The sequence below is a fragment of the Serratia sp. TSA_7 genome (assembly GCF_052692135.1).
Map to the genome: position 1 here is coordinate 1,253,418 of NZ_JBQZFU010000001.1, position 56,703 is coordinate 1,310,120.

At 57.5% G+C, this 56,703-nt stretch carries 55 protein-coding genes and 1 riboswitch (1 of these 56 cut by a window edge); of the genes, 32 read left to right on the plus strand and 23 right to left on the minus strand.

All coding sequences use genetic code 11. The features are described 5' to 3' along the window. The 3 genes from ACUTQW_RS05980 to ACUTQW_RS05990 form a co-directional block, all read left to right on the plus strand. A protein-coding gene (locus ACUTQW_RS05980; RefSeq protein WP_198640320.1) for an efflux transporter outer membrane subunit crosses the window boundary here: on the plus strand, nt 1–465 show its 3' portion. The gene continues 1,026 nt to the left of window position 1, outside the view; 465 of the gene's 1,491 nt are visible here — the last part of the coding sequence; its start codon lies off the left edge, out of view; the stop codon is at nt 463–465. An 89-nt stretch (nt 466–554) separates the two neighbouring features. Next, nucleotides 555–1,586, plus strand: coding sequence for an HlyD family secretion protein (locus ACUTQW_RS05985; RefSeq protein ID WP_232808036.1), 1,032 nt, complete (start codon nt 555–557; stop codon nt 1,584–1,586). Then, the gene (locus ACUTQW_RS05990) at nt 1,579–3,165 is read left to right on the plus strand and encodes a DHA2 family efflux MFS transporter permease subunit (RefSeq protein WP_037432973.1); all 1,587 of its coding nucleotides are present in this window, start codon (nt 1,579–1,581) and stop codon (nt 3,163–3,165) included. The genes ACUTQW_RS05985 and ACUTQW_RS05990 overlap by 8 nt, the downstream gene beginning before the upstream one ends. A 3-nt stretch (nt 3,166–3,168) precedes the next feature. On the opposite strand, the gene ACUTQW_RS05995 is transcribed toward ACUTQW_RS05990, so the two are convergent. The 7 genes from ACUTQW_RS05995 to ACUTQW_RS06025 form a co-directional block, all read right to left on the minus strand. Beyond that, complete coding sequence (locus ACUTQW_RS05995) at nt 3,169–3,936, minus strand: AraC family transcriptional regulator (protein ID WP_020439110.1); 768 nt, start codon at nt 3,934–3,936, stop codon at nt 3,169–3,171. A gap of 102 nt (nt 3,937–4,038) precedes the next feature. Beyond that, the gene (locus ACUTQW_RS06000) at nt 4,039–5,415 is read right to left on the minus strand and encodes a cation diffusion facilitator family transporter (protein ID WP_004944862.1); all 1,377 of its coding nucleotides are present in this window, start codon (nt 5,413–5,415) and stop codon (nt 4,039–4,041) included. 26 nt (nt 5,416–5,441) lie between these two features. Beyond that, nucleotides 5,442–5,621 (minus strand): hypothetical protein, encoded by a 180-nt coding sequence (locus ACUTQW_RS06005; RefSeq protein WP_006325553.1) that lies wholly within the window; start codon nt 5,619–5,621, stop codon nt 5,442–5,444. 112 nt (nt 5,622–5,733) lie between these two features. Next, the gene (mgtS, locus tag ACUTQW_RS06010) at nt 5,734–5,826 is read right to left on the minus strand and encodes a protein MgtS (protein ID WP_013813036.1); all 93 of its coding nucleotides are present in this window, start codon (nt 5,824–5,826) and stop codon (nt 5,734–5,736) included. A gap of 144 nt (nt 5,827–5,970) precedes the next feature. Further along, nucleotides 5,971–6,990: a magnesium transporter gene (gene mgtE, locus ACUTQW_RS06015; protein ID WP_020439111.1), complete on the minus strand. Its 1,020-nt coding sequence runs from the start codon at nt 6,988–6,990 to the stop codon at nt 5,971–5,973. A gap of 75 nt (nt 6,991–7,065) precedes the next feature. Continuing rightward, nucleotides 7,066–7,239: riboswitch (M-box (ykoK) riboswitch) on the minus strand. A 148-nt stretch (nt 7,240–7,387) separates the two neighbouring features. Further along, a complete protein-coding gene (locus tag ACUTQW_RS06020; RefSeq protein WP_445654820.1) occupies nt 7,388–9,052 on the minus strand; it encodes an ABC transporter substrate-binding protein in 1,665 nt (554 codons plus the stop codon). 109 nt (nt 9,053–9,161) lie between these two features. Further along, on the minus strand, nt 9,162–9,557 hold the full coding sequence (locus ACUTQW_RS06025) for a VOC family protein (protein WP_064799922.1): 396 nt from the start codon (nt 9,555–9,557) through the stop codon (nt 9,162–9,164). A 121-nt stretch (nt 9,558–9,678) separates the two neighbouring features. Here ACUTQW_RS06025 and ACUTQW_RS06030 point away from each other — a divergent pair, with 121 nt between their 5' ends. From ACUTQW_RS06030 to fusA, 5 genes are all read left to right on the plus strand, one after another. Next, a complete protein-coding gene (locus ACUTQW_RS06030) occupies nt 9,679–10,581 on the plus strand; it encodes a LysR substrate-binding domain-containing protein (RefSeq protein WP_445654821.1) in 903 nt (300 codons plus the stop codon). A gap of 232 nt (nt 10,582–10,813) precedes the next feature. Beyond that, entirely contained in the window at nt 10,814–11,830 is a 1,017-nt protein-coding gene (locus ACUTQW_RS06035; protein ID WP_020439114.1) for an iron ABC transporter substrate-binding protein, read from the plus strand. A gap of 25 nt (nt 11,831–11,855) precedes the next feature. Beyond that, entirely contained in the window at nt 11,856–13,439 is a 1,584-nt protein-coding gene (locus ACUTQW_RS06040) for an ABC transporter permease (RefSeq protein ID WP_004944879.1), read from the plus strand. Further along, the gene (locus ACUTQW_RS06045; RefSeq protein ID WP_004944882.1) at nt 13,436–14,473 is read left to right on the plus strand and encodes an ABC transporter ATP-binding protein; all 1,038 of its coding nucleotides are present in this window, start codon (nt 13,436–13,438) and stop codon (nt 14,471–14,473) included. Before ACUTQW_RS06040 ends, ACUTQW_RS06045 begins: the two co-directional genes overlap by 4 nt. Before the next feature lie 201 nt (nt 14,474–14,674). Next, nucleotides 14,675–16,780: an elongation factor G gene (gene fusA / locus ACUTQW_RS06050; protein WP_020439115.1), complete on the plus strand. Its 2,106-nt coding sequence runs from the start codon at nt 14,675–14,677 to the stop codon at nt 16,778–16,780. Nucleotides 16,781–16,819: 39 nt separating this feature from the next. On the opposite strand, the gene ACUTQW_RS06055 is transcribed toward fusA, so the two are convergent. Further along, nucleotides 16,820–17,782 (minus strand): DMT family transporter, encoded by a 963-nt coding sequence (locus ACUTQW_RS06055; RefSeq protein ID WP_006325564.1) that lies wholly within the window; start codon nt 17,780–17,782, stop codon nt 16,820–16,822. 132 nt (nt 17,783–17,914) lie between these two features. After that, nucleotides 17,915–18,577 (minus strand): DUF2239 family protein, encoded by a 663-nt coding sequence (locus ACUTQW_RS06060; protein WP_020439116.1) that lies wholly within the window; start codon nt 18,575–18,577, stop codon nt 17,915–17,917. 300 nt (nt 18,578–18,877) lie between these two features. Between ACUTQW_RS06060 and ACUTQW_RS06065 the strand changes: the two genes are divergently transcribed. Together ACUTQW_RS06065 and ACUTQW_RS06070 are read left to right on the plus strand one after the other, a co-directional pair. After that, a complete protein-coding gene (locus ACUTQW_RS06065) occupies nt 18,878–19,300 on the plus strand; it encodes a GIY-YIG nuclease family protein (protein WP_231106908.1) in 423 nt (140 codons plus the stop codon). Next, entirely contained in the window at nt 19,300–19,716 is a 417-nt protein-coding gene (locus ACUTQW_RS06070) for a MarR family winged helix-turn-helix transcriptional regulator (protein WP_006325569.1), read from the plus strand. Before ACUTQW_RS06065 ends, ACUTQW_RS06070 begins: the two co-directional genes overlap by 1 nt. Before the next feature lie 82 nt (nt 19,717–19,798). Here the strand turns inward: ACUTQW_RS06070 and ACUTQW_RS06075 are convergent, their stop codons facing one another. Continuing rightward, nucleotides 19,799–20,626, minus strand: coding sequence for an AraC family transcriptional regulator (locus ACUTQW_RS06075; protein ID WP_004944894.1), 828 nt, complete (start codon nt 20,624–20,626; stop codon nt 19,799–19,801). A 235-nt stretch (nt 20,627–20,861) separates the two neighbouring features. Here ACUTQW_RS06075 and ACUTQW_RS06080 point away from each other — a divergent pair, with 235 nt between their 5' ends. Then, complete coding sequence (locus ACUTQW_RS06080; RefSeq protein ID WP_006325571.1) at nt 20,862–22,295, plus strand: NAD-dependent succinate-semialdehyde dehydrogenase; 1,434 nt, start codon at nt 20,862–20,864, stop codon at nt 22,293–22,295. An 89-nt stretch (nt 22,296–22,384) separates the two neighbouring features. Here the strand turns inward: ACUTQW_RS06080 and ACUTQW_RS06085 are convergent, their stop codons facing one another. From ACUTQW_RS06085 to ACUTQW_RS06095, 3 genes are read right to left on the minus strand one after another with little or no spacing between them, the layout of a single operon-like run. Continuing rightward, entirely contained in the window at nt 22,385–23,290 is a 906-nt protein-coding gene (locus ACUTQW_RS06085) for an alpha/beta hydrolase (protein WP_020439118.1), read from the minus strand. Further along, nucleotides 23,280–24,176, minus strand: coding sequence for an alpha/beta fold hydrolase (locus tag ACUTQW_RS06090; RefSeq protein ID WP_006325574.1), 897 nt, complete (start codon nt 24,174–24,176; stop codon nt 23,280–23,282). The genes ACUTQW_RS06085 and ACUTQW_RS06090 overlap by 11 nt, the downstream gene beginning before the upstream one ends. Nucleotides 24,177–24,205: 29 nt before the next feature. Beyond that, complete coding sequence (locus tag ACUTQW_RS06095; protein ID WP_006325576.1) at nt 24,206–25,261, minus strand: sugar phosphate isomerase/epimerase family protein; 1,056 nt, start codon at nt 25,259–25,261, stop codon at nt 24,206–24,208. A 141-nt stretch (nt 25,262–25,402) separates the two neighbouring features. Between ACUTQW_RS06095 and ACUTQW_RS06100 the strand changes: the two genes are divergently transcribed. After that, on the plus strand, nt 25,403–25,996 hold the full coding sequence (locus tag ACUTQW_RS06100; protein ID WP_006325577.1) for a TetR/AcrR family transcriptional regulator: 594 nt from the start codon (nt 25,403–25,405) through the stop codon (nt 25,994–25,996). On the opposite strand, the gene ACUTQW_RS06105 is transcribed toward ACUTQW_RS06100, so the two are convergent. The 3 genes from ACUTQW_RS06105 to ACUTQW_RS06115 form a co-directional block, all read right to left on the minus strand. Further along, nucleotides 25,993–26,298: a cupin domain-containing protein gene (locus ACUTQW_RS06105; protein WP_004944912.1), complete on the minus strand. Its 306-nt coding sequence runs from the start codon at nt 26,296–26,298 to the stop codon at nt 25,993–25,995. The genes ACUTQW_RS06100 and ACUTQW_RS06105 overlap by 4 nt on opposite strands. A 99-nt stretch (nt 26,299–26,397) precedes the next feature. Then, nucleotides 26,398–28,278, minus strand: a complete 1,881-nt coding sequence (locus ACUTQW_RS06110) for a potassium transporter Kup (RefSeq protein WP_006325579.1) — start codon at nt 28,276–28,278, stop codon at nt 26,398–26,400. 68 nt (nt 28,279–28,346) lie between these two features. Continuing rightward, nucleotides 28,347–29,258 carry a LysR substrate-binding domain-containing protein gene (locus ACUTQW_RS06115; protein ID WP_390900713.1) on the minus strand — a complete coding sequence of 304 codons (912 nt, stop codon included), beginning with the start codon at nt 29,256–29,258 and terminating at the stop codon, nt 28,347–28,349. A 170-nt stretch (nt 29,259–29,428) separates the two neighbouring features. Here ACUTQW_RS06115 and ACUTQW_RS06120 point away from each other — a divergent pair, with 170 nt between their 5' ends. From ACUTQW_RS06120 to ACUTQW_RS06160, 9 genes are all read left to right on the plus strand, one after another. Continuing rightward, nucleotides 29,429–30,379: a branched-chain amino acid ABC transporter permease gene (locus tag ACUTQW_RS06120; RefSeq protein ID WP_004944921.1), complete on the plus strand. Its 951-nt coding sequence runs from the start codon at nt 29,429–29,431 to the stop codon at nt 30,377–30,379. Between the two features lie 9 nt (nt 30,380–30,388). After that, nucleotides 30,389–31,501 (plus strand): ABC transporter permease subunit, encoded by a 1,113-nt coding sequence (locus ACUTQW_RS06125; protein ID WP_004944924.1) that lies wholly within the window; start codon nt 30,389–30,391, stop codon nt 31,499–31,501. After that, nucleotides 31,498–32,268 (plus strand): ABC transporter ATP-binding protein, encoded by a 771-nt coding sequence (locus ACUTQW_RS06130; protein ID WP_235196199.1) that lies wholly within the window; start codon nt 31,498–31,500, stop codon nt 32,266–32,268. The genes ACUTQW_RS06125 and ACUTQW_RS06130 overlap by 4 nt, the downstream gene beginning before the upstream one ends. Further along, nucleotides 32,261–32,974: an ABC transporter ATP-binding protein gene (locus tag ACUTQW_RS06135; RefSeq protein ID WP_006325585.1), complete on the plus strand. Its 714-nt coding sequence runs from the start codon at nt 32,261–32,263 to the stop codon at nt 32,972–32,974. The genes ACUTQW_RS06130 and ACUTQW_RS06135 overlap by 8 nt, the downstream gene beginning before the upstream one ends. Nucleotides 32,975–33,008: 34 nt before the next feature. After that, nucleotides 33,009–34,172: a branched-chain amino acid ABC transporter substrate-binding protein gene (locus tag ACUTQW_RS06140; RefSeq protein WP_006325586.1), complete on the plus strand. Its 1,164-nt coding sequence runs from the start codon at nt 33,009–33,011 to the stop codon at nt 34,170–34,172. A gap of 18 nt (nt 34,173–34,190) precedes the next feature. Beyond that, a complete protein-coding gene (locus tag ACUTQW_RS06145) occupies nt 34,191–34,682 on the plus strand; it encodes an L-2-amino-thiazoline-4-carboxylic acid hydrolase (protein WP_020439122.1) in 492 nt (163 codons plus the stop codon). Beyond that, the gene (locus tag ACUTQW_RS06150) at nt 34,679–35,905 is read left to right on the plus strand and encodes a Zn-dependent hydrolase (RefSeq protein ID WP_445654822.1); all 1,227 of its coding nucleotides are present in this window, start codon (nt 34,679–34,681) and stop codon (nt 35,903–35,905) included. The genes ACUTQW_RS06145 and ACUTQW_RS06150 overlap by 4 nt, the downstream gene beginning before the upstream one ends. Before the next feature lie 91 nt (nt 35,906–35,996). After that, a complete protein-coding gene (locus tag ACUTQW_RS06155; protein WP_004944937.1) occupies nt 35,997–36,344 on the plus strand; it encodes an ArsR/SmtB family transcription factor in 348 nt (115 codons plus the stop codon). 3 nt (nt 36,345–36,347) lie between these two features. Beyond that, nucleotides 36,348–36,881, plus strand: coding sequence for an SRPBCC family protein (locus ACUTQW_RS06160; protein ID WP_006325591.1), 534 nt, complete (start codon nt 36,348–36,350; stop codon nt 36,879–36,881). On the opposite strand, the gene ACUTQW_RS06165 is transcribed toward ACUTQW_RS06160, so the two are convergent. Next, nucleotides 36,882–37,910, minus strand: coding sequence for a transporter (locus tag ACUTQW_RS06165; RefSeq protein WP_006325592.1), 1,029 nt, complete (start codon nt 37,908–37,910; stop codon nt 36,882–36,884). Between the two features lie 204 nt (nt 37,911–38,114). Between ACUTQW_RS06165 and ACUTQW_RS06170 the strand changes: the two genes are divergently transcribed. From ACUTQW_RS06170 to ACUTQW_RS06185, 4 genes are all read left to right on the plus strand, one after another. Further along, the gene (locus ACUTQW_RS06170; RefSeq protein ID WP_037432979.1) at nt 38,115–39,725 is read left to right on the plus strand and encodes an inorganic phosphate transporter; all 1,611 of its coding nucleotides are present in this window, start codon (nt 38,115–38,117) and stop codon (nt 39,723–39,725) included. A 26-nt stretch (nt 39,726–39,751) separates the two neighbouring features. Next, on the plus strand, nt 39,752–40,666 hold the full coding sequence (gene ppk2 / locus ACUTQW_RS06175) for a polyphosphate kinase 2 (RefSeq protein ID WP_004944949.1): 915 nt from the start codon (nt 39,752–39,754) through the stop codon (nt 40,664–40,666). 162 nt (nt 40,667–40,828) lie between these two features. Further along, entirely contained in the window at nt 40,829–41,662 is an 834-nt protein-coding gene (gene pbpG, locus ACUTQW_RS06180) for a D-alanyl-D-alanine endopeptidase (protein WP_006325596.1), read from the plus strand. A gap of 145 nt (nt 41,663–41,807) precedes the next feature. Then, entirely contained in the window at nt 41,808–42,794 is a 987-nt protein-coding gene (locus tag ACUTQW_RS06185) for an LLM class flavin-dependent oxidoreductase (RefSeq protein WP_004944955.1), read from the plus strand. 68 nt (nt 42,795–42,862) lie between these two features. Here ACUTQW_RS06185 and ACUTQW_RS06190 read toward each other — a convergent pair whose 3' ends face one another. Beyond that, nucleotides 42,863–44,167 carry an aminotransferase class I/II-fold pyridoxal phosphate-dependent enzyme gene (locus tag ACUTQW_RS06190; protein ID WP_006325607.1) on the minus strand — a complete coding sequence of 435 codons (1,305 nt, stop codon included), beginning with the start codon at nt 44,165–44,167 and terminating at the stop codon, nt 42,863–42,865. Between the two features lie 68 nt (nt 44,168–44,235). Between ACUTQW_RS06190 and ACUTQW_RS06195 the strand changes: the two genes are divergently transcribed. The 3 genes from ACUTQW_RS06195 to ACUTQW_RS06205 are packed head-to-tail and all read left to right on the plus strand — an operon-like array spanning nt 44,236 to nt 46,043. Next, entirely contained in the window at nt 44,236–44,490 is a 255-nt protein-coding gene (locus ACUTQW_RS06195; protein WP_006325610.1) for a hypothetical protein, read from the plus strand. Further along, on the plus strand, nt 44,487–45,203 hold the full coding sequence (locus tag ACUTQW_RS06200; protein ID WP_006325611.1) for a glutamine amidotransferase: 717 nt from the start codon (nt 44,487–44,489) through the stop codon (nt 45,201–45,203). The genes ACUTQW_RS06195 and ACUTQW_RS06200 overlap by 4 nt, the downstream gene beginning before the upstream one ends. After that, the gene (locus tag ACUTQW_RS06205) at nt 45,204–46,043 is read left to right on the plus strand and encodes a PfkB family carbohydrate kinase (RefSeq protein ID WP_006325612.1); all 840 of its coding nucleotides are present in this window, start codon (nt 45,204–45,206) and stop codon (nt 46,041–46,043) included. Nucleotides 46,044–46,087: 44 nt separating this feature from the next. Here ACUTQW_RS06205 and ACUTQW_RS06210 read toward each other — a convergent pair whose 3' ends face one another. The 3 genes from ACUTQW_RS06210 to olsF all read right to left on the minus strand — a co-directional run bounded on the left by ACUTQW_RS06210 (nt 46,088) and on the right by olsF (nt 49,476). Further along, nucleotides 46,088–46,801 carry a flagellar brake protein gene (locus ACUTQW_RS06210; RefSeq protein WP_037432983.1) on the minus strand — a complete coding sequence of 238 codons (714 nt, stop codon included), beginning with the start codon at nt 46,799–46,801 and terminating at the stop codon, nt 46,088–46,090. 73 nt (nt 46,802–46,874) lie between these two features. Continuing rightward, a complete protein-coding gene (locus ACUTQW_RS06215; protein ID WP_004944967.1) occupies nt 46,875–47,657 on the minus strand; it encodes an N-formylglutamate amidohydrolase in 783 nt (260 codons plus the stop codon). A gap of 97 nt (nt 47,658–47,754) precedes the next feature. Then, nucleotides 47,755–49,476 carry an ornithine lipid synthase OlsF gene (gene olsF / locus ACUTQW_RS06220; RefSeq protein ID WP_004944970.1) on the minus strand — a complete coding sequence of 574 codons (1,722 nt, stop codon included), beginning with the start codon at nt 49,474–49,476 and terminating at the stop codon, nt 47,755–47,757. A 551-nt stretch (nt 49,477–50,027) separates the two neighbouring features. Between olsF and ACUTQW_RS06225 the strand changes: the two genes are divergently transcribed. The 4 genes from ACUTQW_RS06225 to uspE all read left to right on the plus strand — a co-directional run bounded on the left by ACUTQW_RS06225 (nt 50,028) and on the right by uspE (nt 53,317). Further along, the gene (locus ACUTQW_RS06225) at nt 50,028–50,339 is read left to right on the plus strand and encodes a hypothetical protein (RefSeq protein ID WP_006325615.1); all 312 of its coding nucleotides are present in this window, start codon (nt 50,028–50,030) and stop codon (nt 50,337–50,339) included. Nucleotides 50,340–50,570: 231 nt separating this feature from the next. Beyond that, nucleotides 50,571–51,095, plus strand: coding sequence for a methylated-DNA--[protein]-cysteine S-methyltransferase (gene ogt, locus ACUTQW_RS06230; protein ID WP_006325616.1), 525 nt, complete (start codon nt 50,571–50,573; stop codon nt 51,093–51,095). A gap of 368 nt (nt 51,096–51,463) precedes the next feature. Continuing rightward, complete coding sequence (locus ACUTQW_RS06235) at nt 51,464–52,228, plus strand: FNR family transcription factor (protein ID WP_004944979.1); 765 nt, start codon at nt 51,464–51,466, stop codon at nt 52,226–52,228. Nucleotides 52,229–52,354: 126 nt separating this feature from the next. Then, nucleotides 52,355–53,317, plus strand: coding sequence for a universal stress protein UspE (uspE, locus tag ACUTQW_RS06240; protein WP_006325617.1), 963 nt, complete (start codon nt 52,355–52,357; stop codon nt 53,315–53,317). A gap of 56 nt (nt 53,318–53,373) precedes the next feature. On the opposite strand, the gene pntB is transcribed toward uspE, so the two are convergent. Then, nucleotides 53,374–54,768 carry a Re/Si-specific NAD(P)(+) transhydrogenase subunit beta gene (gene pntB / locus ACUTQW_RS06245; protein ID WP_006325618.1) on the minus strand — a complete coding sequence of 465 codons (1,395 nt, stop codon included), beginning with the start codon at nt 54,766–54,768 and terminating at the stop codon, nt 53,374–53,376. Nucleotides 54,769–54,778: 10 nt separating this feature from the next. Beyond that, entirely contained in the window at nt 54,779–56,308 is a 1,530-nt protein-coding gene (gene pntA / locus ACUTQW_RS06250) for a Re/Si-specific NAD(P)(+) transhydrogenase subunit alpha (protein WP_006325619.1), read from the minus strand. Nucleotides 56,309–56,703: the final 395 nt, after the last annotated feature.

The window sequence follows — 56,703 nt, forward strand, 5'->3', positions numbered from 1 at the left end:
GGGCCGCTGATCTCATGGTCCTTCCCTAACGTTACGCAGGCCCGGGCGCGTATCGCTCAGGCTGGCGCCAAGGAAAATGCGGCACTCGCGCATTTTGACGGCACGATTTTGGCTGCGCTGAAAGAGGTACAGGTGAGTCTGACAAGCTATGACTTGGCCCTGCAGCGGCAAAAACTCCTTCAACAGGCAGCCGAAAACAGTCGACAAGCGCTGAAGCTATCGACGCTCGCCTATCAGGACGGTGCGGCAACCGCTCTCGACTATCTCGACAATCAACGCAACGACGTCGCCGTTCAGAGTGCGTTGGCGCGCGCAAATACGCGGGTGATTGAGGCTCAGGTGACGTTATTTAAAGCCCTGGGTGGCGGGTGGCAGCAGGCTCCCTCAGTGGTGCTCCCGGTACCTCAGCGGTTTAAAACCGCCTCCAGCATTTTATTTCCTCCTGTTTTTAAAAGAGAATCATAATAATGACCGAAAATACTTCGCCTGCTAAAAAGCCGTTTTTTGCTGCCCGACGCGCAAAACCCCGGCCCCGAACTCTGGCCGGCATCCTGTTGGTTACCCTATTGGTGTTGGCTTGGGGTATTTACTGGTGGACCACTGGCCGCTGGATGATCGAGACCGATGATGCCTATGCGCGCGCCGACATTGTCACGCTGGCCCCCCGCATCAACGGCTATCTGGTCGCCGTGGAGGTTAGGGACAATCAACAGGTGAAAGCCGGTCAGGTCCTGGCCCGAATCGATTCCCGCGATTATCAGGCCAACGTTGATCTGGCCGAGGCCGCAGTCGCGGCGGCGGTTGCCGAAAATGACGTGAAACAGGCCCGTATCGCCAATCTGGCCGCTCGCCAGCAACAGCAGACAAGCCTGATTGCAGAAGCTCAAGCCGCTGTCCGCGCCGCCGCCGCAGAGTCAAATCGCTCGGCCTTGGAGGACCAGCGCCAGCATCGCCTGGCTCGCCAAAACATCAGCAGTGCCCAACAGGTAGAATCGGCTGACGCGGATGCCCGTAAAACCGCCGCACAACTGGCGCAGGCCGAGGCGCGACTCGCCAGCCAGCAGCAGGCGCTGTCCGTACTCGCCAGCAGCCAACAGGCTACCGAGGCCGAGCGAGACAAGGCGAAAGCCATGCGGACGCAAGCGCAAGCCATGCTGACGATCGCACGCATTAATCTGGCGAGTACCCGGATTGTCAGTCCGATCGACGGTACTGTAGGTCAGCATGCTTTGCGGGCCGGCCAATATGCCGAGACGGGTTCGCCGCTGCTTGCGGTGGTTCCCGGCAATACTTACGTGATTGCCAACTTTAAGGAAACGCAAATTGACCAAATGCGGATTGACCAACCTGCCAAGGTACGTGTCGACGCGTTTGATGGACAGGTTTTCAAGGGTGAGGTCGAGAGCTTTTCCCCTGCGTCTGGGGCGCAATTTGCGCTGCTTCCCCCGGATAACGCCACCGGCAACTTTACCAAAATCGTCCAGCGGATGCCGGTGCGAATTCGCCTTGATGCCGGCCAGCCAAGGGTTGAACAGGTTCGCCCCGGAATGTCGGTAATGGTGACGGTGGACACCCGTCATGAGTAGCCGTCTCTCAACCCAGACCACCGTCATGCCCAACACGGACAAAATCTCGTTACGCACCTGGGTGGCCGTATTGGGCAGCGTCGTCGGGTGTTTCATGGCTGGCATGAACGTACACGTCACCAACGCCTCATTACCCGACGTGCGGGGTTCGCTGGGCGCCACCTTTGAAGAAGGATCCTGGATCACCACCGCCTATCTGGTGGCCGAAATCATCATCATCCCGATAACCGGGTGGTTAGTCTCGATATTTTCCATGCGCCGCGTACTGATGGTAGGGACGTCTGGATTTATACTTTTCTCCATGGCCTGCTCGCTGGCGCCCAATATTCAGACCATGATCCTCGCCCGTGCGCTGCAGGGCGCGTTTGGCGGCGTGCTGATCCCCTTGTCGTTTCAGCTAATCGTCGGCGAATTGCCCCCCCACAAGCATTCTCTCGGCATGGCGCTGTTTGCGGTGGCTAACAATGTTGCGCAGGCAGCAGGCCCTTCACTGGGCGGTTGGTTAACCGATGTCTACTCATGGCGCTGGATATTTTATCTGCAAGTGCCACCAGGGATATTGCTGCTGGCTGCCATTGGCTGGTCGGTCAAACCGCAATCGATGAGGCTTGAGAAACTCAAACAGGGTGACTGGTGGGGAATTATCACCATGGCGATTGGCCTTTCCTCGCTGCAGATCATGCTGGAGGAAGGCGGACGAGAGGACTGGTTTGCTTCGTCTTTTATCGTCAATTGCACCTTGCTGGCCGTGTTGGGCATTGCCGGTTTTATTTACGCGGAGCTTAAGAGCAAGACGCCGTTCATTAATTTGCGCTTACTGGGCCGCTATAATTTCGGTCTCGCCAGTCTGATGCAGTTTTGCTTCGGCGCGGTGGTGTTTGGCGTAGTGTTTCTGGTGCCTAACTATTTCGCCGAAGTTCACGGTTACAACGCCAGCCAGATCGGGGCAATGATGATCCCTTACGGCATTATTCAATTTATCATGTCGTTCGCTACGCCTCGACTGATGCGTTGGACCAGCGCCCGCACGGCAATCGTGGCCGGATTCTTGATTACCGGCCTCGGGTGCCTGATGAACATTCACCTCAATCCTGATGCGGCTTATAACGTCATTGTTCCTTCGCTGATCGTGCGCGGCATCGGGCAATCGTTAGTGGTGGTGGCGCTGGGAGTGATGGCAATTCAGGGGCTGGAAAAGGATCAGGTAGGATCGGCATCGGGGCTTTTTTCGATGGTGCGCAACATAGGCGGGGCTATCGGTATCGCCCTTTCCAGCCAGATCGTGGTTGAACGTGAAAAACTGCATGCGCAGCGCATTGGCGAATCGGTGACCTCTTTTGCTCAGGCGACGCAGGAACGGTTGGTCGAGACCGTCAGAATGCTCTCGCACGCTCATCTCGATCACGCCACGGCCCTGTACGGCGCGGGGGCGGCAAGATTGCGCCTGCAGGCTTTGGGGGTGCTTGATCAGATCGTGCGTCGCGATGCCCTGCTACTGGCCTACAGCGACGCTTTTTACATTGCCGGTCTGGCAATGCTGGCCTGCGTGCTGGCTGGGTTCTTTTTGCGAAAAAATTGATCGTTAACGATAAAACTCAGAAGGCCGCAATCCAAACTGGCGTTTAAAGGCGGCGGCAAAGGCGCTTTGGCTTTCGTAACCGTTCTGCAGCGCCACCTGCACAATCGGCATGCCTTGAGCCAGGCATTCGAGTGACAAAAGCAGGCGCGCCTGCTGCCGCCAACGCCCAAAGGTGATGCCGGTTTGCCGCTGAAACTGACGATGGAACGTCTTGGCGCTCATCGCTAAATCAGCGGCCCAGTCATCGGCGGCGCGATTATCGGCGGGATCTTCGGACAGTGTCTGGCAGACGCGCAGTATCCGCGCATCCTGCGGCCAGGGAAGATTAAAGGGCAGTACGGGCAAAGAACATAATTCATCAAGGATAAAACGCATCAAACGGCCGTTGCGGCTTTCCAGATCATAATGGCCCGTGACTTTGGTCGCGGCAAGGATCAACTCACGCAGCAAAGGTGAAATCTCGATCACGCAGTCAACGTCGGGTAATCCGGGGATAGCATCCTGATTGACGAAAATACTGCGCATTCGCGCCACCCCGCGCATGCGCACGGTGTGGCTGACGCCCGCTATCAACCACACGCCCCGGCTCGGCGGGACGACCCAACGGCCTACATCCGTTTCAATAACCAACACCCCTTCCACCGCATAAACCAACTGCGAACGCCGATGGCTATGCGCGGGGATCACGTGACCGTTGGAGTAATCGACGGCAACGCCGGTGACGGGCATCGTGATGGAATCATGGTAGTGATCGGAAGCAAACTCGGCCATCGCTCGTCCTCGGGATTCAAACAGCAATACCAACCTGTTGGTTTATCGCTATTTTATCTTGTTTGGGCCTTTATTGTCATCCCACGGTCGCCGCATGCAGGCTCACAAAGCGGGTTTGATCGGTTCCACGTGCCCCACTGCCCGCGAAATGGTGGGGTAAAGTGCCCGCAGTTGGCGTTCTATGTGGTCCACTGCGTCGTGAGCCGCCACAATGGACGCGGCCGGCGACACCCGGCAATGGAAATTGACGATAATGCCATCTGCCGTTTTCCGCGCCCGAATGTTATGTACGTCCTGCACCATTTCCCCCTTTTCCACCGCAATTCGCAAGATCTGGCGGATATTTGCCAGTTCATCCGGCTCTACGTCCTCACTGGCGATCCAATGAGGCATCTGCGGTTCAAGATGAGTTTCGATCTCCGTGTCTTCGCCGATAGCCTGGCGCAGAAGGTTTTCAATCTCGCTGGCGATATCGTGCGCCTGCGCCACGCTGGCGCTGGCCGGCACCGCCAGATCCATGCTGATCGACATGCGTTCCGGCAGTTGCTGCAACGCCACATTTTGCACCACCGCACCGTGATTGGCGGCAATCACCCGGATGCGGGTCGCCATGTCTTCATCGCTGCGGGTTTGCGGGTTGGCAATCACCGTGGCTTCGGCGTGGGCATACTGCCGCTCCAACCGCTCGGCGATGGACTGCTTCAGCGCGTTGATGCGCTCCAGCGGCAAGGTGCGGCAGACGGCGACGGTCACCTCGATAAACAGGGCCGCACCGGCGTTGCGAATGCGGATATTCTCGGTCGCCAATATCGCCGGAAAACTATCCAGTAACGTGCCGATCTCCTCTTTGGCACCGGCAGGCGCTGTGTCCATCAACGAATCGAACGAACGTTTGCCTAACTTCAAGGCAGCGACCACGATAAAACCTGCAACGATCAACGCCGCAATCGCATCTGCGCGGGTGAACCCCAGCAACACGAATACCATCCCCAGCAGCACCACGGCGGAGGACAACATATCGGAGAAGAAGTGCAGCGCGTCGGCTTCCAACGCCGCGCTGTCGGTGGCTTTCGCCACGCGATTCAGCGCCTTGACGCGGAAATAGTCGACCACAATCGAGATCAACAGCACGGCAATCACCACCGGCGCGGCGATAATCTCATGCGGCTGCCCCAGCAGGCTGGTGCCGGCCTCATAAACAATCCAACCCGCAGCGCCCAACAGCAGCAGCACTTCAAACAACGCCGCCAGATTTTCGACTTTGCCGTGACCAAAATGGTGGTCCTCATCGGCCGGTTTGTCGCTGATGCGCACCGCCAGCCAGGTAATGCTGGTGGCGACAAAATCGGTGAAAGAGTGTATCCCTTCGGAAATAAGGCCAATACTGCCGGTAAAAATACCCGCAGCAAATTTGCCGGTCGCCAATAACCCACTGGCTATCATCGAGTTTCTGGCCACGGACTGTTTTTCATTTTGCATAGTACGGCTCACATTCGCATTGGAATTTATTTTTTAATTTTTGCAGACAATTGCCAGACAAAAGCAACCAGCAGCATACTACCCGAGAATGTCAGCATTAAACTAGACAGGAATTCTGATTTTCCGGTTGAATAAAAATAAATCTCATTAACACCCACAGAGATCATTAAAATGGCATAAAGCAAACCAAGAATAAAAATAATCATTATCGTTTCACTCGTTAAAACCGCAGGCGGCGGTCAGAGTTTTATCGGTATCCTCCCCGTCGTAAATAAAACACTTCGGGGAGGATGCATTCCGGCGGTTCTTCAACGTTCATTAATCATCCCATTTGGTGCTCATATAGGCGGCTAACAGACCTAGTGAGCTGATGATGCTCAGGAATCCTACAAAAATTGTCATGTTTCCCATTATTATTTCCTCAATTAACGGTTATCGATAAAAACCTCTTTAATTAAAAAGTGGGTTAAAAGATTATTCATTGCGATTAACGCGCCTCCTTATTGGGTGAGATAAAATGTCCGCTCCGGCAGCGACACGAAGCGGATTTTCGGTTTAAATATGCAGAATGTGCTGGGCAATTTTGAAATAGATAATCAGGCCAGTGCCATCTATAAAGGTGGCGATAAAGGGTGCGGACACCACCGCCGGATCTATCCCCAATTTTTTCAGCAACATAGGGATAATCGAAGACACAATCGCGCTCCAGACGGTGATCGCCACCAGCGACAGGCTGACGACCATAGTCACGTCCATTCCCACCCCCATGATCCACGCGCGAACCCAGGCGGCGACGCCGATAGTGGCGGCTATCAGCAGCGAGGTGGATACCTCTTTGCGGATCACCGAGCCCAGATTGCGCAGGCTGACTTCGCCAAGCGCCATGGCGCGTACCAGTGTGGACGTGATCTGCGTACCGCTGTTACCGCCGGTGCCAATCAGCAGCGGGATGAAGAACGCCAGGGCGATCGCCGCCTCCAGTTGGTCTTCAAACGCCTTCAGTACGTTGCCGGTGTAAGCTTCGGCGACGAACAGCATCAGCAGCCAAACCGAGCGTTTGCGCCATAACGCCCAAGGGCTGGTTTCCAGATAAGGCTTGTCCAGCGGCAAGCTGGCGCCCTGTCGTTGTGCATCCTCGGTGTTTTCATCCTCAATCAGTTGGGCGATTTCTTTTTCCCCCAACACCCCAACCAAGGTTTTATTCACCACCACCGGCACTACATCCAGCCCGCCCTTACCCAATAAATGGGCGACGTCATTACGATCGTCGTCGGGCGATACCTGGAAATAGCTGTGGTTAATCATTACCCCAACGGCTTTATCATCGTCCGCGCACTGCAACAATTTTTTAACCGACAGCGTGCCGCGCAATTGATAATCGTCGGCGGTGACAAACAGTTGAGCCGGAATTTCATCCGTTTTAAGTTGTGAAAGAAAATATTCTTTGGCTTTATTGACCGTCATATTACCGGGAACGGTAATAAAATCGGCGTTCATATAGTTTGCTATCGAGGATTCATCCAGCACGTCAGCATTGGCCAGCGCCGGAGATGAGTAATTTTGATGTGACTTCATTATGTTAGTCCCTATTTCTGTTTAAACTTCAACAGCGAATCGCATAGGGGCGTTAACCACAGAGGGAGTGCAGACAGCCTATCTCCGCGTCCAGGTTTTAGCACTATACAACGTATCTGATGTATCTATCAGAAGTTACCTTGGGCTAAACCTTAATCCGATAAAGCCTGTCTTAACCTTGGGCATCTCTCGATGTCGTCAGATCAGTAACCTGTGTTTGTATAGGAGCCTCGCCAAACGAGATACTGCATATAAACTACGGGAGGCATTATAGACGCGGTTTTTTGGCGGCGGGCGTAAATCTGGCCGGCCGTTTATGAAACATTTAGAAAAAACTATTTTAACCGTAAAGATAATAAAAAGGGGGAAGAAAAATCCCACCCCCATTATTGCGACATCAGTGAGCGATAATATAGGCGTTCTTGTCGTACAGCGGCCCCTGTCGGGTAAAATCGATGCCTTTCACATAGGGTTTGACCAGCGTGGCGTTGGCTTCGTAATAAACCGGCGCCACCGGCGTATCCACCGCCAACCTCTCCTCGGCCTGTTGGAAATAGTGCTGTACCTGCTGCGGCGTCTTCGCCGCAGTGGCCTGATGCAACAACCGATCGTAATTCTCGTTGGCATATTTGGCGGAGTTTTCACTGCTGGTAGATCGGAAGACATTCAGGAAGGTGGACGGATCGTTGTAGTCTGCCAGCCAGCGAGAAAAAGCAACGCTGTAATGCCCATTGTTGATGTTATCCAGCGTCACCTTGCGCTCCTGGCTTTGCAACGTAGCATTAACTCCCAGGTTCTTTTTCCACATCGCGCTGCTGGCGATGACAATCTTCTTGATGGTGGCGTCATTGCTGTACAACAGATTGAACTGCAACGGGCGCTCGGCGTTGAATCCGGCCTCCGCCAGCAGCTTTTTCGCCTGGGCGACCCGTTGCTCCTGCGACCACCCCGCCGCCTCACCGGCCTTCAGCGTAAAACCGCCGGCCCCGGAGGGGGTAAAGGTCCAGGCCGCTTGCTGGCCGTAGCCCAACACCTTGGTGGCGATGACCTCTTTGTCCAGCGCCAGATTTAACGCCTGCCGCACCCGTACGTCATTAAAAGGGGCCTGCCGGGTGTTAAAGGCAAAATAGCTGGTGGAGAGTAACGGATAAGTCACCAGTTGTTCCTCACCCAGGCTCTTTTTCAACTGCTGATAGAGTTCCGGCGGGGTGCTATAGCCCAGCTCGATCTCCCCAGCCCGGAAGCGCGCCACCTCGGGGAATCCTTGCAGCGGCAGGAAAGTCACTTTGTTAAGCGCCGTATGGGCGTTGTCCCAATACTGAGTGTTACGCTCCACCACCACTTTTTCGTTCACCACCCACTGCGTTAACCTGAAAGCGCCGTTGCTGACGAAATTCTGCGGTTGCGTCCAGTTTTTGCCGTATTTTTCCACCGCCTTGCGGTTCACCGGCAACACAGGGAAATGCACCAACTGTTTGAGCAGATAGGAGTTCGGCTCAGACAGTATGACCTGCAGGGTATTGGCATCCAGCGCCTTCACCCCCAACTCCGTCGGCGGTTTGCTGCCGGCATTAATCTCCGCAGCGTTAAGCACATAGGCCGAGGCCAGATAGCTGCCGTACGGCGAGGCGGTTTTGGGATCGGTCAGGCGACGCCAACTGAAGACGAAATCCTCGGCGGTAACCGGATCGCCGTTCGACCATTTGGCTTCCGGGCGCAGATGGAAGGTCCAGACATTGCCCTGGTTTTCCCATTGGGTGGCCAGCGCGGGAATAACCTCGCCGTTTTTCCCCACCCGCAACAATCCTTCGAACAGGTCATTGAAGATATTAAACTCCACGTTGCTTTCAGCCAGATTGGGATCCAGCGTCGCAGGCTCATAGCCATTGGCTCGCACCAGTTCCTGCGTGGCCGCTAGCTTGACGCCCACCGGCACTTCGGCAGCATGAGCCGGTGAAGCGGCTTGCAATGAAAGGAAGATTAGACTGGCTAGTCCGTTAAATCTGAATGAATATTTCACGCCTTTATCCCTTATTGGTGTTTTGTCGACGCTCATATTCATTGAAGCAGCTGAATAAATTAAATGATTAATCGCTATGACTCATAACCAAAAGCCGTGATGAATTTCTTTCATTATCAAATAAATACCCGCCAACATGGCGGGTATCGGTTTACAGCGCTTGAAACAGCGTCAGTTGCAATCCGGCCGGCGCTTCCAGCCGGTTATTGATTGAATTGAAGGGCGTAACCCGTGGCTCGGACAACACCTGCGCGCCACCCTGCGCCAGACTGGCCGTGGTTGCGGCAATATCGGTCACCTCAAATGCCACCCGGATCCAACCGGAGACGCGCTCTCCCACCTCTATCTGGTCGATATAGGCGGCGGTGGAGGGCTCCACCAGCTCCAGCGTGGCCTTGCCCGCTTCGAGGATCGCCACCCTGCCGCTGTCTGGCGGCACCGCATCGGCCTGGGTCAACCCCAGTCGATCGCGGTAGAAAGCCAAGGCGTTATCAAAATCTTCGGTGGTGATCACCAGACGTAGCTGTTTTACCGATGATGCAGACATGGTTATCTCCTGGTTATTTGGCTGAGTAATTTTCATCTGTTAACCTGCATACAGAAAATAACCTGCCACCAAATGGCAATTCAAAGTCATAGTTCTCATCCAAAGATGAAAATAGCTCATCATGAAAAGAAAACTGCCGCCCCTGGGGTCACTACGGGCTTTTGACGCGGTCGCCAGACTGCAGAGTTTTAAACTGGCTGCGGAAGAAATTGGCGTTTCGCCGACGGCCATCAGCCACCAAATTCGGCTGCTGGAGAGCCTGCTGGGCGTCAGCGTGTTCGAAAGAACGCCGCGCAAGGTGGAATTGACCGCCGACGGCAAGATCCTGCAACAGGCCAGCGCGCAGGCGTTCAACCTGTTGCAGACGGCGGTGGAGAATATCGGTGAACGCCAGCGGCCGGCGGTGTTGACGTTATCCGCTACCACGGCGCTGATCACCCACTGGCTGGTGCCGCGTTTGCCGGCGTTGATGCGGCAGTTTCCCTCCATCGACCTGCGGTTGCACGCCGATGATCGCATTGTGGATTTGCGCAGCAAACAGATTGATGTGGCGATCCGCTACGGCAACAGGCCGGATGACCCGCTGTCGCCGCGATTGCTGCAACAGGACCGCTTCGTGCTGGTCGTCAGCCCGCGGTTGAATGTCGTTTCAATCGCGGATCTGTTGCAAACCACGTTGATACACATCGATGGTCGCCAGGTGCCGCAACCGTCCCCCGACTGGCCGCGTTGGCGCAGCGAGTTTGGCCCGGCGGCGCTGACGGTCGACGCCGGCCCGCGCTTTACCGACGAAGCCCACGCCATTCAGGCGGCAATCGCCGGCCAGGGCGCGGTTATCGCCAGCCGACTGATGGTGCAGCATGCGCTGGAGAGTGGCGTGCTGGTAGCGCCGTTCGAGCACTCGCTGCCGGGCGCTGCGCATTATTTTGTCAGCAACCCCGACGGCAAGCACAGCCGCGCCGTAGCGCAACTGGCAGACTGGTTTGCGGTTGAGATGGCGGCTCCTGAGAAGGCGAACGCATGAGGAGATATTTTCAACTGCATGAATTCTGTCGACATTAGGCAATCAGTTCAGAGTATTCAGGCTGAAGCTTAATTTTTCCTTAAGGCGAGTTAATTTATGAGCGAATGCAAAAAATAATTTAATACGAATCGTTTTCACTATCATTATGACTGTTCTTGGCTACAATCGGGCCTGCTTGCGCTCGCCAGGCGATATTCGCTTTTCTTCTTCGACCTCTAAAAAGGATAACAGTATGAAGCTGCGTCTTTCTTCTCTAGGCCCCGTTGCCCTGCTCGCCTCATCAATGATGCTGGCGTTTTCCGCTCATGCGGCCCCTGCCGATGACGGCATCGTTATTTATAACGCTCAGCATGAAAACCTGGTGAAATCCTGGGTGGATGGCTTTACCAAAGACACCGGCATCAAGGTGACTCTGCGCAACGGCGGTGACAGTGAGTTGGGTAACCAACTGGTGCAGGAAGGCAGCGCATCCCCCGCCGACGTTTTCCTGACGGAGAACTCCCCGGCGATGGTGTTGGTGGACAACGCCAAACTGTTTGCCCCGCTGGATGCCGCGACGCTGGCGCAGGTTGAACCGCAGTACCGCCCGCAGCATGGCCGCTGGATCGGCATCGCCGCCCGTTCAACCGTATTCGTCTACAACCCGGCCAAACTGACCGAAGCGCAATTGCCTAAATCGCTGCTGGATCTGGCCAAGCCGGAATGGAAAGGCCGTTGGGCCGCTTCGCCATCCGGTGCGGATTTCCAGGCGATCGTCAGCGCGCTGTTGGAGCTGAAAGGCGAAAAAGCCACGCTGGAATGGCTGAAAGCGATGAAAACCAACTTTACCGCCTATAAGGGCAACAGCACGGTGATGAAAGCGGTCAATGCCGGCCAAATCGACAGCGGCGTGATCTATCACTATTATCCGTTCGTCGACGGTGCCAAGACCGGCGAAAACAGCAAAAACGTCAAACTTTATTACTTCAAACACCAGGATCCGGGCGCGTTCGTCAGCACCTCCGGAGGTGGCGTGCTGGCTTCCAGCAAACACCAACAACAGGCTCAGGCCTTCGTGAAGTGGATCACCGGCAAGAACGGCCAGGACATTCTGCGTACCAATAACGCCTTCGAATATGCGGTAGGCGTGAACGCGGCTTCCAATCCTAAACTGGTGCCACTGAAAGAGCTGGGCGCGCCGAAAATCGACGCTTCGCAGTTGAACGGTAAAAAAGTAGTTGAACTGATGACCGAGGCCGGGCTGCTGTAAGCCGGTTGTAGAGAGTTTTTACCTTATGTCGAATATTGGCCTTAACGCCACCGGCGCAACGCCGCGTTACACCACCACCCGGCTGCATCAGCGGCCGGGGTTGTTTATCGTGGCGGCTGCCCTTTTGCTTTCCCTGCTGGCCCTGTTGCCGCTGGGATTTGTCGTCAGCGTGGCGTTTGAAACCGGCTGGCAGACGGTAAAAGCTCTGGTATTCCGCCCCCGAGTGGCCGAACTGTTGCTCAATACCCTGCTACTGGTGGTCTTCACGCTGCCAATTTGCGCCATTCTGGGGGTCACGCTGGCCTGGCTCACGGAGCGCACCACGCTGCCGGGCCGCCGCATCTGGTCGCTGCTGGCGACCGCGCCGCTGGCGGTTCCGGCATTTGTGCAAAGCTATGCCTGGATCAGCCTGGTGCCCTCGATGCATGGGCTGGGCGCCGGGGTATTCATTTCGGTCCTCGCCTACTTTCCGTTTATTTATCTGCCGGCCGCAGCGGTGCTGCGCCGCCTGGATCCCGGCATTGAAGACGTCGCCACTTCGCTCGGCACCCGTCCGTTGGCGGTGTTTTTCCGCGTGGTGCTGCCGCAGCTCAAACTGGCGACCTGGGGCGGATCGTTACTGATCGCGCTGCATCTGCTGGCGGAATACGGCCTGTACGCCATGATCCGTTTCGACACCTTCACCACCGCCATTTTCGATCAGTTCCAGTCCACCTTTAACGGCCCGGCAGCCAACATGCTGGCCGGGGTGCTGGTGCTGTGTTGCCTGGGTTTACTGCTGCTGGAGGCCGCCAGCCGAGGCCGCGCGCGTTATGCCCGAGTAGGCTCCGGCAGTGCCCGCAGCCAAACCCCCTACCGCCTGGGGCCGGTGACGACTCTGCTTGCCCTGCTACTGCCGTTGAGCCTTAGCGCGCTGGCGCTGGGCGTGCCCTTTATCACTCTGGCCCGCTGGCTGACGCTGGGCGGGATCGAGGTCTGGCGCAATGCGGATTTACTGCCCGCGTTGCTGCAAACGCTGTCGCTGGCCGCCAGCGGTGCGTTGCTGATCACGCTGTGCGCCATCCCGATGGCCTGGCTGTCGGTTCGTTATCCGGCTCGGCTGTATCGGCTGCTGGAAGGCTGCAATTACGTCACCAGTTCGCTGCCCGGCATCGTGGTGGCGCTGGCGCTGGTGACCATTACCATTCACAGTTTCCGGCCGATTTATCAGACGGAAATCACCCTGCTGTTGGCCTACTTGCTGATGTTTATGCCACGGGCATTGATCAACCTGCGTGCAGGCATTGCCCAGGCTCCGGTGGAGTTGGAAAACGTGGCGCGCAGCCTTGGCCGTTCGCCGGCGCAGGCGCTGTGGAGCACCACTTTGCGGCTGGCCGCACCCGGCGCGGCTGCCGGTGCAGCCTTGGTGTTTCTGGCGATAGCCAATGAGCTGACCGCGACGCTGCTGCTGGCGCCGAACGGTACCCGCACGCTGGCGACCGGCTTCTGGGCGCTGACCAGCGAGATCGACTACGTGGCGGCTGCACCTTACGCACTGATTATGGTGGCGTTATCGCTGCCATTGACCTGGCTTCTTTATTCTCAATCTAAACGCACGGCGGGATTATGAGTACGCTTCAACTGCAGGCTATCGGTAAGTCCTATAATTCGGTCAAGGTGCTGGAGCACGTGGATTTGCAGGTGGCACAGGGCAGCCGCACCGCGATTGTCGGCCCTTCCGGCTCGGGAAAAACCACCTTGCTGCGCATTATCGCCGGCTTTGAAATACCGGACAGCGGCCAGGTTATCTTGCAGGGCCTGCCGATGGCCAACGGCAGCGGCTGGGTGCCGGCGCACCTGCGCGGCATTGGCTTTGTACCGCAAGACGGCGCGCTGTTTCCGCACTTTACCGTGGCCGGGAATATCGGTTTCGGCCTGAAGGGCAGCAAGCGTGACAAGCAGCGACGCATTGATGCGTTGATGGACATGGTGGCGCTGGATCGGCGGCTGGGCGCGCTGTGGCCGCATGAGCTTTCCGGCGGGCAACAGCAGCGGGTGGCGCTGGCGCGCGCGCTGTCCCAGCAACCCAAGCTGATGCTGTTGGACGAGCCCTTCTCCGCCCTGGATACCGGCCTGCGTGCCGCCACCCGTAAAGCGGTGGCGGAGCTGCTGGCGGAAGCCAAGGTGGCGTCAATTCTGGTGACCCACGATCAGACGGAAGCGCTGTCGTTTGCCGATCAGGTCGCGGTGATGCGCAATGGCCGGCTGGCGCAGGTGGGTCCGCCGCAGGATCTCTATCTGCGACCGGTGGATGAGCCGACCGCCACCTTCCTGGGGGAAACCCTGGTACTTTCGGCCAAACTTGAACACGGCTGGGCCGATTGCGTTCTGGGCCGAATTGCGGTGGACGATCGCCAGCGCCAGGGGCCTGCCCGCATCATGCTGCGCCCGGAACAGATCCAAATCAGCCTGTCCGAGCCGACGCAACAGGGCCAGGCGGTGGTCACCAGCATCGATTTCGCCGGTTTTGTCTCGACCCTCAACCTGCGCATGAGCGGCAGCGACGCCGCTATCGAAATAAAAACCGTCAGCCGTGAAGGCATCCGCGCCGGTTCCCAAGTCAGCCTGAATATCATCGGGCAGGCGCATATCTTTGCCGGGTAACGTTATGGGGCGGCTCGCCGCCCCGAACATTCAGGCTTCACCTATCGCAGCCATTGCTTAGTAAATCGCCCTTCATCAACTACGATTATTCTGTGACCGATTCATTCACGTGAAGGTCCAGAAGGTAACCCATTGAGGATTATCATAATTATTCATGCTATTTAAGCCGCCCTTCTTTAACGCGGCTAAGAAAGGTTAATTATGGCACGTACTACCCCTATCGAACGCTACCGCAATATCGGCATCTCGGCGCACATTGATGCCGGCAAAACCACCACCACCGAGCGGATTCTGTTTTACACCGGGGTCAGTCACAAGCTGGGCGAAGTGCACGATGGCGCGGCCACCATGGATTGGATGGCGCAGGAACAAGAGCGCGGCATCACCATTACCTCGGCGGCGACCACCTGCTTCTGGAACGGCATGCAGCATAATTATCCGCAGCACCGCATCAATATTATCGATACCCCAGGGCACGTTGACTTTACCATCGAGGTCGAGCGCTCTATGCGCGTGCTGGATGGCGCAGTCATGGTCTACGACTCGGTGGGCGGCGTGCAGCCGCAGTCAGAAACCGTCTGGCGGCAGGCCAATAAATATAAAGTGCCGCGGCTGGCGTTCGTCAACAAAATGGACCGCGTCGGCGCCGACTTCTTCCGCGTGCGCAAAATGATGATCGAACGTTTGAAAGCCAATCCGGTGCCGATCGTCATCCCGATTGGCGCCGAAGACCACTTCACCGGCGTGGTGGATTTGGTGCGCATGAAGGCCATCCTGTGGGACGAAGCCTCGCAGGGCATGAGTTTCAGTTTTGAAGAGATCCCGGCTGAGCTGCGCGATTCCGCGCAAGAATGGCGGGATAAAATGATCGAAGCCGCCGCCGAAGGCTCGGAAGAGCTGATGGACAAATACCTCAACCAGCAACCGCTGAACGAAGAAGAGATTGTTCGCGGCCTGCGCCTGCGCACCATAGCCGGTGAAATCCAGCCGATGCTGTGCGGCTCGGCCTTCCGCAACAAAGGCGTGCAGCGCATGCTCGACGCGGTGATCGAACTCATGCCCTCGCCGCTCGACGTGCCGCCGATGGAAGGCCATGACGAGCACGACAATATCGTCATCCGCCGGGCCGCCGACGACGAAAAATTCTCGGCGCTGGCGTTCAAGCTGATGACCGACCCCTTCGTGGGCCAACTGACCTTCATTCGGGTGTATTCCGGCGTGCTGGCCAAAGGCAACAGCGTCTATAACCCGATTAAAGACAAAAAAGAGCGCATTGGCCGTATCGTGCAGATGCACGCCAACGACCGCAAAGAGGTCGAAGAACTGCACGCCGGTGATATCGCCGCCTGCGTGGGGCTGAAAGACGTCACCACCGGCGACACCCTGTGCGACCCTAACGGTATCATCACGCTGGAGAAAATGGTGTTCCCGGAACCGGTAATTGCGCAGGCGATTGAACCGAAAACCAAAGCCGACCAGGAAAAAATGGGCATCGCGCTGCAGCGCCTCACCTCCGAGGACCCGTCGTTCCGCGTACGCACCGACGAAGATTCCGGTCAAACCATTATTTACGGCATGGGCGAGCTGCATCTGGAAATTATCGTCGATCGCATGCGCCGTGAATTTGGCGTGGCGACCACCACCGGCAAACCGCAGGTCTCTTACCGCGAAACCATCCGCAAACGCGTGGTCGACGTGGAGGGCAAATTTGTGCGGCAGTCCGGCGGTAAAGGCCAATATGGCCACGTGGTGTTGACGGTGGAACCGAACGAACCGGGCAAAGGCTTCGAGTTCTTCGATGAAATCAAGGGCGGCGTGATCCCGGGCGAGTATATTCCTGCGGTGAAAAAAGGCGTGCTGGAAGCGCTGAATAACGGCGTGCTGGCCGGTTATCAGATGGTTGACGTCAAAGTGCATCTGACCTTCGGCTCATACCACGACGTCGATTCCTCTGAGCAAGCCTTCCGCATGGCGGCGATCTTTGGCTTTAGAGAAGCCTGCCGCGCGGCTGACCCGGTGATCCTGGAGCCTATCATGGCGGTAGAAGTGGAAACGCCGGAAGACTATGCCGGCAGCGTGATGGGCGACCTGTCGTCGCGGCGCGGTCTGGTGCAAGGCATGGAGGATATCCCCGGCGGCGGCGGCAAGGAGATCCGCGCCAAGGTACCGCTGTCCGAGATGTTTGGTTACTCAACCACCCTGCGTTCGATGTCGCAAGGCCGCGCGACTTACACCATGGAGTTCAGCCACTACGCCGAAGCGCCGCGCAACGTGGCCGAAGAGATCATTAACCACAGTAAACGTTAAGCGGTTCACCGCCTGCCGCCTTCGCGGCAGGCGTGGCGCTTATCGTTCTGCCAACCGCACTACCACCGGCTGCGGCTTGATGCGCATCGCGGACACCACCCCGATCATCAGACAGGCGATACCGCACAGCGTCAACAGCGGCGGCCACGCCTGGCGCAACATGAAGGTGTAGGCCAGCCCCGCCAGAATTTCGAAGACAATCAGCGGCCCCACCAGCACCGTCGGCAAGCGCTGGCTCGCCTCATTCCAGCACAACGCACCTATCCACGAGCAGAATATACCGATGACAATCATCAAGGGGACGAAGACACCCGGCCTTGGCCCGAACGGCAGCGCAAACGCCGGCTGAGTGAGGGCCAACTGGCCGCAAACCAACAGGTAACCTGCCAACGCCAGCGGCAAGGTGACTACCCCCTGCGCCGTCGCCCAGGTGGCCGGTCTTTGGTCTGGATTTTCCCGCAGCCAGCGGGCATTGCGCAGCGGGAACCAGGTCCAGCAGGCCACCGCCAACAGCGCCAGCCCCAATCCGCTGATATAGCGCCAGAGATCGAGCGGTGCCGTATTGCCCTTCAGTTCGGCGACGTTGACGAACGCCAGCCCACAGGCGATCAACACCAGCGCCGGCGTTAACTTCCGCCAGGAAAGCCGCCCGTCATGCCGGCTGTAGAACAGGTTGGCGGTCACCGAAATCACCACCGGCAACGTGCCGATAATCATGGTGGACACCGGCGCCCCGGTGCGTTGAATGGCGCTTGCCAGGCACAGGTAATACAGCAGATTGCCGATCGCCGTCAGTTTGAGCGCCTCGAGCCAGTCTTTACGCTTCAGCTTTTGCAACCGGCGGCGATCAAGCCATGCCAACGGCAAGGCGATCAGGCCAAAGGCCAGGTAGCGCCCGGTGGACTGTAACGCCGCAGGATATTCGGGGATCAATACCGGGCCGACAAAAATCAGCCCCCACATCAGCCCGGCAGAGAGGGCAAATAACACGCCAACAAACATAGTGACTCCAGCAACCCGTGAATGAATTTCAGGAGCAGCCTAGCCTAATTCCTCATGGCAATATTGTAGCAGGTTGCTGTTTTAGCGAGTCGACCTGGGAAACGACGTTGAGCCTGTTTTTATGGTGATATTTTAGCCGGCCTTAGTAGCTCTCTTGGTTGGTTGATCTGATAAACCGAAAGCCAGGCGTAGAGTATGAGTTTTGATGTCGACAGGCCATGCTGCAATGCATTGTTCAAGTTTGGTACGATTGTCTGCGAAGAGTGCGCGAATTCCCTCCTCGTAGCCAGGCAAGTCTCCGGCGATCGCCTGCATGAACTGATAAGCAGCCTCATGAGCTGCCCGTTTTTGTTCACGCGCCCCCTCCGAGTGCATGGCTTCGTCTACCAGACGCCTGAGTATAGCGGATGCGCTGCCGGGTCGGGTGGTTAACCAGTCCCATTGACTGGGCAGTAAGGTTACCTCACGAGCAACGACACCTAACTTTGGTCTACCCCGTCCTTTCGATTCTGCAGAATCGTCTTCCACCGTCTCTGCCGACTTGTCCCGGCGGGTGGCATAACGCCCCGTGAATTGCTGGGGAGGACAGGAAAGCCTCTCTACAACATCGGCATCAGACCCTCGCAGGTCCAAGTCGATCACGCTGCCTGTCATATCATCAAAAACAAGAAATGTTCTTAACGATCCCTTTTCGAGCTCATTTTTAACGGCAAGTGCAACTTCGACCAACGGACCTGAGAACAGCAAATGTTGGTCACCAAAGGCTGTCGAAGCCTTCGACAGGTATTCAGACATGCATTTAACCTCAATGGGATGTTAAGGGGCCTTAATATACCCGGATAAAATTAATAGTAAATATTATGAAGACAGCTTCATTCTGATTAGTCACCTTTTTGACGACATCCGCGAAACTTGCAACCACCGGTGACTCATAACAACAGTAAATTCAGACTATAACCCCATTTAGCGATGATGACAGACCCTCTCCCGGGGCTGTCTGCCCCATTCACCATCAACCCCAAATTTTCATGCGGTATAGCGACAGGAATATTTACCCGGGTATTATTGACAGGGAATATTATCCGGGTATTATTCGTGAAAACGCATACCGCTGACAGCAACACCATGACTTACCTGAAACGAAGAGGAGGGATGATGACAGACAAACAAGCGCTGAAACGGCAGTACCTGGACACGAAAACCCGAGCGGGGGTGTATGCGATCCGTAACAAGATTACGGGGCGAGTATTGGTTGCAGGCAGTGCTAACGTTCAAGGAACACTCAACCGGCATCGTTTTGAACTGCGATATGCACAACATCGGAACATGAGACTTGCGCAGGATTGGGTTGAGCATGGTGAGAGTAACTTTCTCTTTGAGGTACTCGACAGGGTTAAAGCCAGTGAAGATCCCGCTTTCGATGCCGCGCGGGAATTGGAAATGTTGGTGAGCCTGTGGCGCCAGGAAATCCGCAGCCCCGACCAACTTAGCTACGACGAACCCAGGAAGAAGCCTTGATGAACACAAATCTCGATTTTTGTTTGGCGTTATATCGTGCTCAGGCCAGTCTGCAACTTAAGCTTGACGATGAATTGGGCACATATCATGGCATCAGCTTCAGTGACTTTACGCTACTGAATGTTATCGCGCGATCGGACGGCGATCGGGTCAATATATCAGTACTCGGGGAACAGATTGGTAAACCGCAATCAGCCGTAGTGCGTCAATTGATCGTTCTCGAAAAAATTGGCCTCGTAGCACGCGACAGCACCAATGGGCTTCGTCAGGTCGTGCTTCGCGCCCCCGGCCGTGTATTGGTGAACGTGGCGCGTGAAACGGCAGCGAGTGTTGGCACAAAAGCTCTCGAGTCATTTACCCCGGCAATGGTTGCAACTGTTTTCGCCGTAATGGTAACGCTGGCAAATGCATCTTAATGCTCTAATGAGCAACGTCGTCAGTATCAAAAAGTTGGGCATACCACAGCAGTACGACGACAACATACAAATGTGACGATACTTAGCGGGCCATGACCTGTTTTTGATAGCGCACTGGCGTGACGCCGTAACGGTTGGCGAAAGCGCGGGTTAAATGCGCCTGATCGGTTAGCCCCGCCGCCGCGGCTACCTGCGCGGCAGGCATGCCGCGCCCCAGCATCAACTTGGCTTGCGCAAGGCGGATCGCCATCAGCATCTGCTGGGGCGATACATGGTATTCGGCTTTGAATTTGCGCAAAAAATGGTACGGGCTGAGCGATACCAGCGCCGCCAACTGATCCAGCGTGATGGCAGCGGAAAAGTTATCGCGCAGGTAGGTTTTGACGATGTCAAAACGGTGCGCCGGCTCATCTTTCAGCGGCCGGGCGATACGTGCGTGGGGGCGGAAGATCGCCACCACTTGCAGCAGCAGGTCATCAATCGTCATCGGATCCCGGGCTTGCCACAGTGCGGCCAGCGTCGCCGAAAGTTGCCGCGCCGCCTGCGGATCCTGGCGTACCGCATCGGTAAACCAAAACCCCTGCTCGCCGGACAGCAACTCCAGCGCCCCGGGTTCAAGGTAGAGCATCCGGTAATTCCAGCCGCCGGCCGTTTCCGCCTCGCCGGTGTGCAGTTCATCCGGGTTCATCAATACCAGCGAACCCGGGGCCGCCAGATGCTGTGCCCCCCGGTAACGGAAGCGCTCGGCGCCGACATCGACGGTGCCGATGGCGAAAGCGTCGTGGGTATGCGGTTCGAAGACATAGCGTTCGATATGGGCGTGGTAAAGCTCTACGCCCGGCAATTGCGGCAATTGCCGGAACTGCGCGCAATCTTTTTCGAAGGGGAACTGCTGTGGAACACCCTGCACTCTGCCTCCATCGCCTGCACCCTACCGCCTTGCATCAAGGCCGAACCTGGCTTGTATGATAGTCAAACCAACGCCGTTTGAGTAGTGCGCACCGCAGTTCCCTGGACGATCGCGCTCATTCGGCGTAGGGTATTTTACCCATCGACTGGCGTCTGTTGATCGGCGTCAGCGGGTTTGATTATCCTGCCGCAGAGCGGGAAAACGGTGTTTAACCCCCTGAAAGTAAGAGGCAACAATGTATCCAGATACTCAACTCTATATTGACGGACAATGGCGCAACGCAATCGCCGGCAACACCATGCCGGTCACCAACCCCGCTACCGATGAGGTCATTGGCAACGTGGCGCACGCCGCACAGGCCGATCTCGATCTGGCGCTGGCCGCTACCGAACGCGGTTTTAAACTCTGGCGCGACACCTCCGCCTATCAGCGTGCCATCCTGATGCGTAAAGCCGCCGCCTTGCTGCGCGAACGCGCAGAATCTATCGCCGCCATCATGACGCAGGAACAAGGCAAACCGGTGGCGCAGGCCAAGGTTGAGATCCTTAACTCGGCGGACGTCATTGACTGGTTTGCCGGCGAAGCCAGCCGCACCTACGGCCAAATCATCCCTGCCCGCAGCCGCGATGTTCAACAGCAAACGCTTAAGCTGCCGGTCGGTCCGGTTGCCGCCTTTACGCCGTGGAACTTCCCGATCAACCAGATCGTGCGCAAGCTGTCCGCCGCGTTGGCCGCCGGTTGCTCGATCATCATCAAAGGCCCGGAAGAAACCCCGGCCTCGCCGGCAGAGCTGATCAGAGCCTTTGCCGACGCCGGCATCCCGGCCGGCGTGATCGCATTGGTGTACGGCACCCCGGCGGACATCTCCGAATACCTGATCCCGCACCCGACCATTCGCAAGATCTCGTTCACCGGCTCCACCCGCGTGGGCAAACATCTGGCAGCGCTGGCCGGGCAGCATATGAAAAAGGCCACCATGGAACTGGGCGGCCACGCGCCGGTGTTGATTTTCGACGATGCCGATCTCGACGCCGCCGTCAAAGAACTGGCACTGGCCAAGTTCCGCAACGCCGGCCAGGTCTGTATCGCCCCGACCCGTTTTCTAATCCAGCAAGGCGTCTATGAAGCCTTTGTAGAGAAATTCACCGCAGCGGTGCGCGACATCAAGCTGGGCAACGGGTTGGATGCAGGCGTGACCATGGGGCCGATGGTGCTGGAGCGCAGCGTCACAGCCATCGATGCCTTCGTGAAGGACGCCATCGACCAGGGCGCCAAGGCCAGCACCGGCGGCAACCGTCTGCCGGGCAGCGGCAACTTCTTTGAGCCAACGGTGCTGCGCGACGTCCCGCTGAGCGCGCGGGCGATGTCTGAGGAGCCGTTTGGCCCGGTCGCCCTGCTGCGTCCGTTCGCCACCTATGAGGAAGCGATAGCCGAGGCTAACCGCCTGCCTTACGGGCTGGCGGCCTACGCCTACAGCCGCAGCATCGCCACGGTAACCGCGCTGGGCCGCGATGTGGAAAGTGGCATGCTCAGCATCAACCATATCGGTTTCGGCCTGCCTGAAACGCCGTTTGGCGGGGTGAAAGACTCCGGTCACGGCACCGAAGGCGGCAGCGAGGCGATCGAATCCTATCTGGAGACCCGCTTCGTCACCGTCGCCGGCCGTTAGACGCCCATAGCTGGAAACGCCAATGCCCCGCAATTCCAATGCGGGGCATTAGTCACACCAGGTGCAGCTTTCAGCACACTAACAAAAGGTTAGACGGCCTTGTCGAACAGCACCCGCGCCGCCGGAGTTAACCCCAGCATATGGATGCAGGCATGCACCATGCCCGGCAACCGTTCGCAGCGCACCGCCACCCCGCTTTCATGCAACCGTTGCGCATACTGCTCGGCCTCATCGCGTAACGGATCGTACTCGCAGCTCAGAATGGTCGCCGGTGGCAACTGCCGCAAGGTTTCAGCATGCAATGGCTCGGCGTAAGGATTACGCGGTTTCCCCTCTTTACCCCGATACGTCTCCCAGCAAAACGCCATCACTTCCCGGGTCAAGAAATACCCCTGCGCGTAGTCGTCATAACTGGCGGTATTCATTGCACCGCTCAGCGCCGGATACAGCAACAGCTGATGCTCGATTTGCGGCCCTTCGCGGTCGCGGGCCAGCAAGGCCACGGCCGCCGCCAGATTGCCGCCTGCGCTGTCGCCGCCAACCGCGATGCGCCCGGCGAGAATCCCCAGTTCATCCGCCCGCTCAACCACTGCGCACAGTGCCTGGTAAAAATCCTCCAGCGGCCGAGGGAACGGATGCTCCGGCGCCAGCCGGTAATCGACCGACAGGATCAATCGGCCCGTGGCATTGGCCAGCGCCTGACAAGGCCGGTCATACAGCGCCAACGACCCCAGGCACCAGCCGCCGCCGTGGGCGTACAGCATGGCCGGCATGGGGCCTTTCTCCGCGCTCAGCGGTCGATAAGCACGAATGGCGATCTCATGGCCGTCGTTGGCGGTGACCGTAAAATCCCTCACGCCGCCGCTGGCTTCCGCTTCGCCCTGCAGTTGCAGCAGCCCGGCCTCGGCGGCGGCGCGCATCTCGGCCAGGGAACCGGGTGCCGCCGCACCTGCCGTATCCGCCAGAAAACGGGCAATCTGCGTATCAAGCGGCATAGGTCTGCGCCTCCGACAGGAATGGCACCACCAGGGCAATAAACGCCTCGTGACACTCTTCGGTAATAAAATGACCGCAGCCGGCGACCGTCTCGCCCCGCAGATCCACGGCGTTATCCCGCAACGTGACAAAAGGCGCATCGCCAGTGGCGTGCTCTGCGCCGATGGTCATCACCGGCATTTCGAGTCTGCTCTCGGCACGCCGCTGGTTTTGCCGCACGGTCTCGGGAATGGCGCGGTAGTAATCAAAACCGGCGCGCAGGCTGCCCGGTGCAGAATAAGCGGCAATATAGGTTTCTGCGGCTACCCGATCGCGGCGATAAGACCAACGGTTAAAGATGTAGCCGAGATACTCCCTCTCGCGCCCCAACGTCAACGCCTCCGGCAGATCCGCCAGTTGGTTGAACATGAAATGCCACAGGAAGATGTTTTGGTCCGGCGACACAAAAATCGGCGGTGCCGGCGCCAGCCCAGGGATCACCGCTTCGGTCAGCACCAGTCTTTCCACCGCCTGCGGATAGTCGCTGGCCATCGCATAGCCGATCCACATGCCAATATCGTGGCCGACCAATGAATAACTCGGGTGCCCAAGCTGCAGCATGGTCTGGTGCAGCACGGCGGCGACGCTGCCGGTGTCATAACCGCCGGTGGGTTTATCAGAATCGCCGATGCCCGGCGGATCTACCGCAATCGCCTTAAAACCGGCCGCTGCCAGCGCCTGCATCACATAGCGCCAGGTATACCAGGTCTGCGGCCAACCTGGGATCAGCAACACCGGCCGGCCTTCGCCGAGGGTGACGCAGTGAATACGGTTGCCGTTGACCCGTGCATAGACGTGTTCGGGTTCAGGTCCATTCAGCATGGACCCGTTATTTTGCATTTTCATGGGTGTTCTCCGTGGTGGAATAGCGTGGCTCAGCGCAGGCCGAGCAAAGTATTGATCTGTTGCTGGTCGACCGGCGCGCCGGCAAAGTCGTCAAACACCTTGTCGGTGACGTTGATGATATGGTCGCGGATAAAAGCCGCCCCTTCGCGGGCGCCATCCTGCGGGTGCTTGAGGCAGCATTCCCATTCCAGCGTCGCCCAACCGGCGTAGCCGTGCTGCGTCAGCCGGGAGAAAATGCCTTTGAAATCCACCTGGCCGTCGCCCAGCGAACGGAAACGCCCGGCGCGTTCGGTCCATGACTGGTAACCGCCATAGATGCCCTGCCGCCCGGTCGGGTTGAACTCGGCGTCTTTGACGTGGAACATGCGGATAAAGTCTTTATAAATATCGATGTAATCCAGGTAGTTCAGCTGTTGCAGCACGAAGTGACTCGGATCGAACAGGATCTGGCAGCGCGGGTGACCGCCGACGCGCTGATGAAACATTTCAAAGGTCACGCCGTCGTGCAGGTCTTCACTGGGGTGAATTTCATAACACAGGTTCACGCCCTGCTCGTCGCAGGCATTCAGCACCGGCAACCAGCGTTTCGCCAACTCATCGAACGCCGTTTCTATCAACCCGGCCGGGCGCTGCGGGAACGGGAACAGGTAGGGCCACGCCAGCGAGCCGGAAAAGGTACCCATCTCGCTCAGCCCCAGCCGCGCGGAGGCTTTGGCCGCCAACAGCAGCTGTTGCCGCGCCCATTCGCCGCGTGCCTGCGGGTTGCCGTGCAGCGCCGGCGGCGCAAAGCTGTCGCACAACGCGTCATAAGCCGGGTGCACCGCCATCAACTGACCAAAAATGTGGGTGGTCAGTTCGCTGACTACCAACCCCTTGTCTGCCAGCATGCCGACCAGTTCATCGCAGTAAGTCTGGCTTTCCGCTGCGGTAGCCAAATCGAACAGGCGGCGATCCCACGCGGGGATTTGCAGTGCTTTAAAACCGGTGTCCGCAGCCCATTGCGCAATGGCGGACAGACTGTTAAAGGGGGCGGCATCGTCACTGAATTGGGCAAGATGCAGGCTTGGACCTTTCAAGGTTTTCATCGTAAACTCCTATTGGTTGTCGATTGACAAACAATAGGCTTAAATGAATCCCGCGGCAAGCAGATTTTAGAAATTCGTTGGCGTCAGGGGCGATTTAAGCGATCCTATCTCACTGAATGACAGGCAAACAGGAGCCGACCGATGGCAGGCAGACCACGCGAGTTCGACCGCGAACAGGCATTACTGAAAGCACGGGATCTCTTCTGGCGCCAGGGATACGAAGGCACTTCGATGTCGGATCTGGTGGCCGAACTGGGCATCGCTTCTGCACGCATATACAAGGCGTTCGGTTCGAAGGAATTGCTGTTCCGCGAAGCCATCGCCAGCTACGAAAACCATGAAGGCGGTTTTGCCGAGCGGGCGTTCAGTGAGGAAACCGGCGTGCGAGTGGCGATAAAGCGCTTGTTGGAAGACGCGGTGACGCTCTACAGCCGTACCGATCTGCCACAGGGCTGCATGGTGGTCTCTTCCGCCGCCAGCGTCAGCGCTGAAAACAGCGGCATTAAAACCTGGCTGGCGGAACACCGCCTGCTGCGCACCCAGGGCATTATTGAGCGGCTGCGGCTGGCGGTGAAAAACGGGGAGCTACCGGCGGATACCGACGCCGACAGCCTCGGTGATTACTTCGCGGTCTTTTTGCACGGTTTATCGATACAAGCGCGTGACGGCGTCACAAAAGAACGGTTGTTAGCGGCGGTTGACGTGGCGTTGTCCACGCTGGGCGACCGGCATTAATTCTCGGGCAAATCAACAATTACCAGCGTGCCGTGGCTGCCCGCCAACACGCGGTGCGGCACGCCGGCTGCGGCCTGATACAGTTGCCCGGCGTTCACCGTAATTTCCTCGCCCTGCACTGCCAATCGCAGTTGGCCTTCGATCACCAGCAGCGTCTCATGGTATTCGTGAACCTCATCGTCAATGGCGCGCTGATCCATTCGCAGCACTTTGATATTGGCGGAACCGACGCGCCCCAGAATGCTGGAACGCCATGCTTGCGGCAAATCGGCAGCCAGCGCAGTAAGATCGAACAGTGACATAAACCCTCAGAGCAAAGCCGCGCACATCGCGCCACCGCACTATAGCCTGCGCCATGCCTGCGGCTAAATAACCGTTGCTTTTAACCTATAGCCAGACCGTCACACCGGCACCCGGCGGCTGATCTCCACCACCTGATCGCTGGGGAGATAGTAGTAATCCGTCACGTGCATGCCGTTACGCACCATCAGCGCAAAGATGCTGCGCTGCCACGCCGGTAACCTGTCGTTTTCTTCGCGGCGCACCACGGTTTCATGTCCCAGATAATAGGTGGCGTCGTCAAAATTCAACCCGGTTTTTTGCGCCTCGGCGTGGTGCAATAGCCGGGGAATGTTCGGCCGTTCCATAAAACCGTAGCTGGCCACGCCGCACCAGAAGCCCGGTGACTGCTGCCGCATAACCAACCGCTCGGCATTCGCCACCCGTGGTTCGTTCACAATCATGATGTTCAGCGCCAACACATCGGCATGCAGCGAGCCGTTACGTTTGACGTGCCATTTCATCACCGGCGGCGTGCCGTTCAGCGTACGAGTAAGAAATATTGCCGTGCCCGGCACCCGAGGAATGGCCTGCGCTTCGATCTGCGCCAGGAAATCCGCCAGCGGCAGGCTCTTTTCACCCAAGGTACGGGAGGCGGCGAGCACTCCGCGATGCCAGATCAGCATCACGCCATAAACCAGGCTGGCCAGCAGCAACGGCACATAACCCCCTTGCAGCACCTTGCTGAGGTTAGCCACCAAAAAGCTGAGATCGACGATGAAAAATCCGCCGGCAACCAGCAGGCTGGCGGTGAATCCCCAGCGCCACACCTCGCGCATCGCCACAAACAGCAAGCCGCTGGTCATGATCATGGTGAGCGAAACGGCGATGCCGTAAGCGGCGGCAAGGTTATCGGAGGATTTGAAGAATACCGTCAGAAAGACCGTCACCGCCATCAGCAGCCAGTTGATGGCACCGATGTAAATTTGGCCGTAGCTCTCCTCGGTGGTTTGCTTCACACGCAAGCGCGGCAACCAGCCAAGCTGGATCGCCTGACGGGTCATGGAAAAGGCCCCGCTGATGATCGCCTGGCTGGCGATGATGGTGGCAAGGGTAGCCAGGATCACCAAGGGTATTTGCATTATCGGCGGGCACAGGCGGAAGAAAATATTCTGGGTCACGTCGGCGCCGGAGAGGATCAGCGCGGCCTGCCCGGCATAGTTCAGCAACAAACTGGGGAACACGATGCCGAACCAGGCGAGCCAGATAGGTTTTTTGCCAAAGTGCCCCATATCGGCATACAGCGCCTCCGCACCGGTTACGCAAAGGAACACCCCGCCCAACACCAGAAAGCTGGTTAATCCATTGGAGAACAAAAACGCCACGCCGTACTCTGGGTTGATGGCCATCAGTACCGCCGGATGCTGGATGATACCCCAGACGCCCAGGGCGGCGATCGAGAAAAACCACAGCGCCATAATCGGGCCAAACACCTTGCCGATGCGCGCCGTGCCCAGCGGTTGAATGGCGAACAGACTGACCAGAATCACTACCGCCGCCGGTAAAATGAAGGGTTTGGATTCGGGCAAGACTATGTTTAACCCCTCCAGCGCCGAAAGCACTGAAATCGCCGGGGTGATCGCGCCGTCGCCGTAAATCAGCGCCGCACCGAACAGGCCGGCAAATACCACCATAGGTCGGGCGCTCTTCTTGCTGACCAGCAGCGACATCAGCGCCATGATACCGCCCTCGCCGCGGTTATCGATCCGCATGGCGAACATGGCGTATTTGAGCGAGGTCACTATCACCAGCGTCCAGAAAATCAATGACAACAAACCGAGGATCACCGGCGCGGACGGCGCATCACCGGACAGATAAAGCACGGTTTTCAGCGTATACAGCGGGCTGGTACCGATATCGCCGAACACCACGCCCAACGCGCCACCGGCCAGCAGCGGCAGACTCATTTTTGGCGTTTGTTCCAGCTCGTTTTCTGCAGTCATCAAACACTCCGGTTAACCCATTGCACTCTATTCAGGATAGCCAATTCAGGCAGTTAACGCGTGTCTGTTTATTGACCTGCGGCCTCGCGCAGCAACCACTGCTGCAGATTCTGCCCCTCTTGCGACAACTCGCTGTCTACCCGCACGCACAGGTAATAATCGCGGCCATCGTCAATCGGTCGGTCAAACAACTTAACCAGTTCGCCGCTGTTAAGATAGGGCTCGATCAGCGGTTCGCGCATCAGGGCGCAGCCCAGCCCCGACTGCACCGCCGCCAGCGTCAGCAGGCCATCCTCGAACATCGGCCCGGTGCTGCGCAGCGGCCGCCTGACGCCGGCCTGCTGGAACCACTGCATCCAGGTATTGCGTTCTTCGTCGTGCAACAACGGCAGCGGCGAAAGCTGATCCGGCGTATCCAGCAGCCCATGCAGCCTGATAAAACTGCGGCTGCACACCGGCACCATTTTGCCGGACATCAGTTTTTCGCTGCGATAGCCGGTCCATTGCCCCACGCCAAAGCGAATCGAAATATCTGCGGCGTCGCTGAGATAGTTACGGTGGTTGGCATACACCACGTTGATGTCGATATCGGGATTTTCGCGCAAAAAGCCGTGCAAACGCGGAATAAACCAGCCCATGCCGAACAGCGGGATCAGGCTGATGGTCACCTGCCGGGAGGCCGATTGCTCACGCACATGCTCCGTCGCCTGGCGCAACACGTTAAACGCCGAACGGATCGAGCGGTAATACTCGCGTCCTTCGCTGCGCAGGATCAGGTTGCGGCCCTGCCGCTCGGTGAGCGGCATTTGCAGAAAAGCCTCCAGCGTTTTGAGCTGATGGCTGACCGCCGAGGGAGATATCGCCAGCTCCTTCGCCGCAGCGGTAATGCTGCCCAGGCGGGCGATAGCCTCGAACGCCCGTACGGCGCGCAGCGGCGGATCGTTCGGCAATAGGGCGTCATATTCTTCTGTTTTTTTCATATATTGACTATTTTGGCAAAAAATCGGTTGTGGGGATAAATTAATATACAAATAAATCAATAAATTAAAAACACGCATTTTTTATATAAGAAATTATTTTTCCGTATTTTACAATTTTTTTTAATTCTCTACTCTGAGCCTCCTGAATCATTATTTTCGGGACTCTCCCTATGGATACGCTGGTACAGCAGACCGTCAACGGACTGATGCTCGGCAGTATTTATGCGCTGATCGCTCTGGGTTACACCATGGTGTACGGCATTCTGCGCATTATCAATTTCGCCCACGGCGATGTGCTGATGGTCGGCGCGCTGAGCGCCCTGTCGGCTATCGGCGTGTTGCAGCATCATTTCCCCACTCTGTCGCCGTACACAGTGCTGTTGCTGGCGACGACGATCGCCATGGCGGTCTGCGCGCTGGTGTCGATGAGCATCGAACGCCTGGCCTATCGCCGCCTGCGCAATGCCCCGCGCCTGGCGCCGTTGATCAGCGGTATCGGCGTCTCGCTGCTGCTGCAAACGTTGGCGATGCTGATCTGGTCGCGCAATCCGTTGATGTTCCCGCAACTGCTGCCCATGTCCCCCATTGCCTTGACCCAGGGCAGCGCCGGGCATGCGCCGGCGGTGATCACCGGCACCGGTATCGCCACGCTGGTTGTCGCCGTACTGGTGATGGCCGGGCTGCTGTTGCTGGTCGAACACTCGCGTTTTGGCCGCGCGATGCGTGCCACGGCGGAAAACCCGCAGGTCGCCGGTCTGATGGGCATCGATCCCAACCGGGTGATCCTGTTGACCTTCGCCCTCGGCGGTGCGCTGGCGGCGGTGGCGGGCGTCATGATGGCCAGCAACTACGGCAACGCCGGCTTCTCCATGGGCTTCCTGCCGGGCATCAAGGCTTTTACCGCCGCGGTGCTGGGCGGCATTGGCAACCTGCGCGGCGCCATGCTCGGCGGACTATTGTTGGGGCTATTCGAATCGCTGGGGACCGGTTATCTCGGCGAACTGACCGGCGGCACCTTCGGCAGCAATTATCAGGACGTTTTCGCCTTCCTGATTCTGATTGCGGTACTGGTATTACGCCCATCCGGGCTGCTGGGCGAGCGCGTCGCCACCCGCGCCTGAGGAGATAAAATGACCGTTCTGACCACCACCCTGCAAACAGCCACCCCAGGCCGCGCCAGACTCGGCGTCGCGCTGTTTATGCTCGGCCTGCTGCTGGCCCCCTGGCTGGCCGGGGCCGCCGGCGGCAACTATTGGGTGCGAGTGATCGACTTCGCGCTGCTGTACCTGATGCTGGCGCTGGGGTTGAATATCGTCGTCGGCCTGACCGGCCTGCTGGACATGGGATTTATCGCCTTTTACGCAGTCGGCGCCTACCTGACCGCGCTGCTGTCCTCGCCACACCTGACCGAACAGTTTCCGTTGCTGTTGCACTGGTTCCCGGATGGCTTGCATCTGTCCATCCTGCTGTTGATACCGCTGTCCGCCGTGCTGGCGGCGCTGTGCGGCATCCTGCTCGGCGCGCCGACGCTGCGCCTGCGCGGCGACTATCTGGCGATCGTCACGCTGGGTTTCGGCGAAATCGTGCGCATTCTGATGCGCAACCTCGATCGCCCGGTCAATATCACCAACGGCCCAAAGGGCATTTCCGGCATCGACCCGGTCAGCCTGTTCGGCCTGAAGTTTTCCGGCATGCATGAGTGGTTCGGCATCCGTTTTTCCTCACTGTATTTGTATTACTACCTGTTCGCCGCCCTGCTGCTGGCGATCCTGTTTATCTGCCTGCGCCTGCAACATTCACGGGTCGGTCGCGCCTGGACCGCCATCCGCGAAGATGAGGACGCAGCGCGGGCGATGGGCATCAACACCCGTAACTTCAAACTGCTGGCATTCGCCATCGGCGCCACGTTCGGCGGCATCGCCGGCGCGCTGTTTGCCGCGTTCCAGGGATTTGTCTCACCGGAGTCCTTCACCTTGCAAGAGTCGATAGCCGTACTGGCGATGGTGGTGCTGGGCGGTATGGGGCACATTCCCGGCGTGATCCTCGGCGCGTTGCTGCTGGCGGCGCTGCCGGAGCTGTTGCGCAGCACCATGGGGCCGCTGCAACAGGCCCTGTTCGGCCAAGTGTGGATCGATCCGGAAATTATCCGCCAACTGTTCTACGGCCTGGCGCTGATTCTGGTGATGTTGTATCGCCCTGCGGGCCTGTGGCCGGCGCGTCATCAATCGGGAGCCGCATCATGAAGCCATTACTCACCCTAAACCATGTCAGTAAACGCTTTGGCGGGCTGACCGCCGTGGATGACGTCAGCATGAGTATCCGCCGGGGGGAAATCTATGGGTTGATCGGGCCGAACGGCGCCGGTAAAACCACCTGTTTCAATCTGATCACCGGCCTGTACCGCGCCGATAGCGGTGAGTTCCATCTGTTGGATCGTCGCTACAAACCGCAGGCGATCGACAAAGTCGTACAGGCAGGCATCGCTCGCACCTTCCAGAACCTGCGGCTGTTCAACGAGATGAGCGTGCTGGAAAACGTGATGGTGGGCTGCCATGTGCGCACCCGCAACGGCCTGTGGGCGGCTATTTCACGCCACCGCCGCGCCCGCGAGGAAGAACAGGCGACGCGGGAGAAATCTCACGCGCTGCTGGAGTACGTCGGCATCAGTCAGTTCGCCCATTACCGCGCCGGCGATCTTTCCTACGGCCACCAGCGGCGGCTGGAAATTGCCCGCGCGTTGGCTACCGACCCGCAGTTATTGGCGCTGGATGAACCGGCCGCCGGCATGAATGCCGCAGAGAAAGTGGCGCTGCGCGAGCTGCTGCAACGCATCCGCGAAAGCGGCAAAACCCTGCTGCTGATCGAGCACGACGTCAAGCTGGTGATGGGATTGTGCGACCGCCTGACGGTGCTCGACTACGGCAAAGTCATCGCCGAAGGCGAACCCGCGCAGGTAAGGCGCGAACCGACGGTGATCCGGGCTTATCTGGGAGGCACTGCGCATGTCTGAACCCTTACTGTCCGTCAAACGGCTAAAAGTATCTTACGGCGGCATTCATGCCGTGAAAGGCATCGATTTTACGGTTAACCACGGCGAACAGGTGACATTGATCGGCGCCAACGGCGCGGGCAAAACCTCCAGCCTGCGCGCGTTGACCGGCCTGCAACCCTTCGAAGGAGACATCCTGTTCGACGGCCAGTCCATCCGCGGTGTTCCTCCGCATCAGTTGCTGCAACAGGGGCTGGTGATGGTGCCGGAAGGCCGCGGCATTTTCGCCCGCATGACGGTGCTGGAAAATTTGCAGCTTGGCGCCTACTCCCGCCGCGATAAACCGGCGATCCAGCAGGATCTGGAGCGAGTGTGCACCCTTTTCCCACGCCTGCGCGAGCGGTTGCGGCAACAAGCCGGGCTGCTCTCCGGCGGCGAACAACAGATGGTGGCGATGGGCCGTGCGCTGCTCAGCCGGCCACGTCTGCTGGTGCTGGATGAACCCTCAATGGGCCTGGCGCCGATCGTGGTCGAGGCCATTTTTGACGTGATCAAAACCCTTGCCAGTGACGGCGTCACGCTATTGCTGGTGGAACAGAATGCCCGGCTGGCGCTGGAATCGACCGATCGCGCCTACGTGCTGGACAGCGGCAGCCTGAGCCACAGCGGCCGGTCTGCCGGCATGCTCGACGATGAAAAAATCAAACAAGCCTATCTGGGCGAATAACCGTTTTTACTTTTAACCGCACCGGGAGTTTTACATGAACAAGATAACTCGCTTTAAGCCGCTGGCCCTGGCCGCCGCCGTTCTGGCTACCCTTGGCGCTGCCGCGCCTGCGCAGGCCGCCGACACCATTCTGATCGGTCTGGCCGGCCCGCTGACCGGCCCTTCCGCCCGTATCGGCAAGGATCTGGAAAACGGCGCTCAGTTGGCGATCGCCGACGCCAACGCCCAGAAGCCGACGCTGAACGGCAAACCTGTCACCTTTAAACTGCTTTCCGAAGACGACCAGTCCGACCCGCGCACCGCCGTTGCAGTAGCGCAGCGCCTGGTGGACGAAGGCGTCGCCGGCGTAGTCGGCCACTGGAATACCGGCACCAGCATCCCGGCGGCCCGCATTTATCACGATGCCGGCATTGCCCAGGTGGCACCGGTCGCCACAGGTCATGCCTATACTCAACAGGGGTTTGATACCAGTTTTCGTGTGATGGGCCATGATGACGACGGCGGTAATTACGCCGGCGAATATGCCGTCAAGGTGCTGAAAGCCAAACGCATTGCGGTCATCGACGATCGCACCGCATTCGGCCAGGGGTTGGCGGACGAGTTTATCAAGTCGCTGGCGGCGCAGGGTATACAACCGGTAGCCCGTGAATACGTCGATGACAAAACCGTCGATTTCAGCGCGGTGCTGACCACCGTTCGCAGCAAGAATGCCGATCTGATCTTCTTCGGTGGCGTGGATTCGCAGGCGGCGCCGCTGGCCCGCCGCATCAAACAGCTGGGCATGAACACTCAACTGATGGGTGCCGGCGGCTTCGTCAGCCAAACCTTCCTGACGCTGGCGCAGAAGGAAGGCGAAGGCGTGGTGGCGCTGGAACCGGGACTGCCGCTGGAGCAGATGCCGGGCGGCAAAGCCTTTGAGCAGGCTTACCGCGACCGTTACAAGACCCACATCGAACTGCATGCGCCGTTCGCCTATGACGCCACCCGGGTATTGATTGCCGCCATTGAGCAGGCAGGATCCGCCAATCCGGCCGATTATCTGCCGAAACTGCGCGCCATTCATTATCAGGGCGTCACCGGCAACATCGCATTCGATCCGCAGGGCAACCTGCAACAGCCAAGCTTCACCCTCTACAAGGTGGTCGACGGCAAATGGCAGCCGCAGAGCGTGTTGGGCGGCGCTAAAACACAACAATAAAGCAAGGGGAGCAAGGTGATGAGCTGTGCAAAAAACGAATTGGGCATTCTGGCCCGCCGGCGTATAGAGGCCGAGATCATCAAGCCGATCTACCAGATTCTGGTGCGTGAGATCGGCAAGGAGCGCGCGCAGGCGGTGATTGGCGAAGCCATTGAAAACGCCGCCATCGATGCGGGCAAGCAGTTTGCCGCTCAGGAGCCGAATGGCGCCGATTTGCAGAGTTTCGCCGCCTTGCAGTATCTGTGGGAAAAAGACGATGCGCTGCAAGTGAAGGTGATCCATCAAGACGAGCAGCAGTTCGACTATAACGTCACCCGCTGCCGCTATGCCGAGATGTATCACGAGATGGGCCTGGGCGAGATTGGCCATCTGCTGTCCTGCGCCCGCGACAGCCAGTTTATCGTCGGTTATGCGCCGGACGTCGAGCTGCAACGCACCCAAACCATTATGTCCGGCGCGCCCTGCTGCGATTTCCGCTATGCCGTAAAACCGTCGGGAGAGAAAAAATGACCCAACAGGTTAACGGCGAACGTCTGTGGCAAAGCCTGCGCGATATGGCGCAGTTCGGCGCCATCCCGAAAGACGGCGTCACCCGGCTGGCGCTGAGCGAGGAAGATCGTCAGGCGCGCGACCAATTGCAGGCCTGGGCGCTGGAAGCGGGATGCAGCGTGCGGGTCGATCGCATGGGCAACATGTTTTTGCGCCGCGAAGGAACCCGCCCTGAACTGGCACCGGTCGTCACCGGCTCCCACGTCGATTCCCAACCCAACGGCGGGCGCTTTGACGGCATTTATGGCGTGCTGGCCGGGTTGGAAGTGATCCGCACCCTGAACGATCGTCAGATTGCCACCGAACGCGCGCTGGAGGTGGTTAACTGGACTAACGAGGAAGGTGCCCGCTTCGCCCCGGCGATGATCGCCTCCGGCGTGTTTGCCGGTGTGTTCGATGAAGAATACGGCCTGTCGCGCCGCGATGCGCAGGGCACCAGTATCGGCGAAGCGCTGAAGCAAATCGGCTATGACGGTGAAGACCCGGTCGGCGGCAGACCCATCCACGCCGCCTTTGAGCTGCATATCGAGCAAGGCCCGATCCTCGAGGCGGAAAACGTCGAGATTGGCGTGGTGACCAGCGCGCAGGGCCAACGCTGGTACGAGCTGGAGATCCTCGGTTTCAGCGCCCATGCGGGCACCACGCCGATGGAACGGCGCCGCGACGCCCTGCTCGGCTTTGCCGCTATGGTCACGGCGGTCAATCAGATCGGCCTGGATTTCATGCCTGACGCCCGCGCCACGGTAGGCATGGCGCAAATCACCCCCAACTCGCGCAATGTGGTGCCGGGCAAGGTGTTTTTCAGCGTCGAGTTCCGCCATCCGCAGGAGGCGGTGCTGGAACAGATGGAACGTCGGTTGCTGGCGGCGGTCGCGGAGGTAGATGCCGGCACGTTGAGCGCTCGCGCCGAACGCATCTTCCAGTATCAGCCGATACGCTTTGATCAAGGCTGTATCGACAGCGTGCGCCAGGCCGCGCAGGCGCTGGGGTATTCGCACCGGGATATGGTTTCCGGCGCGGGTCACGATGCCTGTTATCTGAGCCGGGTAGCGCCCACGGCGATGATTTTTATTCCCTGCGTGGACGGCATCAGCCACAACGAGCTGGAAGATATTTCGCCCGCCGGGGCCACCGCCGGCGCCAATGTGCTGCTCAACGCGCTGTTGGCGCAAACGGCTAGCTGATCTCCTCGCCCCGGTTAGCCGACCGGGGCAATAGCAAAAAATATTCAACAAACTGGTTGAATATTCATCGCGCTGTTCTATATTCAACCATATGGTTAAATTATCTTCCTCACAGCTGGACGCCATTTTCCACGCGCTTTCCGACCCGACGCGCCGCGCTATTTTGCGTGCGCTGGCCGACGGCGAGCACAGCATTGGTGAACTGGCCGCGCCGTTGCAGATGTCGTTTGCCGGCGCCTCCAAGCATATCAAAGCACTGGAGCTTGCAGGCCTGGTGCAGCGAACCGTGCAGGGAAGAAACCATATCTGCCGGCTTGAACCCGGGCCAATGGCACAGGCCATGCAATGGCTGCAAACCTACGAGCATTTCTGGACAGAACGGCTGGACGCGCTGGAAATAGCGCTGCGGCAGCCCGAACAGTATCCTCCCAAGGAGTGAACCATGAACGACTACGGTATGATTATTGAAACCGGCACGCTGCGCATTCAGCGGCTGCTGCCCGGCCCGATCGAGCGGGTCTGGGCCTACCTGACGGAATCCGACAAGCGCGCCACCTGGCTGGCCGCCGGCGAAATGACGCTGGAAAAAGGCGCTGTGGTGGAGTTGGTATTTCGCAATTCCGATCTGACGGGCGAACACGAGCAGGCCCCCGCCAAATACAAACAAAGCGACTGCAACGGCAAACACCTCGGCCATATCACCTGCCTTTTCCCGCCGCGGCTACTGAGCTTTACCTGGGAGGAAAAGGATCAGAACCGCCCTTCCGAAGTGACCTTTGAGCTGACCGAACAGGACAACGCGGTGTTGCTGACGGTCACTCACCGCCGCCTGGCCAACCGTGACGACATGCTCAGCGTGGCCGGCGGATGGCACACCCATCTGGATATCCTGCTCGATCGCCTGCACGATCGCCAGCCACGCCCGTTCTGGAGCACCCACGCCAAGCTGGAAGAAGAGTACCGGGCAAGACTGTAATCAGCTTTCATCCCGGCGTCTGAACGCCAGATAGCCGGTGATCAGCGTAAAACCGCCGACCAGCAACACCAGCAGAATAAAACCGTGGTGATTGCTGGCCAGCGGGATCCCTCCCACGTTCATGCCGAAGAAACCAGCGACGATGTTAATCGGCAGCGCCAGCACGGTGATCACCGTCAGGGTGTACAGCGTACGGTTGTTCTGCTCCATCTGCTTGGCGCCAATCTCCTCTTGCAGCAGGCGAATGCGCTCGGTCAGGCTGGCCAGATCGTTCAGCACCACGGTGAACTCTTCAGTGAACTGCCGCAGATCCTGCACCACGTCCCGGCTTAACCAGGCCGGTGGCCGGTTCAGCAGGCGAAACAGTGCGGCGGGTTCCGGCGCCAGCAGGCGCTGAAAGCGCAGCAACATGCGGCGCATGCGCCCCAGTTCGGTGCGGTTGCGTTTCACATGATTGCTCAGCAGGCGATCTTCAATGGTGTCGACATACTGGTTGGCCTGTCGCACCACCTGCTCCAGTACATCTTCCTGTTCTTCCAGCAAGTGCGCCAACAGCTCGGTGGACGACGCCAGTTGCAATGGCCCCAGACGCCCCAGCAGCCGTTCGATCAACCGCAGCGGCTTGTGCCGCACGGTAACCACCAGCCCGCTGCGGCAATACAGCCACAGCGTGGCGATTTCCGGGTTATTTTCTTTGGGATGGAAAATCACGTCGTTGAGCACCGCAAACAGGTCATCCCCTTGCCGTTCAATGCGCGTGGTGTGGGAGCCGTGACGGATTTCGTCGAAGAAAAAATCGGAAATCGCGAAGTGATTTTTCATCCATTTCTCTGCCGCCGCATGGTTCAGATTGAGGTGCAACCAGATAAACCCTTCGCCCGGCGACAGAGCCTGGTAAGCCTGGCAGGCCTGCTGCGAAGAAACCCGCAGCGGCGCTTCTCCCGTGCGGAACACGTGGCCGTAAATCAGCCCGGTCACTTCATCATCAAAATCGAGTTTGTGCATTTTATCCGCAACCGTCTGAACCATAAATCTTTATCCCGAATAACCGCATTAATCAATAAACCAGACTCAGCCTTTATATCAATCTTTAAATACCAACGTTAATTATTTTCACTTTTCCAGATGATTAATATTACCGTCATAAAAAAGTCACATTAATTCCCAATACTTTCCTGGCAACGCCGTTCAACACCGTCAGTATTCTAATGAAGTTTATCGGGAAGGTCCTTTATGAGCGATAACAGCGCCGTTCAAGCGGGTGTGCCCTCTGCATCCAACCTGCCAAAGATCTACCAAAAGAACAGTCGACTCACTGTTCTTTTTTTTGTTTTTTTATTAGTACTGGGGATCGCTTTTGCCGGAGTAAATCTATTTAACGACGTGACCGACGCTGGTGCAGTATATACCAGCTATCTCCCTTTTCTTTTATTGGGGTTAGCGCTGCTGATTGCGCTGGGCTTTGAATTCGTTAACGGTTTTCACGACACCGCCAATGCGGTAGCCACCGTTATTTACACCCATTCCCTGTCGCCGATGGTGGCGGTGGTCTGGTCGGGATTTTTCAACTTCCTCGGCGTTTTGCTCTCCAGCGGCGTGGTGGCGTTCGGCATCATTTCGCTGCTGCCGGTTGAATTGATTCTGCAAGCCGGCACCGGTAACGGCTTTGCCATGGTTTACGCCCTGCTGTTCTCGGCGATTATCTGGAACCTGGGCACCTGGTGGCTCGGGCTGCCGGCCTCCTCGTCGCATACGCTGATTGGTTCCATCATCGGCGTGGGCGTGGCTAACGCCCTGATCCACGGGCGCACCGGCACCAGCGGCGTGGACTGGGGACAGGCGATTAAAGTGGGTTATGCGTTGCTGCTTTCACCGGTGATCGGTTTTGTGTTTGCCGCCCTGTTGCTGCTGGCGTTGAAAGTGTTCGTTAAAAACCGCCAGCTGTACACCGCACCCAAAAATGATGCGCCGCCACCGCTGTGGATCCGGGGTTTGCTGATCCTCACCTGTACCGGCGTCTCCTTCGCCCACGGCTCCAACGACGGGCAAAAAGGCATGGGCCTGATCATGCTGATCCTGGTCGGCACCATGCCGATCGCCTATGCCCTGAACCGCTCAATGTCGCCGGAGCAAATCCCGCGCGTGGCGGCACTGGCGGAAGTCACCAAAAACGATCTGCTGCGCCAATTCCCGGCGGTCAGCCAGGTGCCGCCGCGCGAGGTGCTTACCGGCTATGTGCGTACCAATGAGCTGACGCCGGACGTAGTGCCCGCGCTGGCGCAGCTGACCGGCGCCATCGGCGATCAAGTCCGCCAGTACGGTTCCGTCGACAAGATCCCGGCGCAGGCGGTGTCCAACACCCGTAACGATATGTATCTGGCATCGGAAGCCATCAAGCACCTGAAAGCGGAAAAACAGCTTCAGTTTTCCGCCGACTCGCAGCGCAATCTGGATGCGTTGAAAGGCGATCTGGACAGCGCCACCCGCTTTATCCCGTTCTGGGTCAAGGTGGTAGTGGCGATTGCCCTCGGCCTTGGCACCATGGTCGGCTGGCGGCGCATCGTGGTTACCGTCGGTGAGAAGATCGGTAAAAGCCACCTCACCTACGCCCAGGGCGCCAGCGCCGAGCTGGTGGCGATGACCACCATAGGTGCGGCGGACGCCTTCGGCCTGCCGGTTTCGACCACCCACGTGCTGTCCTCCGGCATCGCCGGCACCATGGCGGCCAACCGCTCCGGCCTGCAAATGTCGACCCTGCGCAACCTGCTGATGGCCTGGGTTCTGACGCTGCCGGCCTCGATACTGCTTTCCGCCGGGCTGTACTGGGTTTTCACTCATTTCTAAAACCGGGTTAACACGGAGAATCAATTATGGCTATGCATGAATTTAACCGCGACGACACCTTCAACCAGCGCCTGCTGCAGGAGTTTTATGACAGCTATGACGAGGAGCTGGAAATGGAGCTCGATGACCTGCGGTTTGACGACACCGAAGTGGACAGCGATCAGAAAAAAGCCTGGCGCAAACAGTATTTCCGCGAGCTGCTGCGCCTGCAAGGCGAACTGGTGAAACTGCAAGACTGGGTAATGCGCACCGGCCACCGCGTGGTGATCTTGTTTGAAGGCCGCGACGCCGCCGGCAAAGGCGGGGTGATCAAACGCATCACCCAACGCCTGAACCCGCGCACCTGCCGCGTGGCGGCGTTGCCAGCACCGAACGACCGCGAGCGCACCCAGTGGTATTTCCAGCGCTACATCGCCCACCTGCCGGCGGCGGGTGAAATCGTGCTGTTCGACCGTAGCTGGTATAACCGCGCCGGGGTGGAAAAAGTGATGGGGTTTTGCAATGACGAGGAATACGAAGAATTTTTCCGCAGCGTGCCGGAATTTGAGAAAATGCTGACGCGCAGCGGCATCAAAATCATCAAATACTGGTTCTCGATCACCGATGACGAGCAGGAACTGCGCTTCCTCAGCCGCATTCACGATCCGCTGAAACAGTGGAAGCTCAGCCCGATGGACTTGGAGAGCCGTCGCCGCTGGGAAGACTACACCGAGGCCAAAGAAGTCATGTTAGCGCGCACTAACATTCCGGAAGCCCCCTGGTGGGTAGTTCAGGGCGTCGACAAGAAAAAGGCGCGGCTGAACTGCATCAGCCACCTGCTCCAGCAGTTGCCTTACGAAGAGACCGAAGGCAACGTGATCACCCTGCCGCCGCGCAAGCGCAGCCCGGACTATAACCGCCATCCGGTGCCTGACGACATGGTAGTCCCTGAAGTGTATTGATTTTCAATCGGGGGATGGGTTGCCATCCCCCTGTCTGACACCATGATGGATACTCTGGCCTTTTGCCTGCATATTCATCGCCTTCACCCTATTTTCTCCACATTTGCTGTGCAGACTCTTACCGATATTTTTTAGTCGCTTAGAGTAAGAGCCTCGCTTGTCATGTCATTCTTGAATTGTGTTATCCCTTTTTCCGTTCGGCGTTTTCGCGCCGTTATCGCGCTCAGCCTGCTGTTTGTTATCGCTCCTGCACAGGCCGCGGCGCCGCTGGTATTGCATTCAAAAGCCGTGTTGGTCGTCAATCAGCGTACCGGCAAAACGCTGTTCCAGAAACAGGCTAATCGCGTGCTGCCCATCGCTTCGCTGACCAAGCTGATGACCGCTATGGTGGCGCTGGACAGCCGCCGTCCACTGGGCAATAAAATGAGGGTGACCGCCGCCGATCGCGATTTATTGAAGAAAACCCACTCGCGGCTGACCCTGGGGTCGTCACTCAGCCGCCGCGATATGTTGCACATTGCGCTGATGTCATCCGAGAACCGCGCGGCAGCCGCCCTAAGCCGTAATTACCCCGGCGGCCGCAAGGCGTTTGTGGCGAAAATGAACAGGAAGGCGCGCAGCATCGGCATGAAACACGCCCGTTTCTATGACCCTACCGGGCTGACGCCGCGCAATGTCGCCAGCGCCAACGATCTGCTTAAAATGGTCAATCACGCTTATCGCTATCAAACCATTCGCCGTTTCAGTACCGATAGGCAGCATGTCGTTTACCCCGGCCGTGGCCAACTGGTGTACCGCAGTTCCAACGGCCTGATCAATAACCGCAACTGGAACATTCAACTGCAAAAAACCGGCTATACCAACGAGGCCGGCCACTGTCTGGTGATGAGAACCCTGATAAAAGGGCAGCCGGTAGTGATCATCCTGCTGGGTTCCCAACAGCGCTACGGCCATTATGACGATGCGCTGCGCCTGAAAACCTGGCTGGAGTCCTGAGCGCTTGCGCAGTTCGCCTTTAACCGCCCTGCGCATAACTAAATCCGTTTTTTATCAATGGAATATCCTATCCACAATCAGTATTACGCCCTTGGCGCCCTGCATGGTATTTGTCATAAATAATTGATGATAAAGGAGCAGGAAAATGGCTTATGCCTTGAGCGTGTTGGATAAAAGTCCGATTGCCGAAGGAGAAAGCGCCGCCCAGGCGCTGGCGCGTACGCTGCATCTGGCGCAGCAGGCGGAAATCTGGGGTTACCGCCGTTTCTGGTTGGCGGAGCATCACAATACCCCGCAGCTCGCCTGCCCTTCACCCGAGGTGTTGATCGCCTATTTGCTTGGGCAAACCTCACGCATTCGCATCGGTTCCGGCGGCGTAATGCTGCAACACTACAGCGCTTATAAGGTTGCGGAAAACTTCAACCTGCTGGCGACGCTTGCACCGGGCCGGGTCGATCTGGGCGTGGGGAAAGCCCCCGGCGGGCTGCCGCTTTCTACCCAGGCGTTGCAGGCCGCGCATGACCAGCAGCATAAACCGGATTTCCCGCAGCAGTTGGCCCAGCTCAATGCTTATCTGAATGACGATGCACAACCTGGTCTGAGCGCCACCCCCCAACCTGAGCAATCCGCCCAACGCTTTCTGCTGGGTGCCAGTAGCGAAAGTGCCCAACTTGCCGCCGAACACGGCTGGGCGTTTGTTTATGCCGCACAGCTCAATGGCAATCCAGACGATATTCAGCGGGCGCTGGCGCACTACTCCGCGCAAAGCGGTGGCCGCAAAGCCCTGCTGGCGGTAGCGGCGATCGTCGCAGACACGGCTGCGCAGGCCAAAGAGTTGGCGGCTGGGATCCAGCAATACCGCGTGCACGTGGCCGGCGGGCAGAGCGTGACCGTTGGCAGCCTGGAGCAGGCGGAGAGTTTTGTTCAGCAGGCCGGCGCGACCGATTACCGCATCGAGCCGCGCGAAAGCCATATTCTGCTCGGCACTGCGCAGCAGGTACGCCGGCAGTTGGACCAACTGCACCAGCAATATGGCGTGGAGGAGTTTGTCATTGATACGCCGGTTAGCCAACCCACCGCCCGCCTGGCCTCTTTGCAGCTGCTGGCGCAGGAGAGTCTGGCGTTGGCTTGATCGGGGAACGGGGCCATAAGCGTTAAATCGGCATTGACCATTGGCCATACCGATTTAATGCCTCGCATTCAGTTAACCGAGGTGCCGGCGACCATCGCCACCGCCAAATCCTGCGCCAACCTCTCCCGTTCTTCCTCCAGCAGGTTGGCCAGGCTGATACGGACAGCCGGGCCACTTTTCAGTCGGAACGGCTCACCGCTTTGCACCAACCAGCCGCGCTGCGCCATGATTTGGCTGGCGGCGGCTTCTGAGCGCACCGGCAACCAGATATGCACCCCTTCCCCCGGCGGCAATGACGTGCCGGTCAGTGCGCCCATTCGCGCTGCCAGCGCATCGCGCCGCGCCTGATAAGTTTCTTGTGCCCGTAACAGCAAGCCATCGCCCTGCACCTGCGTCCATAATTTGACGGCAATCTGCTGCAAGATATGGCTGACCCAACGCTCACGGATGTATTGATCGGCACGCATCGCCTGCAATAGCGACGGTTTGCCACAGGCCAACGCAATGCGCAGGTCCGGGCTGAGGAACTTGCTCAACGACAGCACATACAGGCCGTTGTCGGCACTGCAGGGCAAATGCAGTGGTTGTTGCGACAGCGGCCCCCAGAAATCATCGACGATCGCCAGGCAATCGGGCTGTTGCGCCAGGAACTCGCGCCAATCCTTGGCGCGGGCGGCGGTGAGCGACATACCGGTCGGGTTCTGCGCGCGCGGCGTAAGGATCACCGCGCAACCCAAGGTTGCGGCATCCTTCTCCGGCAGTTGGCACCCTTGATCATCGACCGCCAGCGGCAGCGGTTTCAGGCGAAGGTGCCGTAACAACGTCAGCAGCGGCGGCCAACAAGGATCTTCCACCCATACCGCAGCCCCCGGTGCCGCATGGCAGCGCAGCGCCTTTTCAATGGCGTCCAGCGCGCCGGAAAACACCGCCGGTTCGCCCAACGCGGCACCTTGTTCGGTGAGCCACTCGCGGCCCAGCGTGCACAATGCCGGTAAATCGCCGCTGACGTCATAGCCATTTTGCTGCGGGAAGACGTCATCCTTACCCAGCGACAGCGCCGGTAACAGCGTCGCATCCAGATTGCCACTGGCTAAATCGCGCATGCCTTCAGGCACCTGGCGTACGCTGCGCACCGCCCTTAACGGCTGGTCAAGCACCTGGGTACCGGCGCGGCCGCGGGTGGCCACCAAACCGGCATCCCGCAGCTTGCCGTACGCACTGGCGACCGTATTAGGGTTCACCCCCAGTTCCCCGGCCAACTGGCGCACCGGCGGCAACAGGTCACCCGGTTGCAAATCGCCCCGTTTTATCTGCGTGCCGATCTGTTCAGCAATCTGGACAGCGCTGCCGCCTTTTGCATACAATGAACTCATACATAAAACCTTTTTGTATTAGTTCAAAATAGCTTACCCGTTTCGAACGCAAAAGTTAAGAGGTCAAAATGGAAAAACATTACGTACTCGACATTCAGCACGCCGGCAAAGCCTTCGCCCGCATGCAGATGTTCACGCCCTGGGCTGCCGATCAACTGCAACAGGCCATGGCCCTGTTTCCCACCGAGCAGGGCTACCAATTGCACATCAGCCAGGTCAAAGAGCGCCGGATTGTTTATCAGAGCGGCGCAAGCGGTATTACCGTGCTCGGCGATGCGTTGGAACTGGCGCCTTATCACCACCCGAGTGAGGTAGAGCAATGAAAAAAGTTGTCGCTATCAGGCATGTAAATTTTGAAAACCTCGGTATTCTGGGATCATTGCTTTCACTGCGTGGCTATCAGATTGATTATTACGATGCAGGCCGTGACGATATCCGCGCCATCAACAATGAAGATACCGATTTGCTGGTAGTGCTCGGCGGGCCGATCAGCGCCGCGCAGCATTTTGCCGGACAGCAGCAGTATCCGTTTCTTAACGACGAGCTGGCGCTGGTCACCCAACGGTTACAGCTACGTCAGCCCACGATCGGCATTTGCCTGGGCGCGCAGGTGATGGCTCAGGCTTTGGGCGCCGCTGTAGTGTCGCTGGGCGTGAAAGAGATCGGTTACGCGCCGCTGACGCTGGCGGAAAATGAAGACTCCGTACTGGCGCCGCTGGCGGCAACGCCGGTGCTGCACTGGCACGGGGATATGTTTACCCTCCCGGAGGGGGCAACCTGCATGGCCAGCACCGAGGCTTGCCGTTATCAGGCGTTTGAATATCAGGATTTCGCGCTTGGGTTGCAGTTCCACCTGGAAGCCGATCATCGCGATATTGAACGCTGGTTGGTTGGCCACGCCTGTGAGCTGGAGTTAGCCGGCATCGACCCGCAGCAATTGCGCGACCAGGCCGCACGCCATGGCGCAGAACTGGAACAGCGCGCCCGCCAGGTATTTGCGCGGTGGCTGGATAAAAACGAACAAAGGACGCGTTAGATGCAACAAGCTTCTCAATTGCAATCGCCGCTGATTGATGTGATCAGCATTCAATCGCAGGTCGTGTATGGCAGCGTCGGCAACGGTATCGCCTATCGCACCCTGCTGAAAAAGGGGCTGGAAGCGCTGCAGGTGCCCAGCGTGCTGTTCGGCTGCCCGCCCTATTACGGCGCCCCCAGCGGCGGCGTGATTTCCGCCGAATGGTTTAGCGGTTTTCTGGAGGATTTGATCGCTCGCGGTGTGATGAAACGCACGCGGGCGGTGATCGTCGGCTATCTGGGTGATGTCGCCCAATGTCATATTCTGAACGCGTGGTTGCAACGGGTTCGCGCGATCAATCCGCAGATAAAAATCTATATCGATCCGGTGATGGGCGATTACGGTGAAGGCGTGTACGTGGACCCGCGTATCGTCAGTTGTTATCGCTCGCCGTTCCTGAGCCTTGCCAACGGCCTGACGCCCAATGGGTTTGAACTGGAGCAACTTTGCGGGCATGGCCTGGCTACGCGGGAACAGACGCAACACGCTGCGCAGGCGCTGTTAAATGACACGACCGAGTGGGTGTTGGTGACCAGCGCACCGGGCATAGCGGAAAACGACGATGAGTTAGGGTTATTGCTGGTCAGCCATAATCAGGTGCAAAGCTATACTCACCCTAAAATCAAATCAAAGGTGAAAGGCACCGGTGACATGTTTACCGCGCTGCTGGTCAGCCATTTGCTGCACGGCAGAAGCCTCAACGACGCCATAGTTACCGCCGGCGGCGAGGTGTGTGACGTGTTGGCGGAAGCGGAGCATTTCGGTTGGGAAGAGATTGGCAGCCTGCGCGCCTTGAGATAGGACAGATCCATCGAGGGGCAGCCCGCTGCCCCTGTTCGTCTGATTCAGCGTTTCTTTTTTTTATTGAAATCTAATTCAAACGCAAACACCGCGCTCTGGATTTTTCTTTCCATTGCCAGGCCGAGATTGATAAAGCGGCACGACAAACGCGAGAAATGCACCGGTTTGTCATTGTCATCCAACTCCTGATCTTCGTTGATCACCATCAGTTCCATATTGACCTTGAAACTGCCGTAACTGCCAAGATCCAACAGCGCCTTTTTGAACTGGAGGCCCGGTTGAAGTTTGTCCGGCAGCGGGCCATCGAAGCGCAAGCCCACACCGCCGGCAGAGAGATCGTGGATCCTTAATTGGTACGAGGTGCCGTCGGCATATTCTCCGCTGCAGAGAAACTGACGCCAGTGTGGCGTGGTGACACGGAATTGACGGCGGCGCTGGATATAAACCAGCTCCTTTGGCAGGCGGGTTGAACAGGCTTGAACGCCCAGATGGTCGGTAAATTCTGGTTGGCCAACGGCAAATTCGATCTTCGCATCATTGCTTTCAATCACGATGGTAAATTCGCCATCCGCCCGTGTATCCGCATCGTCGCCGCTGAAAACGATATTGTCGGGCCCTACGCTCAATAATAAACTCTGAAACTGCTGCTGCTGGTTAACGACCCGCAGCGGAGTGCGTTGTTTACAAATGTCACGCAATATCGCCAGAACCTCAAAACGCTCCCGTTTGATAAACAATCCGTTATCATTGTGCTCCACACGTCTCTCCTGACTCTTCCCAATGGCGATTACATATTCCTTACAGTTATCATCACTGGGAATATTCCTAAAGTCAAATTTGCCAGCGATGCCAGGCCTGTGGGAGCAGCCTTGCGAAGCGTTTTGCCCAGGCCCGCTGGCCAGGTTCATCGGCGATCAGATCCTGGCGGATCTCGATGCCAACGTAAGGTAACCCGCGTCGTTCCGCATGCACCGGCAGGGTGTAATCCGTCGCGTCGGTCATCGCATAAGGTTCGTTGACTCCCACCAGCAAATCCCCCTCCTCCCGCAGCAGCTCTGCCAGCAGGTGGGCAAACGCCGGTTGGCGGTTAAACAACAGACCAACCTGCCAGGGGCGGGAATGGCCTTTGAACACCGGCGTAAAACTGTGCATCGCGATAATGGCGGTGGGTTTCTCGCGCAGCTGCCGCTCGCCCAGCGTATCGTCGATACGGTGGTGATACGGCAGGAAAATTTCCCGCTCGCGGGCCAGCGCGTGCTCGGCATCAATGCCGATATTGCCGGGAATAGGCGTCAGCTCCGACAGATGCGGGATCGAGCTGGCGATGCCCGGAGCCCGGTTGCAGTCGATCACCAAACGTGAGTAACGCTGATGAATCAGCGTGGCATCCAGATGGCGGCTAAGGTGACGCGAAACCTCCAACGCGCCAATATCCCAACCGATATGACGATCGATTTCACCGGGCGGCAGCCCCAGATCGCCCAAGCGTTGCGGTATCGCCTGGCCGGCGTGATCGCACAGCAATAAAAAGGGGGCGGTGCCCTTGGGCGTTTCAACCGCAACGGCGGGAGGCTCATCGGCGGATAACAATTGCGGAACAAAGGACTGTGGCATGCAAAACTCCGGGGTGGGATAAACCCTCATCCTAGCGCTATCCCACCGCTGGCCCCAAGCCGGGGCTTAGATCAAAAACGCATGATTGCGTGGCCGATCACTCTATGCAGGCTTCCTGCGGCTGATGAACCGCAATATAACGTTGGAAGCGCGACGGTTTTAGCCGGGTGAGATCAACCAACACCAATCCGTCGATGCAGTTGTTGAACGCCGGATCGGTGCCAAAATCAATAAACTGCACCCCGCCCGGCTCACACAGCTCGGTATATTGTTTATACAAGGTCGGGATCGAGCAGCCGATGTTGCTCAGCAGGCTTTTCAGCCGCACCAGATCTTCTTGATAATTATCGCCGGCAAATTGCGCCAAGACCTGCGGCAGCGAAGCCGGATAAGGCTGGCGTGACTGCGCCAACGCGCTTCCCGGTGAGAAATACAGCCGGTAGAAAGCGATCAACAGGTCACGCGCCGCCACCGGCATGCCGCCGGATATGGAGACCGGACCAAACAGATAGCGATACTGCGGGTATTTTGCCAGGTAGGCGCCAATGCCCAGCCACAGGTAATCCAGCCCACGTTTGCCCCAGTAGGCCGGTTGGATAAAGCTGCGGCCCAGTTCGATGCCCTGCGCCAGGATCGGTGCCATATCGCGGTCATAATGGAACAGGCTGTTGCTGTATATGCTTTCCAGGCCCTTGCGCTCCAACTGCTCGGCGGTGGGAATAAAACGGTAGGCGCCGACAATTTCCAGTTCGTCCGCATCCCATAACACCAGGTGATAATAGTCGTCGTCGTAGCTGTCCAGATCGCGCCGACGGCCGGAACCTTCGCCCACCGCACGGAAAGCGATCTCGCGCAGGCGACCTAGTTCACGCAGGATAGGCGTACGAGCCTCATCCTGGCGGCGGTACAGGTAAATGATTTTGCCGTCCGGCGTTACGCCAAGTTGTTCGCAATTTGCCAACGCCTTCTTCAGCTCAAGCCGATCTTCAGGCAGGGCGATGGCCGATTCGCTGGCGAACAACCCTTCCTTGCCCTGGCCCAAACGATAAACGTGACGACGGAAGCGTTCGGCCAAATCTTTGGCGCTGGTGTGGCCATCGTGCCAGTTGGCGAACGGAATGCGGCCGCCAACGCGGATTTTGATACGGCCGCCCTGCTGCTGGAACATTTCACGCACCAGCAACAAGGTGGATAACGGGCGGTAGACCAGCGAGGTGAAGTAAAACAGGTTGCTGTTACGCGCGCTGATGTGGATCGGCACAATAGGCGCCCGCGCCTTGGCCGCCAGGCGTAAGAAACCGGTATGCCAGTGGCCGTCGCGAATGCCTTTCGGACTCATGCGCGACACTTCGCCGGCGGGGAACAAGATCAGCGCACCCTGTTTATCGAGTTGCGCCTGCATGCCTTCAATTTGCTTGCGGCTGGTTTTATAACCCACGTTGTCCACCGGCACGAACAGGCTGCGCAGCGGTTCAATATAGGTCAGCAGTTGGCTGGCGACCACCTTCACATCCGGACGCACCGCCGCGACCGCACGCAGCAACACCAGACCGTCCAGCGAGCCGATGGGATGATTCGCAACCAGCACCACCGGCCCCTGGCTTGGAATATTTTCCAGATCGCCATCCACCAGCTCACAGCTGAGGTTGAAGTAATCGACCACTTGCTCGATCAAATCCAGGCCCTTAAGGTGCGGATAATCGGCGGCAAACTGTTTGAATTCTTTTTCGAAGAGTAAAGTTCTGAGCAGGCTACGCTGCCAGGCAGGGGTATTGCGGTGTGGAAATGCATCTTGCAACAGAGAATCCAAGCTAAACATCGCGTTATCTCCTGGCTTAGTCGCTGCAAACTTAAGCCAGCGCTATGACCCTAACATGTCAGTTACATGACAGAAAAATGAAATCCCTCGCCTATCAGGTATAGCAAATTATTGAAGAAATGGCGGCGACGGTTTTTCCATCATGGCCGGCGTAGCATTTTATGCTCCTGAAACTCGCACCTGGATGCGCCGAACATCGGCCACTGGGGCGACACTCCGGCAAAAACGGGGTTAACCGGCAGCGCAGAGCCACGGAGGGAAAGCTATTCCATGCGCAACATTCCGACAGCCTGAAGGGATTATTATGCGACATATTTCACATTACTCCCGCACGGCCAACCACAAAATCATTAACCCGGCTTCACTATGATCTACATCATGGCATTACCTTACCCCTCGCTCTATTATCAAGTTAATTGGTATGGAGTATAAGAATACTACCTAAGCCATTTCCCAGCCTGAGATGCTGAGCATTTATTCTTTGATAGCAGCCATTATATTTTTTAACTTTTTTATGGTTGGCATAATTTATTCTAATCGAGGAATTAATCATGTCTCATTCTCTAATCGCACTGGTACTGTTCACCTTGTTACCGGCAACCTTGCACGCAGCCCAGGAAGCCAGCAATGTCAGCCCATCCGGCACCCTCTATTTTGCGGGTAAAATAGCTGCGCCCACTTGTGAAATTAGACGGGATGACGGCCAGTTCGTTTCATCCTGCTACCGAAAAACCGCCGACAGCCGCTTCGGTTATATCACCATGCCGCTAAGCGCAATGTCATCGGAATTAATTTCCGACGCCACCATCGAAAAAATAAACAATAATCCTGACATGCAGAGAGTAACACTGAGTTATAACTGACCCTGGAAAAGCATCAATAGCCACCAAGGGAAAGCAATAAAAAAACTGCGTACAAATTGTAAGTTAACGTTATAAATTGGAACGCATCATTGATGCTTTCACCCGAGCCTCTACTCTCATCCCCGCGATGGGCAAGACATCATTGCCCATCCATCTTCATGTCCGAAATCCGCCATCGCACCGTCGCATTTCGTGCAATAATCTCCCCATCAAACGTGAGGAGTGATCAAAATGCAGACCTTTTTTATTGATCGTATGGCGACGCCGGTTGGCGAACTGGTGCTGATTGCCGACGAACAGGACCGTTTGCGCGCTATCGACTGGACCGAGCACGAAGTGCGCCTGATGAAGCTGATGAATACCCATTACCGCGCCGACCGTTTCCAACTGCAGGAAAAGCGTAACCCCGGTGGCCTGACCGACGTCATGCAACGGTATTTTGCTGGTGAGCTGACGGTGATAGACGACCTGCCGGTGATGACCGCAGGCACTGAGTTCCAGCGCACCGTCTGGCAGCAACTGCGTCAGATCCCCTGCGGCGAGATCATTACCTATGGCGAACTGGCGAAACGCATCGGGCGCCCAACCGCCTCCCGCGCGGTCGGCATGGCCAATGGCTCCAATCCGATCAGCATTGTGGTGCCTTGCCACCGGGTGATTGGTTCGCAGGGTGCATTGACCGGTTACGCCGGCGGTGTGCAGCGCAAACAGTGGCTGCTGAAGCACGAAGGCTATTTGCAGAAAGATTTGCTCTAATAATTCGCCGGTGCGCTCTGGCATTGTTGGGGAAACGGATGGGCCGGATCGTAGCAGGCAATGTCGCAAGTTCCGGCCGCTAAAATGCGTCACCCAATGGCTGGGGATGCCGAGAGTAAAAGATTCCTTATGCTAAAAAACCTTGCGTAATTTGCGGTCTCTGACGGGACATAAACGGCGGCTGCGCCTGCAAGCCATTCACGTAAGTTATAAACAAATCAAAAAATTTCAGTCAGCTACAGGATAATCATCGGCATAAGCGAACAAAATTCGCACACAATGCCCCTCTTCATGTTAACGCTACCCTTATCACCTGCAACAAAAGATGTTAAAATTGACGCATATCAATTATTGAATGAGCGTAATCTATGATCCCGGAAAAACGCGTGATTCGTCGTATCCAGTCTGGTGGTTGTGCGATCCATTGTCAGGACTGCAGCATCAGCCAGCTGTGCATTCCTTTTACTCTTAATGCTCATGAGCTGGACCAGCTCGACAACATTATCGAAAGGAAAAAGCCTATCCAGAAGGGGCAGACCCTGTTTAAGGCCGGCGATGAACTGAAATCCTTGTACGCTATCCGCTCCGGGACCATCAAGAGCTACACCATTACCGAACAGGGTGACGAACAAATCACCGGCTTCCATCTGGCAGGCGATCTGGTCGGTTTTGACGCCATTGGCGGCCTGAAGCATCCAAGCTTCGCTCAGGCTCTGGAAACCGCAATGGTCTGCGAGATCCCGTTTGAAACCCTGGACGACCTTTCCGGTAAAATGCCTAACCTGCGCCAGCAAATTATGCGTTTGATGAGCGGCGAGATTAAAGGCGACCAGGATATGATCCTGCTGCTGTCGAAGAAAAATGCCGAAGAGCGCCTGGCGGCGTTCGTCTACAACCTGTCGCGCCGCTTTGCGGAACGGGGCTTCTCACCGCGTGAATTCCGTCTGACCATGACCCGTGGCGACATCGGCAACTATCTTGGTCTGACCGTTGAGACCATCAGCCGCCTGCTGGGCCGCTTCCAGAAAAGCGAAATCCTCAGCGTCAAAGGCAAATACATCACCATCGAAAACGTCGACGCCCTGTCGGTGTTGGCCGGCACGCCTCGCATCAACGTGACCGTAAACGCCTGATCCCATGCCGGGTCAATAATTCTGCGGAATTATTGACCCGACTCATCTCTGCCGCTGTTCTGATTTTCAATGTTGGGTTACTCTGTAAATTAACAGACTGTTGATTTTCAGCTGTAAGGAGGCCCTATGGCGAAGTATCAGAATCTTCTGGTGGCTATTGACCCCAATCAGGACGATCAACCGGCGCTGCGTCGGGCGGTTTACCTGATAAAACGGAACGGCGGGCGTATCAAAGCCTTTCTTCCTATCTATGACTTCTCTTACGAGATGACGACCCTGCTCTCCCCCGACGAACGGACGGCGATGCGGCAAGGCGTTATCAGCCAACGCGCCGCGTGGATTAACGAGCAATGCCGTTTTTACCTCGACGAAGGCGTTCCTATTGAAATCAAAGTGGTCTGGCATAACCGCCCTTTTGAGGCAATCATTCAGGAAGTGATCACCGCCAAGCATGATTTGCTGCTGAAAATGGCACATCAGCACGACCGGCTGGAATCGGTCATTTTCACCCCGACCGACTGGCATCTGTTACGCAAATGTCCGTGCCCGGTGTGGATGGTCAAAGATCAACCCTGGCCGGAAGGCGGCAAGGCGGTGGTCGCCGTCAATCTGGCCAGCGAAGAACCCTATCACGATCCGCTGAACATCAAGCTGGTGCAGGAAACCGTCGAACTGGCGCAAAACGTCAACCAGACGGAAGTGCATCTGGTCGGAGCCTACCCTGTTACCCCTATCAATATCGCCATTGAACTGCCTGATTTTGATCCCAGCGTCTATAACGACGCCATTCGCGGGCAGCATCTGATCGCCATGAAGGCATTAAGGCAGAAGTTCTGTATTAACGAAGAGTTCACCCACGTTGAAAAAGGCCTGCCGGAAGAGGTGATCCCGGATTTGGCCGAACACTTGCAGGCGGGCGTGGTGGTGTTGGGGACATTAGGCCGCACCGGTATTTCGGCGGCGTTTATCGGCAACACGGCAGAACATGTGATCGACCATCTGAAATGCGATCTGCTGGTGATTAAGCCGGAAAACTTCAACTGCCCCATCGAAGTCGATGAAGACGATGAACACGACGACGAGGACTGATTTTCGGGCATAAAAAAACACGGGCCAATTAAGGCCCGTGTTTTTATTGGCTGCGGTTAAGCCTGCAACGCTCTCAGTATCGCTTCCACACTCTCTTTGGCATCGCCAAACAGCATCTGGGTGTTCTCTTTGAAGAACAGCGGGTTCTGCACGCCGGCGTAACCGGTGTTCATCGAACGTTTAAAAGCAATCACGTTTTGCGCTTTCCACACTTCCAGCACCGGCATGCCGGCGATCGGGCTGCGCGGATCCTCCAGCGCGGCCGGGTTCACCGTGTCGTTGGCGCCGATCACCAGCACGGTATCGGTATCCGGGAAATCTTCGTTGATTTCGTCCATCTCCAGCACCACGTCGTACGGCACCCTGGCTTCCGCCAGCAGCACGTTCATGTGGCCCGGTAAACGCCCGGCAACCGGGTGAATGCCGAAACGCACTTTGATGCCGCGCGCGCGCAGTTTTTCGGTGATTTCCGCCACCGGATATTGTGCCTGCGCGACCGCCATGCCATAGCCTGGGGTGATGATCACCGAAGTGGAATTCTTCAGTTGCTCGGCCACCTCTTCCGCCGTGGTTTCACGATATTCGCCCATTTCTTCCGCATTGCCGGTCGAGGAACCATCGGTACCGAAACCGCCGGCGATCACGCTGATAAACGAACGGTTCATCGCCTTACACATAATGTAAGACAGGATGGCGCCCGAGGAACCCACCAACGCACCGGTAACGATCAGCAGATCGTTGCTCAACATAAAGCCCGCAGCGGCGGCCGCCCAGCCCGAATAGGAGTTGAGCATCGACACGACTACCGGCATGTCGGCACCGCCGATAGAGGCAACCAGATGCCAACCGAAGGCCAGCGCAATCGCGGTCATCAGCACCAACGCCACCGCCTGCCAGCCCACGCTGTCGGTACGAACGAAAACGACCAACAGCAGGAAGGAGATCACCAGTGCCGCCAGGTTCATCTTGTGGCGATTCGGCAATGCCAGCGGTTTGGATGAGATGATGCCACGCAGTTTACCGAAAGCGACAATCGAACCGGTGAAGGTGACCGCACCGATAAAGATGCCGAGGAACACTTCGGTCAGATGGATATTCTCCATCACCGGCTCCATCGACGCGCCGTGATCCAGGTAGCTGTTCAGGCCCACCAACACCGCCGCCAGGCCAACGAAACTGTGCAACACCGCCACCAACTCCGGCATTTCGGTCATTTCGACTTTTTTCGCCAGATAGACGCCGATGGAACCACCGATAATCATCGCAATGATGATCCAACCCACGTTGCCGGAATCCGGCCCGAGGATGGTGGCAATCAACGCAATTGCCATCCCGGCGATGCCAAACAGGTTGCCCTGCTTCGACGTTTCATGGCGCGACAGACCGGCCAGGCTGCAAATAAACAAAATAGCGGCAACAATGTATGCAGCTGTAACTAATCCTCCAGACATGTGCTACCCCTTAGTTCTTGCGGAACATCTTCAGCATGCGCTGAGTGACGGTGAATCCACCAAAAATATTGATGCTGGCAATCAGCACGGCGATGAAGGAGAGGAAACTCACCCAGCCGCCGTGACCAATTTGCAATAACGCACCGACCACGATAATCCCTGAGATCGCATTGGTGACCGACATCAACGGGGTATGCAATGCATGGCTGACGTTCCAAACCACGTAGTAACCCACCACGCAGGCCAGCGCAAACACGGTAAAGTGAGACAGGAACTCTTTTGGCGCGGCGTTAGCCAGCCAGCCGAACAGAATAATCGCCAGCGCGATCAGCCCGTATTTCAGCCAAGGTGAAACCGGTTTCGCCGCCGGTTTAGCGATCGGTGCCGCCGCTTGCGCCTGCTTCGGCTGTGCGGAAACCTGGATTGGCGGAGCAGGCCAGGTCACCTCGCCGCTGCGCACCACGGTGACGCCACGGATCACGGTGTCCTCGAAATCGATATCGATTTCGCCGTTTTTCTCTTTCGTCAGCAATTTCAGCAAATTAACCAGGTTAGTGCCGTAAAGCTGCGAAGACTGGGTCGGCAAGCGGCTTGGCAGATCGGTATAGCCAATGATTTTTACGCCATTGTCAGTGACGGTCACGCGGTCGGCCACGGTCAACTCGCAGTTGCCGCCGTTTTGCGCCGCCAGATCGACGATCACGCTGCCCGGCTTCATCGAAGCCACCATCTCTTTAGTAATAAGCTTTGGCGCAGGTTTACCCGGGATCAGCGCGGTGGTGACAATAATGTCGACCTCTGCCGCCTGGGCGGCAAACAACGCCATCTCAGCCTTGATAAAGGCTTCCGACATCACTTTGGCGTAACCGTCGCCGCTGCCCGCCTCTTCCTCAAAGTCCAACTCGAGGAATTCTGCGCCCATGCTCTGCACTTGCTCTTTTACTTCCGGGCGGGTGTCGAAGGCACGCACGATCGCCCCCAAGCTACCTGCCGCGCCAATCGCCGCCAAACCCGCGACGCCAGCACCGATGATCATCACTTTCGCCGGTGGAACCTTGCCGGCTGCGGTGATCTGGCCGGTGAAGAAACGGCCAAACTCGTGTGCCGCTTCAACAATCGCGCGGTAACCGGCGATATTGGCCATCGAGCTGAGCGCATCCATCGACTGCGCGCGGGAAATACGCGGCACCGAATCCATCGCTATCGCGGTGACGTTGCGTGCAGCCAGTTTTTCGATAAGCTCCGGGTTTTGCGCCGGCCAGATAAAACTGACCAGCGTACTGCCCTCACGCATTAACGCGATCTCGTCCTCTTGTGGCGCGTTAACTTTCAAAATCAGATCCGATTGCCAAACGTCGGCAGTATCGGTAATCGTCGCCCCTGCGGTTTCATAAGCCGCATTGTCAAAGCTTGCCAGTTTACCCGCGTCGCTTTCGACAGCGACGGTAAAGCCCAGCTTCAGCAGTTGTTCCACCGTTTTCGGCGTTGCTGCAACCCGGGCTTCATTGGCCAACCGTTCTCTTGGTACACCAATACGCATAATGTTCCCTTCTCACCTGTCTTTGATGATGTTTATTATCTTCCTACCCATAGCAGTAGCGCCGGCTGACATCTCGCCCCGTCGTCTTTCAAGACTGTGCGTTATTGGCTGCAATTTGAAAGCCACAGAGTGACTTGTCGGCATCGAATTAAGGCACCATCTATAACCTACTGAAAATATGATCGATGATCCATAATTGCTTACGCATTCACGCCTGTTTTTACATAAAAATTCAGACAACGACATGACAAATCGCAATTTTAAGTTAAAAAGCCGTGCGCACCGCCGTTTTTGCTGCAGATTTGTGACGAACGCTTACCTGAAGATATCCGCCCCACGCGGCCAGAATGAATGAAAGTTATAAAATTGTGAATAATTAACACTTATGTCATCAA

Coding starts and splice junctions, on each gene's coding strand:
- ACUTQW_RS05990 (WP_037432973.1), top strand. CDS start 1,579: ATGAGTAGCCGTCTCTCAACCCAGACCACCGTCATGCCCAACACGGAC.
- ACUTQW_RS05995 (WP_020439110.1), bottom strand. CDS start 3,936: ATGGCCGAGTTTGCTTCCGATCACTACCATGATTCCATCACGATGCCC.
- ACUTQW_RS06000 (WP_004944862.1), bottom strand. CDS start 5,415: ATGCAAAATGAAAAACAGTCCGTGGCCAGAAACTCGATGATAGCCAGT.
- ACUTQW_RS06005 (WP_006325553.1), bottom strand. CDS start 5,621: ATGATTATTTTTATTCTTGGTTTGCTTTATGCCATTTTAATGATCTCT.
- mgtS (WP_013813036.1), bottom strand. CDS start 5,826: ATGGGAAACATGACAATTTTTGTAGGATTCCTGAGCATCATCAGCTCA.
- mgtE (WP_020439111.1), bottom strand. CDS start 6,990: ATGAAGTCACATCAAAATTACTCATCTCCGGCGCTGGCCAATGCTGAC.
- ACUTQW_RS06020 (WP_445654820.1), bottom strand. CDS start 9,052: ATGAATATGAGCGTCGACAAAACACCAATAAGGGATAAAGGCGTGAAA.
- ACUTQW_RS06025 (WP_064799922.1), bottom strand. CDS start 9,557: ATGTCTGCATCATCGGTAAAACAGCTACGTCTGGTGATCACCACCGAA.
- ACUTQW_RS06030 (WP_445654821.1), top strand. CDS start 9,679: ATGAAAAGAAAACTGCCGCCCCTGGGGTCACTACGGGCTTTTGACGCG.
- ACUTQW_RS06035 (WP_020439114.1), top strand. CDS start 10,814: ATGAAGCTGCGTCTTTCTTCTCTAGGCCCCGTTGCCCTGCTCGCCTCA.
- ACUTQW_RS06040 (WP_004944879.1), top strand. CDS start 11,856: ATGTCGAATATTGGCCTTAACGCCACCGGCGCAACGCCGCGTTACACC.
- ACUTQW_RS06045 (WP_004944882.1), top strand. CDS start 13,436: ATGAGTACGCTTCAACTGCAGGCTATCGGTAAGTCCTATAATTCGGTC.
- fusA (WP_020439115.1), top strand. CDS start 14,675: ATGGCACGTACTACCCCTATCGAACGCTACCGCAATATCGGCATCTCG.
- ACUTQW_RS06055 (WP_006325564.1), bottom strand. CDS start 17,782: ATGTTTGTTGGCGTGTTATTTGCCCTCTCTGCCGGGCTGATGTGGGGG.
- ACUTQW_RS06060 (WP_020439116.1), bottom strand. CDS start 18,577: ATGTCTGAATACCTGTCGAAGGCTTCGACAGCCTTTGGTGACCAACAT.
- ACUTQW_RS06070 (WP_006325569.1), top strand. CDS start 19,300: ATGAACACAAATCTCGATTTTTGTTTGGCGTTATATCGTGCTCAGGCC.
- ACUTQW_RS06080 (WP_006325571.1), top strand. CDS start 20,862: ATGTATCCAGATACTCAACTCTATATTGACGGACAATGGCGCAACGCA.
- ACUTQW_RS06085 (WP_020439118.1), bottom strand. CDS start 23,290: ATGCCGCTTGATACGCAGATTGCCCGTTTTCTGGCGGATACGGCAGGT.
- ACUTQW_RS06090 (WP_006325574.1), bottom strand. CDS start 24,176: ATGAAAATGCAAAATAACGGGTCCATGCTGAATGGACCTGAACCCGAA.
- ACUTQW_RS06095 (WP_006325576.1), bottom strand. CDS start 25,261: ATGAAAACCTTGAAAGGTCCAAGCCTGCATCTTGCCCAATTCAGTGAC.
- ACUTQW_RS06100 (WP_006325577.1), top strand. CDS start 25,403: ATGGCAGGCAGACCACGCGAGTTCGACCGCGAACAGGCATTACTGAAA.
- ACUTQW_RS06105 (WP_004944912.1), bottom strand. CDS start 26,298: ATGTCACTGTTCGATCTTACTGCGCTGGCTGCCGATTTGCCGCAAGCA.
- ACUTQW_RS06110 (WP_006325579.1), bottom strand. CDS start 28,278: ATGACTGCAGAAAACGAGCTGGAACAAACGCCAAAAATGAGTCTGCCG.
- ACUTQW_RS06115 (WP_390900713.1), bottom strand. CDS start 29,258: ATGAAAAAAACAGAAGAATATGACGCCCTATTGCCGAACGATCCGCCG.
- ACUTQW_RS06120 (WP_004944921.1), top strand. CDS start 29,429: ATGGATACGCTGGTACAGCAGACCGTCAACGGACTGATGCTCGGCAGT.
- ACUTQW_RS06125 (WP_004944924.1), top strand. CDS start 30,389: ATGACCGTTCTGACCACCACCCTGCAAACAGCCACCCCAGGCCGCGCC.
- ACUTQW_RS06130 (WP_235196199.1), top strand. CDS start 31,498: ATGAAGCCATTACTCACCCTAAACCATGTCAGTAAACGCTTTGGCGGG.
- ACUTQW_RS06135 (WP_006325585.1), top strand. CDS start 32,261: ATGTCTGAACCCTTACTGTCCGTCAAACGGCTAAAAGTATCTTACGGC.
- ACUTQW_RS06140 (WP_006325586.1), top strand. CDS start 33,009: ATGAACAAGATAACTCGCTTTAAGCCGCTGGCCCTGGCCGCCGCCGTT.
- ACUTQW_RS06145 (WP_020439122.1), top strand. CDS start 34,191: ATGAGCTGTGCAAAAAACGAATTGGGCATTCTGGCCCGCCGGCGTATA.
- ACUTQW_RS06150 (WP_445654822.1), top strand. CDS start 34,679: ATGACCCAACAGGTTAACGGCGAACGTCTGTGGCAAAGCCTGCGCGAT.
- ACUTQW_RS06155 (WP_004944937.1), top strand. CDS start 35,997: ATGGTTAAATTATCTTCCTCACAGCTGGACGCCATTTTCCACGCGCTT.
- ACUTQW_RS06160 (WP_006325591.1), top strand. CDS start 36,348: ATGAACGACTACGGTATGATTATTGAAACCGGCACGCTGCGCATTCAG.
- ACUTQW_RS06165 (WP_006325592.1), bottom strand. CDS start 37,910: ATGGTTCAGACGGTTGCGGATAAAATGCACAAACTCGATTTTGATGAT.
- ACUTQW_RS06170 (WP_037432979.1), top strand. CDS start 38,115: ATGAGCGATAACAGCGCCGTTCAAGCGGGTGTGCCCTCTGCATCCAAC.
- ppk2 (WP_004944949.1), top strand. CDS start 39,752: ATGGCTATGCATGAATTTAACCGCGACGACACCTTCAACCAGCGCCTG.
- pbpG (WP_006325596.1), top strand. CDS start 40,829: ATGTCATTCTTGAATTGTGTTATCCCTTTTTCCGTTCGGCGTTTTCGC.
- ACUTQW_RS06185 (WP_004944955.1), top strand. CDS start 41,808: ATGGCTTATGCCTTGAGCGTGTTGGATAAAAGTCCGATTGCCGAAGGA.
- ACUTQW_RS06190 (WP_006325607.1), bottom strand. CDS start 44,167: ATGAGTTCATTGTATGCAAAAGGCGGCAGCGCTGTCCAGATTGCTGAA.
- ACUTQW_RS06195 (WP_006325610.1), top strand. CDS start 44,236: ATGGAAAAACATTACGTACTCGACATTCAGCACGCCGGCAAAGCCTTC.
- ACUTQW_RS06200 (WP_006325611.1), top strand. CDS start 44,487: ATGAAAAAAGTTGTCGCTATCAGGCATGTAAATTTTGAAAACCTCGGT.
- ACUTQW_RS06205 (WP_006325612.1), top strand. CDS start 45,204: ATGCAACAAGCTTCTCAATTGCAATCGCCGCTGATTGATGTGATCAGC.
- ACUTQW_RS06215 (WP_004944967.1), bottom strand. CDS start 47,657: ATGCCACAGTCCTTTGTTCCGCAATTGTTATCCGCCGATGAGCCTCCC.
- olsF (WP_004944970.1), bottom strand. CDS start 49,476: ATGTTTAGCTTGGATTCTCTGTTGCAAGATGCATTTCCACACCGCAAT.
- ACUTQW_RS06225 (WP_006325615.1), top strand. CDS start 50,028: ATGTCTCATTCTCTAATCGCACTGGTACTGTTCACCTTGTTACCGGCA.
- ogt (WP_006325616.1), top strand. CDS start 50,571: ATGCAGACCTTTTTTATTGATCGTATGGCGACGCCGGTTGGCGAACTG.
- ACUTQW_RS06235 (WP_004944979.1), top strand. CDS start 51,464: ATGATCCCGGAAAAACGCGTGATTCGTCGTATCCAGTCTGGTGGTTGT.
- uspE (WP_006325617.1), top strand. CDS start 52,355: ATGGCGAAGTATCAGAATCTTCTGGTGGCTATTGACCCCAATCAGGAC.
- pntB (WP_006325618.1), bottom strand. CDS start 54,768: ATGTCTGGAGGATTAGTTACAGCTGCATACATTGTTGCCGCTATTTTG.
- pntA (WP_006325619.1), bottom strand. CDS start 56,308: ATGCGTATTGGTGTACCAAGAGAACGGTTGGCCAATGAAGCCCGGGTT.